49 protein-coding genes and 1 pseudogene (1 of these 50 cut by a window edge) are annotated in these 56,983 nt (G+C 63.1%); 24 read left to right on the top strand and 26 right to left on the bottom strand.

Annotation, left to right across the window (positions count from 1 at the left end):
- Positions 1-495, top strand: partial view of a LysR family transcriptional regulator gene (locus M1B34_RS08840; protein ID WP_268264886.1) — the 3' portion only. It extends 396 nt beyond the left edge of the window; only the last 495 of its 891 coding nucleotides appear in the window; its start codon lies off the left edge, out of view; it ends in the stop codon at positions 493-495.
- 55 nt (positions 496-550) lie between these two features.
- Here the strand turns inward: M1B34_RS08840 and M1B34_RS08835 are convergent, their stop codons facing one another.
- Positions 551-1,597: a LacI family DNA-binding transcriptional regulator gene (locus M1B34_RS08835; RefSeq protein WP_123329029.1), complete on the bottom strand. Its 1,047-nt coding sequence runs from the start codon at positions 1,595-1,597 to the stop codon at positions 551-553.
- A gap of 208 nt (positions 1,598-1,805) precedes the next feature.
- On the opposite strand from M1B34_RS08835, the gene M1B34_RS08830 reads away from it, so the two are divergent.
- Genes M1B34_RS08830 through mgrA form a run of 3 tightly spaced genes read left to right on the top strand, consistent with a single transcriptional unit; the run spans position 1,806 to position 6,516 of the window.
- Positions 1,806-4,064 (top strand): TonB-dependent receptor, encoded by a 2,259-nt coding sequence (locus M1B34_RS08830; protein WP_268264885.1) that lies wholly within the window; start codon positions 1,806-1,808, stop codon positions 4,062-4,064.
- Between the two features lie 46 nt (positions 4,065-4,110).
- Complete coding sequence (locus tag M1B34_RS08825) at positions 4,111-5,436, top strand: LLM class flavin-dependent oxidoreductase (RefSeq protein WP_268264884.1); 1,326 nt, start codon at positions 4,111-4,113, stop codon at positions 5,434-5,436.
- A 42-nt stretch (positions 5,437-5,478) separates the two neighbouring features.
- A complete protein-coding gene (gene mgrA / locus M1B34_RS08820; protein WP_268264883.1) occupies positions 5,479-6,516 on the top strand; it encodes an L-glyceraldehyde 3-phosphate reductase in 1,038 nt (345 codons plus the stop codon).
- A 161-nt stretch (positions 6,517-6,677) separates the two neighbouring features.
- Here the strand turns inward: mgrA and tauD are convergent, their stop codons facing one another.
- The 7 genes from tauD to M1B34_RS08785 all read right to left on the bottom strand — a co-directional run bounded on the left by tauD (position 6,678) and on the right by M1B34_RS08785 (position 14,971).
- Positions 6,678-7,511 carry a taurine dioxygenase gene (tauD, locus tag M1B34_RS08815; RefSeq protein ID WP_123329895.1) on the bottom strand — a complete coding sequence of 278 codons (834 nt, stop codon included), beginning with the start codon at positions 7,509-7,511 and terminating at the stop codon, positions 6,678-6,680.
- 144 nt (positions 7,512-7,655) lie between these two features.
- Complete coding sequence (tauC, locus tag M1B34_RS08810; protein ID WP_268264882.1) at positions 7,656-8,495, bottom strand: taurine ABC transporter permease TauC; 840 nt, start codon at positions 8,493-8,495, stop codon at positions 7,656-7,658.
- On the bottom strand, positions 8,492-9,286 hold the full coding sequence (tauB, locus tag M1B34_RS08805) for a taurine ABC transporter ATP-binding subunit (protein WP_123329038.1): 795 nt from the start codon (positions 9,284-9,286) through the stop codon (positions 8,492-8,494). The genes tauC and tauB overlap by 4 nt, the downstream gene beginning before the upstream one ends.
- A gap of 27 nt (positions 9,287-9,313) precedes the next feature.
- Entirely contained in the window at positions 9,314-10,291 is a 978-nt protein-coding gene (tauA, locus tag M1B34_RS08800) for a taurine ABC transporter substrate-binding protein (RefSeq protein WP_268264881.1), read from the bottom strand.
- Between the two features lie 173 nt (positions 10,292-10,464).
- Entirely contained in the window at positions 10,465-12,048 is a 1,584-nt protein-coding gene (gene gshA, locus M1B34_RS08795; protein WP_268264880.1) for a glutamate--cysteine ligase, read from the bottom strand.
- A gap of 215 nt (positions 12,049-12,263) precedes the next feature.
- The gene (locus M1B34_RS08790; protein WP_123329044.1) at positions 12,264-12,647 is read right to left on the bottom strand and encodes a PaaI family thioesterase; all 384 of its coding nucleotides are present in this window, start codon (positions 12,645-12,647) and stop codon (positions 12,264-12,266) included.
- Entirely contained in the window at positions 12,647-14,971 is a 2,325-nt protein-coding gene (locus M1B34_RS08785) for a Tex family protein (protein WP_268264879.1), read from the bottom strand. Before M1B34_RS08785 ends, M1B34_RS08790 begins: the two co-directional genes overlap by 1 nt.
- A 358-nt stretch (positions 14,972-15,329) precedes the next feature.
- Between M1B34_RS08785 and ompR the strand changes: the two genes are divergently transcribed.
- Together ompR and M1B34_RS08775 are read left to right on the top strand one after the other, a co-directional pair.
- Positions 15,330-16,070, top strand: coding sequence for an osmolarity response regulator transcription factor OmpR (gene ompR / locus M1B34_RS08780; RefSeq protein WP_123329048.1), 741 nt, complete (start codon positions 15,330-15,332; stop codon positions 16,068-16,070).
- Positions 16,071-16,177: 107 nt separating this feature from the next.
- Positions 16,178-17,491, top strand: a complete 1,314-nt coding sequence (locus M1B34_RS08775) for an ATP-binding protein (protein ID WP_268264878.1) — start codon at positions 16,178-16,180, stop codon at positions 17,489-17,491.
- A 79-nt stretch (positions 17,492-17,570) separates the two neighbouring features.
- Here M1B34_RS08775 and rimK read toward each other — a convergent pair whose 3' ends face one another.
- From rimK to rimA, 3 genes are read right to left on the bottom strand one after another with little or no spacing between them, the layout of a single operon-like run.
- Complete coding sequence (gene rimK / locus M1B34_RS08770) at positions 17,571-18,476, bottom strand: 30S ribosomal protein S6--L-glutamate ligase (protein ID WP_106696253.1); 906 nt, start codon at positions 18,474-18,476, stop codon at positions 17,571-17,573.
- Positions 18,473-18,955, bottom strand: coding sequence for a retropepsin-like aspartic endopeptidase RimB (gene rimB / locus M1B34_RS08765; protein ID WP_123329052.1), 483 nt, complete (start codon positions 18,953-18,955; stop codon positions 18,473-18,475). Before rimB ends, rimK begins: the two co-directional genes overlap by 4 nt.
- A 17-nt stretch (positions 18,956-18,972) precedes the next feature.
- Positions 18,973-19,752: a S6 modification regulatory phosphodiesterase RimA gene (gene rimA / locus M1B34_RS08760; protein WP_268264877.1), complete on the bottom strand. Its 780-nt coding sequence runs from the start codon at positions 19,750-19,752 to the stop codon at positions 18,973-18,975.
- A 115-nt stretch (positions 19,753-19,867) separates the two neighbouring features.
- Here rimA and M1B34_RS08755 point away from each other — a divergent pair, with 115 nt between their 5' ends.
- Positions 19,868-20,272, top strand: a complete 405-nt coding sequence (locus M1B34_RS08755; protein WP_123329056.1) for an RNA-binding S4 domain-containing protein — start codon at positions 19,868-19,870, stop codon at positions 20,270-20,272.
- Positions 20,273-20,345: 73 nt separating this feature from the next.
- On the opposite strand, the gene M1B34_RS08750 is transcribed toward M1B34_RS08755, so the two are convergent.
- A complete protein-coding gene (locus tag M1B34_RS08750) occupies positions 20,346-21,158 on the bottom strand; it encodes a phosphatase PAP2 family protein (RefSeq protein WP_268262899.1) in 813 nt (270 codons plus the stop codon).
- A 103-nt stretch (positions 21,159-21,261) separates the two neighbouring features.
- Here M1B34_RS08750 and hslO point away from each other — a divergent pair, with 103 nt between their 5' ends.
- Together hslO and M1B34_RS08740 are read left to right on the top strand one after the other, a co-directional pair.
- Positions 21,262-22,164 (top strand): Hsp33 family molecular chaperone HslO, encoded by a 903-nt coding sequence (gene hslO, locus M1B34_RS08745; protein WP_123329059.1) that lies wholly within the window; start codon positions 21,262-21,264, stop codon positions 22,162-22,164.
- 179 nt (positions 22,165-22,343) lie between these two features.
- Positions 22,344-23,885 carry a phosphoenolpyruvate carboxykinase gene (locus tag M1B34_RS08740; protein WP_123329061.1) on the top strand — a complete coding sequence of 514 codons (1,542 nt, stop codon included), beginning with the start codon at positions 22,344-22,346 and terminating at the stop codon, positions 23,883-23,885.
- 269 nt (positions 23,886-24,154) lie between these two features.
- Here M1B34_RS08740 and M1B34_RS08735 read toward each other — a convergent pair whose 3' ends face one another.
- Entirely contained in the window at positions 24,155-24,508 is a 354-nt protein-coding gene (locus M1B34_RS08735; RefSeq protein WP_268264876.1) for a DUF1493 family protein, read from the bottom strand.
- A 342-nt stretch (positions 24,509-24,850) separates the two neighbouring features.
- Between M1B34_RS08735 and M1B34_RS08730 the strand changes: the two genes are divergently transcribed.
- From M1B34_RS08730 to M1B34_RS08710, 5 genes are all read left to right on the top strand, one after another.
- Complete coding sequence (locus M1B34_RS08730; protein ID WP_268264875.1) at positions 24,851-25,792, top strand: tetratricopeptide repeat protein; 942 nt, start codon at positions 24,851-24,853, stop codon at positions 25,790-25,792.
- Between the two features lie 68 nt (positions 25,793-25,860).
- On the top strand, positions 25,861-26,991 hold the full coding sequence (locus tag M1B34_RS08725; RefSeq protein ID WP_268264874.1) for a polysaccharide deacetylase family protein: 1,131 nt from the start codon (positions 25,861-25,863) through the stop codon (positions 26,989-26,991).
- Between the two features lie 152 nt (positions 26,992-27,143).
- Positions 27,144-29,075, top strand: a complete 1,932-nt coding sequence (locus M1B34_RS08720) for a RecQ family ATP-dependent DNA helicase (protein ID WP_268264873.1) — start codon at positions 27,144-27,146, stop codon at positions 29,073-29,075.
- Between the two features lie 89 nt (positions 29,076-29,164).
- On the top strand, positions 29,165-30,388 hold the full coding sequence (locus M1B34_RS08715) for a 3-hydroxyacyl-CoA dehydrogenase (protein ID WP_268264872.1): 1,224 nt from the start codon (positions 29,165-29,167) through the stop codon (positions 30,386-30,388).
- 82 nt (positions 30,389-30,470) lie between these two features.
- Entirely contained in the window at positions 30,471-30,902 is a 432-nt protein-coding gene (locus tag M1B34_RS08710; RefSeq protein ID WP_268264871.1) for an acyl-CoA thioesterase, read from the top strand.
- A gap of 58 nt (positions 30,903-30,960) precedes the next feature.
- Here M1B34_RS08710 and M1B34_RS08705 read toward each other — a convergent pair whose 3' ends face one another.
- From M1B34_RS08705 to M1B34_RS08690, 4 genes are all read right to left on the bottom strand, one after another.
- Entirely contained in the window at positions 30,961-31,434 is a 474-nt protein-coding gene (locus M1B34_RS08705) for a glycine zipper domain-containing protein (protein WP_123329075.1), read from the bottom strand.
- Between the two features lie 255 nt (positions 31,435-31,689).
- Positions 31,690-34,038 carry an FdhF/YdeP family oxidoreductase gene (locus M1B34_RS08700; protein WP_123329077.1) on the bottom strand — a complete coding sequence of 783 codons (2,349 nt, stop codon included), beginning with the start codon at positions 34,036-34,038 and terminating at the stop codon, positions 31,690-31,692.
- Complete coding sequence (gene fdhD / locus M1B34_RS08695) at positions 34,035-34,874, bottom strand: formate dehydrogenase accessory sulfurtransferase FdhD (RefSeq protein WP_123329079.1); 840 nt, start codon at positions 34,872-34,874, stop codon at positions 34,035-34,037. The genes M1B34_RS08700 and fdhD overlap by 4 nt, the downstream gene beginning before the upstream one ends.
- A 95-nt stretch (positions 34,875-34,969) precedes the next feature.
- Positions 34,970-35,857, bottom strand: a complete 888-nt coding sequence (locus M1B34_RS08690) for a LysR family transcriptional regulator (RefSeq protein WP_268262905.1) — start codon at positions 35,855-35,857, stop codon at positions 34,970-34,972.
- A 139-nt stretch (positions 35,858-35,996) separates the two neighbouring features.
- Between M1B34_RS08690 and lysM the strand changes: the two genes are divergently transcribed.
- Positions 35,997-36,437, top strand: coding sequence for a peptidoglycan-binding protein LysM (gene lysM, locus M1B34_RS08685; protein WP_123329083.1), 441 nt, complete (start codon positions 35,997-35,999; stop codon positions 36,435-36,437).
- Between the two features lie 61 nt (positions 36,438-36,498).
- On the opposite strand, the gene yrfG is transcribed toward lysM, so the two are convergent.
- Positions 36,499-37,161: a GMP/IMP nucleotidase gene (gene yrfG, locus M1B34_RS08680; RefSeq protein ID WP_268264870.1), complete on the bottom strand. Its 663-nt coding sequence runs from the start codon at positions 37,159-37,161 to the stop codon at positions 36,499-36,501.
- Positions 37,162-37,287: 126 nt separating this feature from the next.
- On the opposite strand from yrfG, the gene nudE reads away from it, so the two are divergent.
- Both nudE and cysQ read left to right on the top strand, forming a co-directional pair.
- Complete coding sequence (gene nudE, locus M1B34_RS08675; RefSeq protein ID WP_123329087.1) at positions 37,288-37,854, top strand: ADP compounds hydrolase NudE; 567 nt, start codon at positions 37,288-37,290, stop codon at positions 37,852-37,854.
- Between the two features lie 11 nt (positions 37,855-37,865).
- A complete protein-coding gene (cysQ, locus tag M1B34_RS08670) occupies positions 37,866-38,693 on the top strand; it encodes a 3'(2'),5'-bisphosphate nucleotidase CysQ (protein ID WP_123329897.1) in 828 nt (275 codons plus the stop codon).
- 99 nt (positions 38,694-38,792) lie between these two features.
- Here cysQ and M1B34_RS08665 read toward each other — a convergent pair whose 3' ends face one another.
- From M1B34_RS08665 to rfbB, 7 genes are read right to left on the bottom strand one after another with little or no spacing between them, the layout of a single operon-like run.
- Positions 38,793-39,248 (bottom strand): YiiD C-terminal domain-containing protein, encoded by a 456-nt coding sequence (locus tag M1B34_RS08665; protein ID WP_268262907.1) that lies wholly within the window; start codon positions 39,246-39,248, stop codon positions 38,793-38,795.
- A gap of 43 nt (positions 39,249-39,291) precedes the next feature.
- Positions 39,292-40,692 (bottom strand): sigma-54-dependent transcriptional regulator, encoded by a 1,401-nt coding sequence (locus M1B34_RS08660; protein ID WP_123329091.1) that lies wholly within the window; start codon positions 40,690-40,692, stop codon positions 39,292-39,294.
- Positions 40,689-42,497: a sensor histidine kinase gene (locus M1B34_RS08655; RefSeq protein WP_123329899.1), complete on the bottom strand. Its 1,809-nt coding sequence runs from the start codon at positions 42,495-42,497 to the stop codon at positions 40,689-40,691. The genes M1B34_RS08660 and M1B34_RS08655 overlap by 4 nt, the downstream gene beginning before the upstream one ends.
- Before the next feature lie 35 nt (positions 42,498-42,532).
- Positions 42,533-43,414 carry a dTDP-4-dehydrorhamnose reductase gene (rfbD, locus tag M1B34_RS08650; RefSeq protein ID WP_268264869.1) on the bottom strand — a complete coding sequence of 294 codons (882 nt, stop codon included), beginning with the start codon at positions 43,412-43,414 and terminating at the stop codon, positions 42,533-42,535.
- The gene (rfbC, locus tag M1B34_RS08645; protein ID WP_123329094.1) at positions 43,411-43,956 is read right to left on the bottom strand and encodes a dTDP-4-dehydrorhamnose 3,5-epimerase; all 546 of its coding nucleotides are present in this window, start codon (positions 43,954-43,956) and stop codon (positions 43,411-43,413) included. The genes rfbD and rfbC overlap by 4 nt, the downstream gene beginning before the upstream one ends.
- Positions 43,953-44,828 carry a glucose-1-phosphate thymidylyltransferase RfbA gene (rfbA, locus tag M1B34_RS08640; RefSeq protein WP_123329096.1) on the bottom strand — a complete coding sequence of 292 codons (876 nt, stop codon included), beginning with the start codon at positions 44,826-44,828 and terminating at the stop codon, positions 43,953-43,955. Before rfbA ends, rfbC begins: the two co-directional genes overlap by 4 nt.
- The gene (gene rfbB / locus M1B34_RS08635) at positions 44,825-45,907 is read right to left on the bottom strand and encodes a dTDP-glucose 4,6-dehydratase (RefSeq protein WP_268264868.1); all 1,083 of its coding nucleotides are present in this window, start codon (positions 45,905-45,907) and stop codon (positions 44,825-44,827) included. Before rfbB ends, rfbA begins: the two co-directional genes overlap by 4 nt.
- Positions 45,908-46,127: 220 nt before the next feature.
- Between rfbB and M1B34_RS08630 the strand changes: the two genes are divergently transcribed.
- The 4 genes and pseudogenes from M1B34_RS08630 (at position 46,128) to M1B34_RS08615 (ending at position 51,689) form a co-directional block, all read left to right on the top strand.
- Entirely contained in the window at positions 46,128-49,040 is a 2,913-nt protein-coding gene (locus M1B34_RS08630; protein ID WP_268264867.1) for an aminotransferase, read from the top strand.
- Positions 49,041-49,257: 217 nt separating this feature from the next.
- Positions 49,258-50,136 (top strand): N-carbamoylputrescine amidase, encoded by an 879-nt coding sequence (aguB, locus tag M1B34_RS08625; protein WP_268264866.1) that lies wholly within the window; start codon positions 49,258-49,260, stop codon positions 50,134-50,136.
- Positions 50,137-51,242, top strand: a pseudogene (gene aguA / locus M1B34_RS08620) (agmatine deiminase).
- A gap of 246 nt (positions 51,243-51,488) precedes the next feature.
- Positions 51,489-51,689, top strand: a complete 201-nt coding sequence (locus M1B34_RS08615) for a hypothetical protein (RefSeq protein WP_123329106.1) — start codon at positions 51,489-51,491, stop codon at positions 51,687-51,689.
- A 118-nt stretch (positions 51,690-51,807) separates the two neighbouring features.
- On the opposite strand, the gene M1B34_RS08610 is transcribed toward M1B34_RS08615, so the two are convergent.
- Entirely contained in the window at positions 51,808-53,904 is a 2,097-nt protein-coding gene (locus M1B34_RS08610) for a TonB-dependent receptor (RefSeq protein ID WP_268264865.1), read from the bottom strand.
- Between the two features lie 272 nt (positions 53,905-54,176).
- On the opposite strand from M1B34_RS08610, the gene M1B34_RS08605 reads away from it, so the two are divergent.
- The 3 genes from M1B34_RS08605 (at position 54,177) to M1B34_RS08595 (ending at position 56,822) form a co-directional block, all read left to right on the top strand.
- Positions 54,177-54,872, top strand: a complete 696-nt coding sequence (locus M1B34_RS08605; RefSeq protein ID WP_268264864.1) for a DsbA family protein — start codon at positions 54,177-54,179, stop codon at positions 54,870-54,872.
- Between the two features lie 27 nt (positions 54,873-54,899).
- Positions 54,900-55,295 (top strand): nuclear transport factor 2 family protein, encoded by a 396-nt coding sequence (locus M1B34_RS08600; protein WP_123329112.1) that lies wholly within the window; start codon positions 54,900-54,902, stop codon positions 55,293-55,295.
- 237 nt (positions 55,296-55,532) lie between these two features.
- A complete protein-coding gene (locus tag M1B34_RS08595; RefSeq protein WP_123329114.1) occupies positions 55,533-56,822 on the top strand; it encodes an OprD family porin in 1,290 nt (429 codons plus the stop codon).
- Positions 56,823-56,983: the final 161 nt, after the last annotated feature.

The raw sequence follows: 56,983 nt of genomic DNA, 5'->3' as shown, positions 1-56,983 counted from the left end.
ATCGCCGAAGGCGTGGACTGCGTGCTGCGGGCCGGGACGCTGGGGGATTCGTCGCTGATCGGGCGTCGGGTCGCCAACCTGCGCCAAGTCACGTGCGCCAGCCCGGATTACCTGCGGCGCTTTGGTGAACCCCAAAGCCTGGCCGAACTCGGCGAGCACCGCGCGGTGAACTACGTTTCGCGGACCACGGCCGCGCTGTTCCCCTTCCAGTTCATGGTCAATGGCGAGTTGCAGGAAGTGCCCATCGACGGCGCGCTGACGGTCTTCGGCGCGGAGATCTACAAGGCCTCCGCCGTGGCCGGGCTGGGCATTATCCAATGCCCCCACTACGGCGTGGCGCAGCAGATTGCCCAGGGCCAGTTGCAGGAAATTCTCACCGATACCGCGCCGCCGCCCATGCCCGTCTCAGTGCTTTACCCCCACAACCGGCAGATGTCGCCGCGAGTACGGGTGTTTGTCGACTGGCTGAGTGAAGTGTTCACCGAAGCCCGCTGAGGCGTTGCGAGAGCTGTCGGCCTGAAGCCTCCCCTAAACGCCTGTAAGCCAGCCTTCAAGCGCTTTCACGCTCGATCAGCTGGCACTGCAGCAGGTTCAAGCGCTGCACCTCGTCCTCCACCGGCAGCACCCCGAGGCTCTCCAGTACTCGGGTTGCTGCCAGCACGCCGATCTCCAGGGCCGGCGGCTTGATGGTGCTCAGGCTCGGCAACAGCATCTCGGCGAAGGGGTAGTCGCCAAAGCCCAGCACCGCGCAGTCTTCGGGGATGTTCAGGCCGGCTCTTTGCCCGGCCAGGGAGCCGCCGGCCGCCAGGTTATCGTTGGCGAAGATGATGGCGTCGGGACGCGGCGTGGCGTTCATCAGGGCCTCCATCGCCTGTTTGCCGGCCTCGAACGGCGCCCGATCCGCATCCGGGGCGAATACCCAGGGCTCCAGCCCCAGTTCGCGGGCTGTTGCCGCGTAACCGTCTCGTCGCTCCAGGGCGCTGAAGTCGCCGGGGGCGCTGTTTTGCACAAAGGCGATGCGCCGATAACCCTTGCCGTGCAGGTAGCGGGCGGCGGTGACGCCCACCTCATAATGGGAGAAACCGATTTGCACCGGCTCCCGGTGGGGTTGGTAATCCCAGGTCTCGATCACCGGGATGTCCGCCTCGGCGATCATCTTTTCCGTCGCTGGGCTATGGAAGTGGCTGGTCAGCACCAGGGCCGCCGGCGACCAGCCGAGGAAGGCACGCACGGCGCTTTCTTCCTGCTGCACATCGAAATAGCTGGAGGCCAGCAACAGCTGATAGCCGTGGCGACTGAGGGTGTCACTGAAGCCCTGGATGGTGTTGGCGAAGATCGGCCCGGAGATGTTGGGAATCACCATGGCGACGATTTTGCCCCGGGCTGACGCCAACCCACCGGCCACCAAGTTTGGCACATAACCCAGTTGCGCCACCACCTCGGCGATGCGTTCCCGTCGCTCCGGGGAGACGCTGTCGGGCTGGTTGAAATAGCGCGACACGGTGATCGCCGAAACACCTGCTTGCTTGGCCACGGTGTTCAGGGTCACGCGTCCGGCGCCGCGGCGTTTGCGCCCGGGGATTTTTTCAGCAGTCAAAAGCCTGATCCTTTTAACGAACAAAAAGGCATATAAAAGTAATTTTTCAGTATTGGACGGTCTATGTACGGCTTGTCGATACTGGCGATGTTAGCGCTAACAAAGCGCGATGTCTGCTACTCGCTCGAGCGAATGCCCACGACAGAATTTCCAGGCGCGGCCGGCGTAGATCGGCGGCGGTTCAGGGCTTATTTCGAGCAGGTGCAGCATGCAGAAGATTTTTGGGGAACAGCAGAAACTGGCGCGTTCGATCCGCGCCGCCGGTGCTCGTCGGCAGCACCTGGGCTGGCTGTTGGCAGGGTTGGCCGCGTTGCCGGTCCCGGGGGCGTTTGCCGCCGACAGCAGCGCCACCGCGCAAGACCAGGAACCGACCCTGAAGTCAGTCACGGTCACCGCCACCCGCCGCGAAGAGTCGCTGCAGAAGGTGCCGGTAGCGGTCTCGGTGGTGGACGGCGAGCAACTGGAGCGGGACAACCGCAACGGCGTGGCGAGCATCGTGCAACAGGTGCCGTCGCTGAACTTTCGAACCGGTGCTTCCAACAAAGACACCTCGCTGTTCATTCGCGGCGTGGGCACCATTTCCACCTCGCCGGGCGTCGAGCCGACAGTGGCCACCGTGATCGACGGTGTGGTTTATGGCCGCCCGGGCCAGGCCACCCTGGACCTGTTGGACCTGGAGCGCATCGAGGTGCTGCGGGGGCCCCAGGGCACCCTGTTCGGCAAGAACTCCTCGGCCGGTGTGCTGAATATCGTGACCAAGGCGCCCAGCGCCGAGACCCACGGCTACATCGACCAGGCCTATTACAGCGGCAATGAAAGTCGCACCCGCTTCGGCATTGGCGGCAGCCTGATTCCCGACACCCTCAAGGGCTCCGTGACCACGCTGTTCGGCAGCTATGACGGTAACGTCGACAACCAGCACAACGGCCAGGAGGTCAACGGCTACAACCGCAAAGGGGTGCGCGGCAAGCTGGAATTCACCCCCAGCGACGACCTCACGTTCACCCTGGCAGCGGACTACATGCAGGCCCACGACGACGCGCCCAACGGCGTAGTCAGCAAGGCCCTGACCCCGGCCTTTGCCAATGCCTTGAACCCGGTGCGGCCGAGCAGCGACAACCGGGATATCAACACCGATACCCGCTCCCATGTGGAGGACGTCAACAAGGGCCTGTCCGGCCAACTGGACTGGAACCTGGGCGACTACACCCTGACGTCGATCACCGCCTGGCGTGGCTGGAACAACACCCAATATCAGGATGGCGACCGCCTCGGCACCATCACCGCGGCCTTCCCGAGCACAGCGGACAAAGGTGAGCTGGATTACAACCAGTACTCTCAGGAGCTGCGCCTGGCGTCGCCCAAGGGCGAGTTCCTGGAATACGTCGGTGGCCTGTTTTACATGCACGGCAAGGATGAGGAGACCTATCAGCGCACCCTCACCACGACCACCAGCACCAACCGGGGCATCGCCGACTACAGCACCACCAACGACAGCTACGCGGTGTTTGGTGAAAGCACCCTGAACTTCACCTCGGACTTTCGCGCTATCGCCGGCCTGCGCTGGACCCACGACGACCTGAAATACGACCACCGCCGGGTGTCCACCTCGGCCGTGCAGGTGGCCGGCATCCAGCCCGGTACCAGCAGCTCCGGTTCGGTGGATGAGGATGGCTGGTCCGGCCGCCTGGGCGTGCAGTACGACCTGAGCGACGCGGTCACCACTTACCTGACTTATTCCCGCGGCTATAAAGGCCCGGCCTACAACGTGTTCTTCAACATGCAGCCGCGGGACACCGACGCGCTGAAGCCGGAAACCTCCAACACCTGGGAGGCCGGGATCAAGGCCACCAGCTGGAACAATCGCCTGACCACCAACCTAGCGGTGTTCCACAGCGATTACGACAACTACCAGGCCAACTTCTTCGACACCGTGGCCGGTCAGGTGGTGACCCGCCTGATCAATGCCGGCAGCGTCAGTACCGAAGGTGTCGAGCTGGATTACGCCCTGCAGGCCACCCAGCAACTCAAGCTTTCCGGTGCCTTGGCCTATACCCGTGCGCGCATCGACGAATTCGCCTGCCCGGCGGGCGCGGCGGCCACCTGCAACGTCAATGGCAAGCCGCTGCCGTTCAGCCCGGACTGGAAGAGTTACGTGCGTGCCGACTACAGCATTCCACTGGATAACGGCCTGGATATCGAACTGGGCACCGATTACAGCTGGCAGAGCGAAGTGCAGTACGACATCAACCAGAACCTCGACACCAAGCAGGGCGCCTATGGCATCTGGAACGCCAGCATCGCCCTGGCCGATTACAACCAGGGTTGGCGCGTAGCGCTGCTGGGCAAGAACCTCGCCGACAAGTCCTATTCGCCCTTGCTGGCCAGTGGTGGCAATTACATCTACCGCGCCGTGCCACGGGACGACGAACGTTATTTCGGTGTGCAGCTGCGTAAGGATTTTTGAGCCGTTGCGTGCAACAACCCTCAATGATTCGTAAAGGAAAGTGCTTATGACTCGCCCAAGACAGCTCAAGCTCGGCGCCTTTTTAATGGCCACTGGGCATCATGTTGCCGCCTGGCGCCACCCGTACGTACCGGCTGATGCTGGACTAGACTTTGAAGCGTACAAACAGCTGGCGTTGATCGCCGAGGCAGCGAAGTTCGATACCTTGTTCGTTGCCGACAGTATCGCTGCAGATAGCAGCGAGATCGCCAGTCGAATGGCCCGTTCTGACCACTTTGAGCCCTTGACGCTGCTCTCTGCCCTCAGTGCGATTACAGCCCATATTGGGCTGATTGCCACCGCCACTACGAGCTATAACGTACCGTACCATGTAGCACGTAAATTCGCGTCCCTGGACCATCTTTCCGGTGGTCGGGCCGGGTGGAACCTGGTGACTTCCGATAACGCCGCTGAAGCGCAGAATTTCGGCCGGGACCAGCACATCGGCCACGCCGAGCGCTACAGCCGGGCCAAGGAGTTCCACGAGGTGGTCACCGGACTCTGGGACAGCTGGCAGGACGACGCCTTTGTTCGCGACAAAGCCAGCGGCCAGTACTACGACCCGGCCAAGCTGCATGTGCTGAATCACCAGGGCGAGCACTTTCGGGTCAAGGGGCCGTTGAATGTGGCTCGGCCACCCCAGGGGCACCCGGTGATCGTCCAGGCCGGCTCATCGGAAGCCGGGCGCGAGCTGGCGGCGCAAACCGCCGAGGTGGTGTTCACTGCCCAGGCGTCACTGGCCAGTGCCCAAGCCTTCTATGCCGACCTCAAAGGGCGCCTGGGCCGGTACGGACGCAGCGCCGATTCCTTGAAGATCATGCCCGGGGTGTTTGTGGTGGTGGGGCAGACCGAAAGCCTGGCCCGGGAAAAATTCGAGTCCTTCCAGCAACTGATCGAGCCTGAAGTGGGCGTGGCCTTGTTGGGGCGTATGCTGGGCAACTTCGACTTGTCGCAGTACCCGCTGGACGGGCCTTTGCCTGAGTTGCCACTGACTGAAAGCGGCCAGCAAAGCCGGCAGAAACTCCTGACCGAGCTGGCGGGCAAGGACAACCTGAGCCTGGCCGAACTAGGGCGCAAGATTGCCGGCGGGCGCGGGCATTACAGCCTGATCGGCACGCCGAGCCAGATCGCCGACGAGTTGCAGGCCTGGTTCGAGCAAGGCGCGGCCGACGGCTTCAACGTGCTGGTGCCCCATCTGCCTGGCGGCTTGGAGGATTTTGCCCAGGGCGTGGTTCCGGAACTGCAACGTCGCGGGTTGTTCAGAACAGAGTACGAAGGCAAGACGCTGCGCGAGAACCTCGGGTTGGCGCGGCCGAAACATCGCTTTGCCTGATTCGCTTCACCTATTTTTTGAGCGTAAACGAGAGAGGATTCGATGACTTACTTGGCTGCCGAAAACCGCTACGACTCCATTCCCTACCGCCGCGTCGGACGCAGCGGCCTGGTGCTGCCGGCATTGTCCCTGGGCCTGTGGCACAACTTCGGCGACAGCACGCCGATCGATACCCAGCGCTCGCTGTTGCGCACCGCGTTCGACCTGGGCATCAACCACTTCGACTTGGCCAACAACTACGGCCCGCCCTACGGCAGCGCCGAGATCAACTTCGGTCGCTTGCTGCGTGAAGACTTCAAGCACTACCGCGATGAGCTGATTATCTCCAGCAAGGCCGGCTGGGACATGTGGCCCGGCCCCTATGGCCAGGGCGGCGGTTCGCGCAAATACGTCTTGGCCAGCCTCGACCAGAGCCTGCAGCGCCTGGGCCTCGACTACGTGGATATCTTCTATTCCCACCGCTTCGACCCGGACACCCCGCTGGAAGAAACCGCCAGCGCCCTGGCTACCGCTGTGCAGCAAGGCAAGGCGCTGTACATCGGCATCTCTTCCTACTCCGGGGTGAAAACCCGCGAGATCGCCGCGTTGCTCAAGGATTGGAAGGTGCCGTTGTTGATTCACCAGCCGGCCTACAACCTGCTCAACCGCTGGGTGGAAAAAGACCTGCTGGACACCACCGAGGAGCTGGGTACCGGGGTGATCGCCTTCACGCCGTTGGCCCAGGGCCTGCTGACGGACAAATACCTCAACGGCATTCCGCAAGACGCGCGGGTCAACCGTCCGGGGGGCGGTTCGCTGCAGGCGGCGCATTTGTCCGAGGCCAATATTGCCCACGTCCGCGCCCTCAACGAGATTGCCAAGCGCCGTGGCCAGAGCCTGGCGCAACTGGCCCTGGCCTGGACCCTGCGGGACCCTCGTGTGACCTCGGCACTGATCGGCGCCAGCCGGCCGGAGCAAATCATCGAAAACGTCGGAGCCCTGAACAACCTCAGCTTCAGTGCCGAAGAGCTGGCGGAAATCGATCGCTTTGCCCAGGAAGGCGGAATCAACTTGTGGGAAAAACCATCGACGGCGGAGTAAGGCGCTAGGGCGTCATCGCCGGTAAGCCGGCTCCTACAGGGGCGGGGTTGCCGGCGAATGGTTCAAATCTCCAGCGGTTGCCAGGGATTGATCAGGCTGCCGCTGGGCTCCTCGAAGTCTTTGATATGACGCGTGGCCAGGGCGGCGTCGTGGGTTTGGCCTTAGAACGGCACGTCGCCAAGTACGGTTGCACGGTGCATGACCCGGCGTTGCGGGCGGTAGTCGTCGACGGCGTAGTGCTGGGTCACGCGGTTGTCCCAGAAGGCCACGTCGTTTTCCTGCCAGCGCCAGCGAATGGTGAACTCCGGGCGGGTGGCGTGGGCGAACAGCAGTCTGAGGATGGCCTCGCTTTCGCTGTCGGAGAGTTCGTTGATGCGGGTGGTGAAGCCATCGTTGACGAACAGCGACAAGCGCCCGCTCACCGGGTGGGTACGAATCACCGGGTGCGACAGCGGCGGGTTCTTGCGTCGGGTTTCTTCCCAGCGGGCCAGGTCTTCGGGGGTGCTGCCGAAGCGCTCCAGGGGGAAAGACTTGGTGAAGTCGTGGGTGGCCGTCAGGCCCTTGAGCAGGGCTTTCATCGGCTCCGACAGCGCTTCATAGGCGGCGATGCCGCTGGCCCACAGAGTGTCGCCGCCGAACTCCGGCAGTTGCTTGGCACTGAGCACCGCGCCCAGGGCCGGGGTCGGCAGGAAGGTCACGTCGGTGTGCCAGATGGCGTTGTCGCGCACGTCGGTTTCGGCGGTGTCGAGGATCAACACTTCCGGCTGTTCCGGCACATTGGGGTAGATCGGGTGGATGTGCAGGTCACCGAAATTCGCCGCGAAGCGCGCCTGCTGCTGGGGCGTAATGGGCTGTTCGCGGAAGAACAGCACCTGGTGCTTGAGCAGCGCCTGCTCGATGGCATCGCGTTGCTCCGCATTCAACGGCTGGCTGATGTCGACGCCGCGGATCTGGGCACCCAGTGCAGAACTTAAAGGGGTAATGGTCAGGCTCATGGTCATTCTCGAATTCGTTGTGGGTAGGCGCGGCCGGGCGGCGTTCCGCTTGCTGGCGAAGGCGGCCGAGCGGTGGGTATGAGGCTTGCGGGCCTCTTCGCTGGCGAGCCAGCTCCTACACAGGGATACAGGGGGCTGTCTTGGTCAGTGGGATTGGCCGTGCCAGGGCACCAGCTTGCGCTGCAGGGCGCGCAGGCCCATCTCCATGGCAAAGGCGATCAGGGCGATCACGAGGATCCCTAGGACCACCACGTCGGTGACCAGGAACTGGGCCGCGGACTGCACCATGAAGCCCAGGCCGCTGGTGGCGGCAATCAGCTCGGCGGCCACCAGGGTCGACCAGCCCACGCCCAGGCCGATGCGCACGCCAGTGAGGATGTCCGGCAAGGCGCTGGGCAGGATCACGTGGCGGATCAGTTGCGCCTTGGTCGCGCCCAGGGACTGTGCGGCGCGCAGTTTGGCCGGGTCCACGGTGCGCACGCCGGTGGCGGTGGCAATGGCAATCGGGGCGAAAATCGCCAAGTAGATCAGCAGCACCTTGGACAGCTCGCCAATGCCGCACCAGATGACGATCAGCGGCAGGTAGGCCAGGGGCGGGATCGGCCGGTAAAACTCGATCAGCGGGTCGAGGATGCCCCGGGCGATGCGGTTGGCGCCGATGGCGATGCCCACCGGAATGGCCGTCAACACGGCAAACCCCAGGGCCAGGCCGATGCGTTGCAGACTCGCCGCAAGGTGCTGCCAGAGGGTGGAATCCATGTAGCCGCTGGTGGCCAGCAACCAGCCTTTTTGCAGCACGGCGGCAGGCGGCGGCAGGAACAGCGGCTCGATCCAGCCGCTGGCGGTCACTGCCCACCACAGGGCGAGCAAGGTGACCAGGGTCAGCAGGCTGATCCAGCGGGTGCTCAGGCTACGGCGCACAGGCGCTGCGGCTTTGGGCGTGGCGGGCTGGGTGCTGGTCGCCGGAATCTCGTAGCTGCTCATGCCTGCTCCTGGCGCTGGACGGCGCTGCGTTGGGAAAACACTCGAGCCAGCACGTGTTCGCGGGTTTCGATAAAGCGTGGGTCGGACTTGATGGCCCGGGCCGATTCGCCGGCGGCGTAGCGCTGGCCGAAATCCAGGCTCAGGCGCTCGACGATCTGCCCTGGATTGGGGGCCAGCAGAATCAGGTCGGTGGCGAGGAATACGGCTTCTTCAATATCGTGGGTAATCAGGAACACCGGCTTGTCGGTGCGACGCCAGACCTGCAGCAGCAGTTCCTGCATCTGTTCCCGGGTAAAGGCATCGAGGGCGCCGAAGGGTTCGTCCATCAGCAGCACCCGTGGGTCGGCGGCCAAGGCGCGGGCCAGGCCTACACGCTGTTTCTGGCCACCGGACAATTGCCAGATCCGGCGCTTGTCGAAGCCGTTCAGGTCCACCAGCGAGAGCATGTCCCGGGCGCGGGCTTCACGTTGCTCGCGGGCCACGCCGGCCAGTTCCAGGCCAAAGGCGACGTTACCCAGCACGTCCTGCCAGGGCAGCAGCGCATCGTCCTGGAACACCACGCCGCGCTCGGCGCTGGGACCTTTGACTGGCACGCCGTCGAGGGTGATGCGTCCGGCGCTGGGTTCGACAAAACCGGCAATCAGGTTCAGCAGCGAGGTCTTGCCGCTGCCGGAAGGCCCAAGGGCCACCAGCAGTTGCTGGGGCCCCAGGTCCAGGGAAATATCCGCCAGCACCGGCTCGGCGGCACCGGGGTACTGTGCGCTGATGCGCTCCAGTTGTAGCAACGCCATGACGGCTATCTCCTCTGTGGGTGGGCGTCAGTTGGTGATGAACTTGGCGCTGACGAAGGGCGCGTAGTCCGGCAGCACGGCTTCAACCTTGCCTTGCTCCTTGAGGAACACGGCGGTGTCGGTGATGGCCTTGGTGGTCGGCGCGCCGAGGGTGATGACTTGGTCGGCCGCCAGCGGGTAGACGTTGCCTTGCAGCAGCAGGGGGATGTCGCTGGCCTTGGCCCCGGAGAGTTTCACCAGCTTGTCGACGTTGCTCTGGTTGGCCAGCCAGGCTTGCGGGTCTTTGCGGTAGTCGGCGTAGGCGTCCAGGGTGACCTTGGCGAAGGCCTTGACGATGTCTGGGTGCTTCTCGGCGAAGTCTTTGCGCACAATCCAGGCGTCAAAGGTCGGCGCGCCGAACTTGGCCAGTTCGCCGGAAGTGATCAGCACTTTGCCGTTTTCCTTGGCTACACCCAGGGCTGGGTCCCATACGTAAGTGGCGTCGATGTCACCGCGTTTCCAGGCAGCAATGATCGCCGGTGGCGCCAGGTTGAGAATCTGTACTTTCGACGGGTCGATGTTCCAGTGCTTGAGGGCGGCCAGCAGGCTGTAGTGACCGGTGGACACGAACGGCACGGCGACTTTCTTGCCAATCAGGTCTTGCGGGGTCTTGATCCCCGAACTCTCGCGGGCCACCAGGGCTTCGGCTGCACCGATCTGGGTGGCGATAAGGAAGGTTTCCACCGGTACCTTGCGGGTGATTGCCGCGGTCAGCGGGCTGGAACCCAGGTAACCGATCTGCACGTCGCCGGAAGCGATGGCGGCGATGATGTCGGCGCCATTGTCGAATTTGCGCCAATCGATCTTGGCCTGGGTGGCCTTTTCATAGGCGCCGTCGGCCTGGGCGACCTTGGCTGGATCGACGGTGGTCTGGTAGGCGACGGTGACGTCGGCCGCCTGGGCAAAGAAGCTCGCTGCAGCCAGGGACGCGGCCGCCAGGAGGCGAAGGGGGAAGTGCAGTTTCATCGGGTAGCTCCTCATGGGCGGCCGGAGATCGGCGTGAGAGGAGACTAAATGATCTAAGAATGCAGAAATAAATAACTTTTTTGCATTAGCTTATGAGGGGAAATGCGTGGGCGCTGTTCGCCGGCCAGCCGGCTCCTACGGGAAGGTGTAGGAGCCGGCTGGCCGGCGAAACGTCAGTTGCTGATAGCCAGGATGCTGGCTTGGTAGGAGCCGACAAACACGTCGAAATCCCCCACTTCGTTCTGTTCCAGCTCGGTCTGCTGGGCCAGGGATTTACGCGCTGCTTCCTCGAACGCCGCTTGCTCTTCCTTGTTCAACCCAGGGCTGCGGAAAAACTCGGCGTGGGCCTGGCTTTGACGCAGGGAGAACTGGCTGAAGCTTTCCTTGTGCTCGGCCATGGCCGCCAGCACTTGGGCGGAAGGGGTCAGGGATGGATCCTTGACCTTGGCCAGTTGGGCGTCCAACGCTTTGCTGTGGGCATCACCACCGTGGCTCTGGTCGAGCAAGGCTGCCAGCGGGGCGATCTGCTCCAGCAGTTCGCCAGCCCATTGCTTCAAGTCCACCGGTTGGCCCTGGCGCTGCAATTGCAGGCCCGGGCGCCGGCCTTCCTTGACCACGCTGAGGAAGTTCGAGGTGGCATTGCTGCACTCGGTGTTCTCCAGTTGCGGGCTGTCGTTGAGCGCGCAATACAGCAGGAACGCATCGAGGAAGCGCGCCTCTTGCAGGTCGATGCCCATGGGCAGGAACGGGTTGATGTCCAGGCAACGCACTTCAACGTACTGAATGCCCCGGGCCATCAGCGCCTGGATCGGCCGCTCGCCGGTGTAGGTCACGCGTTTCGGGCGGATGTTGGAGTAGTACTCGTTTTCGATCTGCAGGATGTTGGTGTTGAGTTGCACCCACTCGCCATCCTTGTGGGTGCCGACTTCCACGTACGGCGCATACGGCGTGGCCACGGCCTGGCGCAGGCTGTCGGTGTAGCTGCTCAGGTTGTTGTAGCAAGGGGTCAGGCCAGCCTGGGCGTTGCTCTGGTAACCCAGGTCGCTCATGCGCAGGCTGGTGGCGTAGGGCAGGTACAGGGTCTCGGCGTCCAGCTGTTCCAACTGGTGCGAGCGGCCACGCAGGAAGCCTGCGTCCAGGGCCGGCGAGGCGCCGAACAGGTACATCAGCAACCAGCTGTAACGGCGGAAGTTACGGATCAGTGCGATGTAGGACGAGGACTGGTAGTCGCGGTCGCTGCCGACAAAACCCTCGGCTTCCTTGAGCAGGGGCCAGAGCTTTTCCGGCAGGGAGAAGTTGTAGTGAATCCCGGCAATGCACTGCATGGTCTTGCCGTAGCGCAGGGCCAGGCCCTTGCGGTACACGTACTTGAGCTGCCCGATGTTGGAGGTGCCGTAATAGGCGATCGGGATGTCTTCCTCGGCCGGCAACGGGCACGGCATCGATGGGCTCCACAGGTACTCGTTGCCGAGCTTGCTGTAGGCAAAACGGTGGATCTTATCGAGGCTGCTGAGGGTGTCTGCCGGGTCGGGTAGGGCCGGGGTGATGAACTCCAGCAGCGACTCGGAATAGTCGGTGGTGATCTGTTCGTTGGTCAGCGCGGAACCCAGTTCTTCCGGGTGCGGAGTCTGTGCCAGGCGGCCTTCGCCGGTCACACGCAGGCATTCACGTTCGATGCCGTGCAGGCACTGCTCGAGCAGGGAGAGGTTAGCGCGCTCGCCAAGCAAGGCCAGGCGGCGGTTGAGAAGTTCGCTCAAGTTGGATTCCTTCACGCGTCAGTCGCCCCAATATGGGGGTGGGCAGGACGGTCTACAAGGGTGAAGTTAAAACTGGCGTTTTCGCCTGGTTTGGGAGTCATGCCGACTCATTCGCAAATGCCAACATGCATCCCTGAATCTGGCCGTGGCGCAGGCAGGAAAATGCCGACGCCGCTTTCGCAGCGTCGAAATTAACCCAAATTCATGACGGGGAGCTATAGGACTGCGAAGGTGCCTTGCGCTTTTGCGACCAGTTTGTCGCCTTGCACCACGTCCGCCTCGACCACCAGGGTGCGGCGGCCGGGGTGGATGACTCGGGCGCGACACAGCACGTCGCCCTCGGACACCGCGCGGATGTAGTTGATCTTGCACTCGATGGTGGCGCTGTGTTGGTCGAAGCCATGGGAGCTGGAACAGGCCAGGCCCATGGCGATGTCCACCAGGCTGAAAATCGCCCCGCCGTGGAGCTTCTGCCCGCGATTGCGCAACTGCGGGGTCAGCTCCAGGGCGACGTCCGCTTCGCCGGTTTCTAGGCGTTGCAAACGGCAGCCGAGCAACTGGCTGAAGGCGCTTTCGGTCAAGCCGGCGGGGATTTCCATCAGCGTTTCTTCAACTGTTTGGCGTTGGCGAACAGCGAGGCCATGGCATTGTTGCTCGGGGCAGCGGCGGTGGTTTCCTTGCGCGGCGCGGTGTTCTGCGACTGGCGTGGCGCCGAGCCTGGGCGGGAGCCACGGGCACCGTCGATTTTCTCGCCGGGGGTGTCGCCCATGCGCATCGACAGGCCTACGCGTTTGCGCGGGATATCGACTTCCATGACCTTGACCTTGACCACGTCGCCAGCCTTGACCGCTTCACGCGGGTCCTTGATGAACTTCTCCGACAGCGCCGAGATGTGCACCAGGCCGTCCTGGTGCACGCCGATGTCGACGAAGGCACCGAAGTTGGTGACGTTGGTCACCACGCCTTCGAGGATCATCCCCAGTTGCAGGTCCTTGAGGTCTTCGACGCCGTCCTGGAACTCGGCGGTCTTGAACTCCGGACGCGGGTCGCGGCCCGGCTTGTCCAGTTCCTGGAGGATGTCGGTGACGGTCGGCAGGCCGAAGGTTTCGTCGGTGAATTTTTTCGGGTCCAGGCGCTTGAGGAAGCCGCTGTCGCCGATCAGCGAACGGATATCACGGTCGGTCTCGGCGGCGATGCGTTGCACCAGCGGATAGGCTTCCGGGTGAACGGCTGAGGCGTCCAACGGGTTGTCGCCGTTCATCACGCGGAGGAAGCCGGCCGCCTGTTCGAAGGTTTTTTCGCCCAGGCGTGCGACTTTTTTCAGGGCCGCGCGGGTCTTGAACGCGCCGTTTTCATCGCGGTGGCTGACGATGTTCTGCGCCAGGGTCGCGTTGAGGCCGGAGATCCGTGCCAGCAGGGCCACGGAAGCGGTGTTGACGTCCACGCCGACGGCGTTCACGCAATCCTCGACCACGGCGTCCAGGCCGCGGGCCAGTTTCAACTGGGACACGTCATGCTGGTACTGGCCGACACCGATGGACTTCGGATCGATCTTCACCAGTTCCGCCAGCGGGTCCTGCAGGCGACGGGCGATGGACACTGCGCCACGGATCGACACGTCCAGGTCCGGGAATTCCTTGGCCGCCAGTTCCGAGGCCGAGTACACCGAAGCGCCGGCCTCGGAGACCATGACCTTGGTCATTTTCATGGCTGGGTATTTTTTGATCAGCTCGGCGGCCAGCTTGTCGGTTTCCCGGCTGGCGGTGCCGTTGCCGATGGCGATCAGGTCCACGGTGTGCTTGGCGCACAGGGCGGCCAGGATGGCCAGGGTCTGGTCCCACTTGTTGTGCGGCACGTGGGGGTAGACCGTGGCGTGGTCCAGCAGCTTGCCGGTAGAGTCGACCACGGCCACCTTGCAGCCGGTGCGCAGGCCCGGGTCGAGGCCCAGGGTGGCGCGCGGGCCGGCCGGGGCCGCCAGCAGCAGGTCGTGCAGGTTGTGGGCGAAAACGTTGATTGCCTCGGTTTCGGCGCCGTCGCGCAGTTCGCCCAGCAGGTCGGTTTCCAGGTGGGTGTAGAGCTTGACCTTCCAGGTCCAGCGCACCACTTCGCCGAGCCATTTATCAGCGGCGCGGTTCTGGTTCTGGATGCCGAATTGCTGGCCGATCATGCCTTCGCACGGGTGCATGGTGCCCGGCAGCTCCTCACCGACTTTCAGCGCGGAGCTGAGGATGCCTTCGTTGCGGCCACGGAAAATCGCCAGGGCCCGGTGCGACGGCATGCTTTTCAGCGGTTCGTCGTGTTCGAAGTAGTCGCGGAACTTGGCGCCTTCCTCTTCCTTGCCGGCAATCACCCGGGCACTCAGGGTGGCTTCCTGCTTCAGGTAGCTGCGCAGCTTGTCCAGCAGGCTGGCGTCTTCGGCGAAGCGTTCCATGAGGATGTACTTGGCGCCTTCCAGGGCTGCCTTGACGTCGGCCACGCCTTTTTCGGCGTCGACGAAGCGTGCGGCTTCGGCTTCCGGCGTCAGGGTCGGGTCGTTGAACAGGCCGTCCGCCAGCTCGCCGAGGCCGGCTTCCAGGGCGATCTGGCCCTTGGTGCGGCGCTTCTGTTTGTACGGCAGGTAGAGGTCTTCGAGACGGGTCTTGGTGTCGGCCAGCTTGATGTCGCGGGCCAGCTCGGGGGTCAGTTTGCCTTGCTCTTCGATGCTGGCGAGGATGCTGATCCGCCGCTCGTCGAGTTCACGCAGGTAGCGCAGGCGCTCTTCCAGATGACGCAGTTGGGTGTCATCCAGGCTGCCGGTGACTTCTTTCCGGTAGCGGGCGATGAAGGGCACGGTGGAGCCTTCATCCAATAGGGCCACGGCCGCTTCGACCTGTTGTGGGCGTACGCCGAGTTCCTCGGCAATGCGGCTGTTGATGCTGTCCATAAAACCACCTGACAAAATGTGAAAGCAGGCTCGCAGGGGGTTCGATAAGGCCCGCGAGCCTGGTTGAGCGGCCTGGCCAGCGCCGCCACCTGGATCAACAGGCAGCCTGTTGACCCGCGAAATCGAAAAAATACTGCCGGCCGAAGGAAATAAATAAGCCGGCCAAAGTCGTACTGATCAGATATTGCCCAACACAAAAGGCGGCGCATTATAACCAGCGTTCTGCGGTTGGGGGCGATAGCGCCCTTCATGGCGACGGCGGGTTTGCTGGCGACGGGGGAAAAATCTGCTAACAATGCACACGGTGCGTATAACGGCAGCTACGCCATAATGCGCACCGAGATAAAAGGAGCATCCAATGAGCAGCACTGCACAACCTGCTGAAGGCGAAAAAATTCTAATTGTTGACGACGATCCAGGGCTGAGCAGCCTGCTGGAGCGTTTTTTCGTCAGCAAGGGCTACCGTGCCCGCGCAGTTCCGAACACTGAACAAATGGACCGCCTGCTGGGTCGTGAAGTGTTCAACCTGGTGGTCCTGGACCTGATGCTGCCCGGCGAAGACGGTTTGACCGCCTGCCGCCGCCTGCGCAGCGCCAACAACCAGATCCCGATCATCATGCTCACCGCCAAGGGCGACGAGCTGAGCCGTATCAAGGGCCTGGAACTGGGCGCCGACGATTACCTGGCCAAGCCCTTCAACCCGGACGAGCTGATGGCCCGGGTCAAAGCCGTGTTGCGTCGCCAGTCCGCGCCAGTGCCGGGCGCCCCGGGTAGCGAAGACGAAAGCGTGAGCTTCGGCGACTACGAGCTGTCGCTGGCCACCCGCGAACTCAAGCGCGGCGCAGAAGTGCACATGCTCACCACCGGTGAGTTCGCGGTGCTCAAGGCCCTGGTGATGAATGCCCGCCAGCCGCTGACCCGCGACAAGCTGATGAACCTGGCCCGTGGCCGTGAATGGGATGCCCTGGAGCGTTCCATCGACGTGCAGATTTCCCGTCTGCGCCGGATGATCGAACCCGATCCGTCCAAGCCGCGTTATATCCAGACCGTTTGGGGCGTGGGTTATGTGTTTGTGCCGGATGGCACCGCCACCAAGTGATGGATGATTTGTAGGAGCGAACGCCCGGGCCGGTCAACGACCCGGGCGTTCGCATTCCGCAACGCTGCGAGCGCGACTCGCTCCTGCAAAGTGTGTAATGGCTGTTTATGAAAACCCCGCTGTGGTTCCCCCAGAGTTTCTTCTCCCGCACCCTGTGGCTGGTGCTGATCGTGGTGCTGTTCTCCAAGGCCCTGACCCTGGTTTATCTGTTGATGAACGAGGACGTGCTGGTGGATCGGCAGTACAGCCACGGTGTGGCCCTGACCCTGCGCGCCTATTGGGCTGCCGATGAATCCAACCGCGACCAGATCGCCGAAGCCGCAGGCCTGATCAAGGTGGTGGGCAGCGGTGTGCCGGCCGGTGAACAGCATTGGCCCTATAGCGAGATCTATCAGCGGCAGATGCAGGCTGAGCTGGGCGCTGATACCGAAGTCCGCCTGCGCATGCATGCACCGCCCGCGCTCTGGGTACGGGCGCCGAGCCTGGGGGATGGCTGGCTCAAGGTGCCGCTGTACCCGCACCCGCTGCGCGGGCAGAAAATCTGGAGCGTGCTGGGCTGGTTCCTGGCCATCGGCCTGTTATCCACCGCCTCGGCCTGGATCTTCGTCAGCCAGCTCAACCAGCCCCTCAAGCGCCTGGTGTACGCCGCTCGGCAACTGGGCCAGGGCCGCAGCGTACGCTTGCCCATCAGCGACACCCCGAGCGAGATGACCGAGGTGTACCGCGCCTTCAACCAGATGGCCGAGGACGTGGAACAGGCAGGGCGCGAGCGCGAGTTGATGCTGGCGGGGGTCTCTCACGACTTGCGCACGCCTCTGACCCGCTTGCGCCTGTCACTGGAGTTGATGGGCGCACACACCGACCTGACCGACGACATGGTGCGTGACATCGAAGACATGGACGCGATCCTCGATCAGTTCCTGGCCTTTATCCGCGATGGTCGCGACGAATCGGTGGAAGAGGTCGACCTTAGCGACCTGGTGCGCGAAGTGGCGGCACCCTATAACCAGAATGAGGAGCGTGTGCACCTGCGTTTGCAGCCGATCCAGCCTTTCCCGCTGCGTCGGGTGTCGATGAAGCGCCTGCTCAACAACCTGATCGGCAACGCCCTGAATCACGCAGGAACGGCAGTGGAAGTGGCGGCCTATGTGTCGGGTGACACCAATGCGCCTTACGTGGTGCTGAGTGTGCTGGACCGTGGCGCGGGGATTGATCCTTCGGAGCTTGAGGCCATTTTCAACCCCTTCACCCGCGGTGATCGAGCCCGGGGTGGCAAGGGCACGGGCCTGGGCCTGGCCATCGTCAAGCGCATTGCCGCCATGCACGGCGGCAACGTGGAATTGCGTAATCGGCCGGAAGGCGGCCTGGAAGCGCGAGTGCGCTTGCCGTTGGGATTGTTGCTGCCACGCGACGCAGACTAAGAGCAGCTGCAAGCTTCAAGCGGCAAGTGAGAATCAGCGCTTCTACTTGCCGCTTGAAGCTGGAAACTTGCCGCTGTTCTTAACCTTTGCCCTTGGTCCGTGTCATGTTCGGGCCGCCATTTTTTTCGATGTGTTCGATGATGATCCCCGCCACGTTTTTACCGGTGGTGGTCTCGATGCCTTCCAGGCCCGGCGAGGAGTTGACTTCCATCACCAGTGGCCCGTGATTGGAACGCAGGATGTCCACGCCGGCCACGCTCAGGCCCATGACTTTGGCCGCTCGCAGCGCGGTCATGCGTTCTTCCGGGGTGATCTTGATCAGGCTGGCGCTGCCGCCGCGATGCAGGTTGGAACGGAACTCCCCCGGCTTGGCCTGGCGCTTCATGGCGGCGATCACTTTGTCCCCCACCACGAAGCAGCGAATGTCCGCACCACCGGCTTCCTTGATGTACTCCTGGACCATGATGTTCTGCTTCAGGCCCATGAAGGCCTCGATCACCGATTCCGCCGCCGTGGCGGTTTCGCACAGCACCACGCCGATGCCTTGGGTGCCTTCCAGTACCTTGATCACCAGGGGCGCGCCGTTGACCATTTCGATCAGGTCGGGGATGTCGTCCGGCGAGTGGGCAAAACCCGTCACCGGCAAGCCGATACCACGGCGTGACAGCAGTTGCAGGGAGCGCAGCTTGTCCCGCGAGCGGGCGATGGCCACCGATTCGTTGAGCGGGAACACGCCCATCATTTCGAACTGGCGCAGCACCGCGCAGCCGTAGAAGGTCACTGACGCGCCAATGCGCGGAATCACCGCATCGAAGCCTTCCAGGGGCTTGCCCCGGTAGTGGATCTGCGGCTTGTGGCTGGCGATGTTCATATAGGCGCGCAGGGTATCGACCACTACCATTTCATGGCCACGCTCGATGCCGGCTTCAACCAGACGACGAGTGGAATACAGACGCGGGTTACGCGACAGCACAGCGATCTTCATGCAACACCTGTGGCAGAGGTAGTGGATACCGGAAACACCGGCTTGTCTTGAACGTATTTAATGCCTGGGTTGACCACCAACTGGCCGTCAATCAGGGCTTTGGAACCGAGCAGCAGGCGATAGCGCATGGCCTTGCGGCAGGCGAGGGTGAACTGCACTCGCCATACCCGATCACCCAGGGCCAGGGTGGTGCTGATGACGTAGCGCACCTGGGCCTGGCCGTTGGAACTCTTGATGGTCTTCATCGCCACCAGCGGTGCTTCACAACGCCGATGACGCAACTGCACCACGCTGCCCAGGTGTGCGTTGAAACGCACCCATTGCTGCCCGTCGCGCTCGAATGGCTCGATCTCGGTGGCGTGCAGGCTGGAGGTGCTGGCGCCGGTGTCGATCTTGGCGCGTAAGCCGGCTACTCCCAAATCCGGGAGCGCCACCCACTCGCGCAGACCGACAACGGTCAAATGGTCAAATGTCTTCAAACTTGGGTAACCCGTGATTAACGTTTCCAGGCCGTGGTGGGAACCTCGGCTAACGCATTGAATGCAGGCCTGGCGAACCAGTAGCCCTGCATCAGAAAAATTCCGCAGTCGGCGAGAAAGTCCCGTTCGCCGGCACTTTCGATGCCTTCGGCGATGACTGTAATACCCAATTCCGCACAGATTGTGACAATCCCTCGCACGATCACCTGCCGCACGCGATCCTGGTCCACATCGCGGATCAGGGCCATGTCGAGCTTGATCAAGTCGGGTTGGAAATCTGCCAACAGGTTCAGCCCCGAATGGCCTGCGCCGAAGTCGTCGATGGCGGTCTTGAAACCGAATTCGCGGTATTCACGCAGAATATGGGTCAAATGGCGATGGTTATCTACGTGCTCGCTTTCCAGGGTCTCGAAAATCAGTCGATCCAAGGGGAAATTGTGGGTGCGGGCCGCTTCCAGGGTGCTGCGAATACACAACTCCGGGCGGTACACCGCGTTAGGCATGAAGTTGATCGACAAGTAGCTTTGCATGCCCAGCTGCGCCGCGCCGGCAATTGCCTGGGTGCGGCAGCGCTGGTCGAAGCGGTAGCGATTGTGGTCGTCCACCTGGTTCAGCACTGTCAACGCGCCTTCGCCATGGGGGCCGCGGACCAAGGCCTCGTGGGCGAAGATCGATTGGTCACGCAGGTCGACGATGGGTTGATAGGCGAAGGAAAAATCAAAGCCCAGGGGCTGGCTTTGCTGGCAACCTTCGCAACGGGCGTTGGGCGAGGTCAGTGCAGTAGGAAAATCAGTCACAAGGACACCTCGCTGTTTGGGTGTGAACCTGGGGTATTTTAGGTGACGCGCAGCTTTTGGCGGGGGCCGCGCTCGGGTTGTACAGTTGCGACATTTTTCAGAAAGAGGAATTCCAGTGGCGCAGAAACAGGAAGAAGACGACAAGGTCCGGCTGGACAAGTGGCTATGGGCGGCACGCTTCTATAAAACCCGTGCCCTGGCCAAGGCGGCCATCGAGAGTGGCAAAGTGCACCATCGCGGTGAGCGCTGCAAACCGGGGAAGGAGCCGCGGATCGGCGATGAATACCAGATTCGCGCTGGCTTCGACGAACGTACCGTGGTGGTCCAGGCCCTTTCCATCGTCCGTCGTGGCGCTCCCGAGGCACAGACGCTCTACGCGGAAACCGAAGCCAGCATCGCCAAGCGTGAAACCGCGGCGGCCCAGCGCAAGGCTGGCGCTCTGGGGGTCAGCACCGATGGCAAACCGAGCAAGAAACAGCGCCGTGATCTATTCAAGTTTCACGGCAGCAGTCACGAGTGAAACCGTAGGCGCCGGCTTGCCGGCGAATGGGCCCTTGAGGACGCCTTCGTCGGCAAGCCGGATCCAACTCTGTTTAGCGCAGCAGGCTGCTGGAACGGACCACGCTCATACGCGAGAGCACCGGCATCCGGGTCATCAGCTTGAACAGCGGGTGGGTCAGCCACAGCAGGGCGTTCGACATCCTGGCTGCATACGGCGTGTAGTAACCCCAGCCCAAGGCCCAGACCGCCAACAGCACGCCGCCGATGTAGTCGTCCTGGCCCCAATGCGCACCGGCCACCAGGCGCGGCATCATGAACAGCAGGGTCAGGCCCCAGATCACCAGGAACTGGCCCAGGCTGCGGCTGAATTTACCGAGGAACAGGGCCCAGATCAGCAGCACCGAAGCGTGGTCGCCCGGAAAGCTCTGGCTGGAGCGGTCTTTCAATTCCCAGGCTTTTTCCCAGGTCGGGAAATAGTCACTCATGTGCACCGCCCCCTTGATCACCATCGACGGGCTTTGGTGTTGCCAGCCCATGACGCCGACCAGCTTGGAAAACAGCACACGGATGATAAGCATCAGGATCAGGATCGACAGGAAACCGAAGAACGCCCGTCGCACATCCACCGCCTTGAACACCCAGTCACCGCGAATCAACAGGCTCAGCATGATGATCCCGACCACCACGTCGAACGGACGCAAACTGGCCACGGCCCAGATATGCAGCCAGGTGGCGTGGCTGGCCAGCGGCGTATTGAGCAGGCCGAACAGCCATTCGTCGAACATCGTGCAGAGCATCTGGCCGGTGGGCCACAGCCAGAAACCCAGGAGCGCCAAAGGGAGTAAATTGCACAGAGCCAAGCCGCCGAGGTTCCACCTTGCTTGGAACAAACCCGGATTGTTCATAAAATGCCTCCATTGGCCGAAAAAAAAGCGCACCGTCATGGTGCAAAAAAGCGAATTTTCGGTTTTTGTAACCTTTTTGTCATCACTTCAGATACCCAGACCTATGACTGATTTGCCGGATACCGACTACTCCCAACGCTTCATCTTCGATGACAGCGACGCCCGCGGCGAGCTGGTGGCGTTGGAGCGTAGCTACGCCGAAGTCCTCGCCAAACACCCCTATCCGGAGCCGGTAGCGCAGCTGCTGGGCGAACTGATGGCGGCCGCGTCGTTGCTGGTGGGCACCTTGAAGTTCGATGGCTTGCTGATCCTCCAGGCGCGTTCCGAAGGCCCGGTGCCGTTGCTGATGATCGAGTGTTCCAGCGAACGTGAGATTCGCGGCCTGGCCCGTTACGACGCCGAGCAGATCACCCCCGACGCGACCCTCGCCGACCTGATGCCCAACGGCGTCCTGGCCCTGACCGTGGACCCGACCCAGGGCCAGCGCTACCAGGGCATCGTCGACCTGGACGGCGCCACCCTGTCGGAATGCTTCACCAACTATTTCGTCATGTCCCAGCAGACCGGCACCCGTTTCTGGCTCTACGCCGACGGCCGCCACGCCCGTGGCCTGCTGCTGCAACAACTGCCGGCTGATCGCCTGCGCGACCAGGAAGAACGCGACGCCAGCTGGCAGCACATCACCGCCTTGGCCAGCACCCTGACCGCCGATGAATTGCTGAGCCTGGACAACGAAACCGTGCTCCATCGCCTCTACCACGAAGAGGCCGTGCGCCTGTTCGACGTGCAAAGCCTGCGCTTCCGTTGCAGCTGCTCACGCGAACGTTCCGGCAATGCGCTGGTCAGTTTGGGTCTGGAAGATGCCCAGCAACTGGTGGTTGAACACGGTGGCCGCATCGAGATCGACTGCCAATTCTGCAACGAACGCTACCTGTTCGATGCTGCCGATATCGCTCAATTGTTTGCGGGAGCGGGTGTCGACACACCGTCAGATACTCGTCACTAAAACGGTTCAGCGCAGGTAAATTACCTGGCAAACGCCGGATTTACGCCGTACTGACGGGAGGGCCCTACTCTTTTTGGGCTTTTCTGGCATAATCCGGCGCACTTTTTTCGCGGTAGTAGTGCGCGAGTTTCTACTACAAAACGTTTGGAGCACTCGGCCAATGGCCGACGGGGAACCTCATGACGCAAGCCAATAACGCCGTGTACACCGATCTGAGTGTGGATGATCTGGTCAAAGAAGCCCTGAGCCGCGGTGAAGGCGAGCTTGCCGATACCGGCGCGCTGGTTGTTCGTACCGGTCACCGTACCGGCCGCTCGCCAGTCGACCGTTTCATCGTTGAAGAGCCGAGCACCCAGGCTGCCATCGCCTGGGGCCCGATCAACCGCAAGTTCCCGGCCGACAAGTTCGACGCCCTGTGGGACCGCGTTGCTGCCTACCTGGGCGAGCGTGAGCGTTTTGTTTCCCATGTGCATGTAGGTTCCGATCCGGCGCACTACCTGCCGGTGAAAATGACCACCGAAACCGCCTGGCACAACCTGTTCGGCCGTTGCCTGTTCATCAACCCGGAGCAGTACAACGCCGGCGGCAAGGACGAGTGGCAGATCCTCAACGCACCGAACTTCGTGTGCGAGCCAGAGCGTGATGGCACCAACTCCGATGGCACCGTGATCATCAACTTCGCGGCCAAAAAAGTGCTGATCGCTGGCATGCGTTACGCCGGCGAAATGAAGAAAGCCCTGTTCTCGGTACAGAACTTCCTGCTGCCGGCCGCCGACGTGCTGCCGATGCACTGCGCTGCCAACATGGGCGAAGAGGGCGACGTGACCCTGTTCTTCGGCCTGTCGGGTACCGGCAAGACCACCCTGTCGGCTGACGAAAGCCGTTACCTGATCGGTGACGACGAACACGGCTGGGGCGTGGGCGTGGTGTTCAACATCGAAGGCGGTTGCTATGCCAAGTGCATCGACCTGTCCGAGAAAAACGAGCCGGTGATCTGGAAAGCCATCCAGCACGGCGCGGTCCTGGAAAACGTCGTTCTGGATGCCAACAAAAAGGCCGACTACGCCGACGACAGCCTGACCCAGAACAGCCGCGCGGCTTACCCGCGTGAGCTGATCGAAAAACGCGCACCGAAAAACCTCGGTGGCGAGCCAAACGCTGTGATCTTCCTGACCTGCGACCTGACCGGCGTACTGCCGCCGGTGTCGATCCTCAGCGAAGAACAAGCGGCCTACCACTTCCTGTCTGGCTACACCGCTCTGGTGGGCTCGACCGAAATGGGCTCGGGCGCTGGCATCAAGTCGACCTTCTCCACCTGCTTCGGCGCACCGTTCTTCCCGCGTCCGGCTGGCGAATACGCAGAGCTGCTGATCAAGCGCATCCGTGGCTTCGGCTCCAAGGTGTACCTGGTCAACACCGGCTGGACCGGCGGTGGCTACGGCGTCGGCAAACGCTTCAACATCCCGACCACCCGTGGCGTGATTGCAGCGATCCAGAGCGGCGCGCTGATCGGTGCCGAAACCGAGCACCTGGACACCATCAACCTGGACGTGCCGCTGGCCGTTCCAGGCGTCGACACCGAACTGCTCAACCCACGCAACACCTGGGCTGACAAAGCGGCGTACGACGAAGCAGCCAAAGCCCTGGCTGGCCTGTTCATCGAGAACTTCAAGAAGTTCGAAGTGAGCGATGCTATCAAGGCTGCCGGTCCGAAGCTGTAAGCCTCGGCCTGCAATGAAAAAGCCGCCCTTCGGGGCGGCTTTTTTGTGCCTGGGATTCAGGGGGGGAGGCGAATGAGGGTGCTTGCAAAAGGGGGGCAACACATGGACGTTGCAACCTAAGGTTCATGCACGTACCAGAGTCAGTGGGCGAGCGAATGCCTCGCTCCAACCGTCGTTTGCATCTATGCATGGCCCCGGCGATCCGGGCCTGAGTTGGTAAACACGCCCAAGACATTGACGTGCTGGTCCGGGTCTTTTCGGCGCTCTGCCTACAGCCCCTCCAGCACCTGCGTCTCCCAGCGCCGCGTCTTGATTGCCTGGTACAGCATGCCGATGGTCAGCGGTCGTTTGTCGCCTCGGCCTTTGGCGCGGCGCTTGAGGAAGACGTCGAAGCCTTCGGGTTGGAAGTAGCGGTAGGCGTCGTAATCGATGAAGTCGATGTCAAACAGTTGCTCCAGCGCCAGCATGAAGTGCTCGGCGTCTGCGCCATCGCAGCCCAGGTCGAGGTTGATGGCGGTGGTGAGGCGGATGCCCTTGCGTTCGGGCAGGCCGATCTCTTCGTGCAGCAACTGCATCAGTTGGTGCATGGTCGGGTCGTCGGGGAAGCCGGGGGCCAGGTGCATGGTGAATGTCCGCTGCGGGGAGGCTGGAGGCGAAAGTGTACGGCGATTTGTTCGGGCATTCATCGGCGGCCCTTTCAGCCGCATCGCCTGCAACGAATCACAGCGATCTTGCCCTCGCTGCTTCGAGCATGATTGTTAGGTCGCTCGCCTGTTCGTATAAGGTTTTTCCTGAGTGTTGGCAGCCCCTTTCCGGATCAGCTGAGCTGCCGCTCAGGGGGCGTCTGATTCACTCACTTTTCGGCCCGCTGGCCGAGCGTTGGCCGGCAAACCTGTGTATGGTGCGCGGCTGGTTGGGTGGGCGCCGGATGGTCTGGGCCAGCCCCGATTTAAAGGGAATTAGCGATGGGTTTTCTTCGCCTTGCTGCGCTGATGTGGCTATGGGTTGTGATGTGTCCGGCGCAGGCGCTGCCCAGCGAAGCCGCGCCGGGTGATGCTGAGAGTCTGCGAGTGGTGTTGAGCTGGGCGACGGCTAACCAGGACCTGGATGCCCATTTGATGTACCCCGGGCATCACCTGTATTTCGCGTCCCCGCAAGCCCCTGATGCGCAGTGGCAAGGCGATAGCCAGAGCGCCTCTGAAACCCTGCGCGTTGCGCCGCTGCGGGCCGGTGAGAGCTATCTCTATGCCGTGCATGATTTCACCCACAGCAGCAACCTGAGCTCCTATCAACTGGCTCGCAGCCAGGCCAAGGTCGAGGTCTATCGCGGTACGGCCTTGTTGCGCAGCTACTCGGTGCCACAGAACCGCGAAGGCAATCTGTGGACAGTGTTCCGCCTGACCGGCAGCGGCGAGTTGCAGGACATCAATGGGTTCAGCAGTGTGGCGGTGGAGCCGGAAGCGGTCTTCGATGAGCTGACCCCGTTGCTGGATGATCAGGTGGCGGTGGAGTCGTTGGTGAAGAGCGCCGCCCCGGTGTTGAATGCCAAAACCCTCAACCAACAGGGCGAAGCGGCCTACCGCGCCGGAACCTTCTCTACGGCGATGCAGCTCTATCGCCAAGCCATCGAGCTGGATGAACATTACGCCCAGGCCTACAGCAACCTCGCTCTGGCCGCCCACAAGGACGGCCGTATCGGCGATGCGCTCGAGGCGGATCGCCAAGCCATCGCCCTGGCCCATGGCCCGTCCGCGGCCAGTGTGCGGGCCAGTGCCTATTACGACATGGGGCGCATCTATGAAGAGGCCGGGCAATGGTCCAAGGCCCTGGAGCAGTACCAGCGCGCCCGTGAGCAGAAGCTCAATCCGGTGTATGACAACGCCATCGAACGGATGAAAAACCGCTGACGGTGCACGTCGCAATGGTATTCACAACGCGCCTTGTCCTGGCGCGTTGTGCATTTAAGGAGGTTGATATGTGGTTACGGGTATTCCCTGGGTTGCTGGCGCTTTGCCTGATCAGCGGCATGGCGCAGGCCGCGGGGCCGCGGGTGTTCGCCACCATTGATCGCAGCGGCTGGCCGAATGCCCTGGACAGCCCGGAGGCCTTCGACACCGCCTCCCGGGGGGAAATCCTGATGTTTGGCAAGGCGCTGCTGGCCAGTGAGGCCCTGGATGAGCAGGCCTTGAAGCAGACGTTGGGGGTCAAGCAGATCGACCTGGCCTCCCTGAATCAGGTGCGCGACGCTTTTTGGCTGCGCTTGCTGAGCAACTACCGACTGGCCAGCCAGGACTGCGAAGGTTCGGTGTTCTGCCTGCCGGTGCGCACCTTGCCGGAGCTGCGCCAACTGGTGGCCGGCTTCACGGCACAGAGCACCACCCGTTATGGCGCCTGGGCCGCAGCGAGTGAGGTGTTCCATCGGCAATACCTGTCGGAGCAACTGCGGCTGGCGGCGTTGTTTCCGATGGTCAGCAGTGAAATTCGACGTTTCGGCCAGGGGGAAATACTCGGTGATGAATTGCAGGACCGGCAGTTCCTGCTGACCTTCGATGACGGCCCGAGCGTTCGGGGCGGCTCCACGGACCGGCTGTTGGAGGTGTTGCGATCCGAGGATCGGCACGGTCTGTTCTTTGTCCTGGGGAGCTCTTTTCAGCAGCGCCTGGAGCAATCCTCCGCAGAGGCCCTGGCCAATCTTTACAACGATCAGTGCGTTGCCTTGCACGGTTGGGAGCATAAATCCCACAGTTCCTGGCGCGATTGGCAGGGTTCCATCAGCCGCTCGGCGAGCCTGGTGAGCAAGACCCTGCCAGAGGAATACCAGCCATTGTTTCGCCCGCCCTATGGCCAGCGCCGCAGCGACAGTGCGACGTTCTTCAAGGCCCAAGGGCTGGAGGTGATGTTGTGGAACATCGACTCCCAGGATTGGAGCAAGGCCATTGATGGCCACGCCGCGAGCCAGCGGGTGCAGACCCTGATGCTGCTGTGGCGCAGCGGGGTGATTCTGTTTCATGACACCCACGACAAAGCCGCCAAGGCGTTGCCGACCCTGTTCGAGGCCAATCGAGACAACGGCGTGCAGTGGGTGGATTGCCGCATGGCGCACTAGGCGCTCTTGTCAGGTGCCGATGGCTCCGCGAGTACTGCGCGGGGTTCAGCGCTGTATCATCCGGTAGCCCTTTTCCTCCAGACCTTTTCTCGACCCGCCGGCCCGCCCCGCTAGGCTTTAGGGCAGGCCAGCGGTCAAAGGAGTGACAGCTTATGCACAACACCCTCGAACAGGTCTTCGGTTATCCACAGTTCCGCCCGGGCCAAGAGGCCGCCGTCAGCGCGGTGCTGGCCGGGCGTTCGGCGGCGGCGATCTTTCCCACCGGTTCCGGCAAGTCCCTGTGCTATCAATTGCCGGCCCTGTTGCTGCCGCACCTGACGTTGGTGGTTTCGCCGCTGCTGGCGCTGATGCAGGACCAGTTGGCATTTCTGCAACGCCATGGCATTGCCGCGGCCAGCATCGATTCGGCACAGAGCCGGGAGGAGGCCAATGACGTCATGGCTCGGGCCCGTTCCGGCGAGCTGAAAATCCTGATGATTTCCGTGGAGCGCTTGAAGAACGAGCGCTTTCGCAACTTCCTGCAGCAGGTGCAGATTTCCCTGCTGGTGGTGGACGAAGCCCACTGCATATCCGAATGGGGCCATAACTTTCGCCCCGATTACCTGAAGCTTCCGGACTACCAGCGCCAGTTCAATATTCCCCAGGCCTTGTTGCTGACCGCCACGGCGACGCCCCAGGTGATTGCCGATATGCAGGCCAAGTTTGCCATTGCGGCGGTGGACGTGGTGACCACCGGTTTCTACCGGCCCAACCTCAACTTGCTGGTGGAACCTGTACGCGGGCAGGACAAGCGTCGGCGGCTGGTGCAGTGGCTGGGGGAGCGCGCCGGGCAACCGAGCATCGTCTACGTGACCCTGCAGAAAACCGCCGAGCAGATCGCCGAGCACCTGAGCCAGCACGGCCTGGCTGCCGAGGCGTATCACGCCGGCTTGCCCCACGAGCAGCGTGAAGCCATCCAGCGCCGCTTCATGGGTGGGCAGAGCAACTGCATCGTCGCCACCATTGCCTTCGGCATGGGCATCGACAAGAGCGATATCCGCAACGTGGTGCACTTCGACCTGCCCAAATCCATCGAAAACTACAGCCAGGAAATCGGCCGTGCCGGACGTGACGGCGCGCCCTCGGATTGCCTGGTGCTGGCCAACCGCGACAGCCTGAATGTGCTGGAGAACTTCGTTTACGGCGACACCCCCGAACTGGCGGGGATTCGCTGTGTGCTCGATGAGCTGCAAGCCGCAGCGCCCGACGGCCAATGGGAGTTCCTCCTCGGCCCCTTGGCGGATCAGAGCAATATCCGCCAGTTGCCCCTCAAGACCTTGCTGGTGCAGTTGGAACTGCAGGGCCTGATCGCTCCGCGCTATGCCTACTTCGCCGAGTACCGTTTCAAGTTTCTGCTGGAGCCTGACGCTCTGCTCGCCCGTTTTGAAGGCGAACGACGGGACTTTGTCGAGGCGATCATCCGCACCTCCAGCCGTGCCCGGACCTGGGCCACGGTGAATTTCGATGCCCTCTACGAACAGCACCAGGCGGCGCGCAACCGGGTGGTCAAGGCGTTGGATTATTTCCAGGAACGGGGCTGGGTGGAGCTGGAAAGCAAGCAGATGACCGAGGTCTACAGCCTGCTGCAGACGGACTTCGACGCCGCTGCGTTAAGTGCCCAGTTGCACGCTTACTTCACCCAGCATGAACGCACCGAGATCGGCCGGATCCACGCCATGCTCGACCTGTTCGCTACCGAGCACTGCCTGGGTTATCGCCTGGCTGAGTACTTCGGTGATGCACAGGCGCCGCGCCAGTGTGGGCATTGCTCGGTGTGCCATGGTCAGGTGGCGCATTTGCCGCCGCCGCCGGAGCTGCCTGCGCTTGTGGATAAAAACTTCGCGACGCTGTGTGCCGAATTTATCCACAGGCACGAGCAGCACGTGGGCGCCCCACCGGGCGCCGAGCGGCTTACTCGATTCCTGTGCGGGATCAGCGTGCCGTTGTTTACCAAGCTCAAGGCGCGGGGGATTCCGGGCTTTGCCGTGTTGGAAGACTACCCCTATGCCGAGGTGCGTGACTGGGTGGCAAAATCCATCTGCTGAATGCAGCTCATCAGCCTAATAAATTTCAAAAATGTTCGGCGCCTGACTATGGTGTTGGCTGTCTTTGCATCGCCAACAAGAGAGCCAACATGAGCCAGACTGCTTTCGATATTCAGCGCGCCGCCGTGATCGGCGCCGGCACCATGGGCCGTGGCATCGTCATGTGCCTGGCCAACGCCGGGGTGCAGGTGCAGTGGGTGGACAACAACCCGCAGATGCTTGAGCAGGCCCTGGCCAGCGTGGCCGAGACCTACGCCCACAACGTGCGCCAGGGGCGCATTGAACAGGCTGAGGCGGATGCTCGTATTGCCCGGGTCAGCGCGGCGGATTACCCGGCGATCCAGGCCGTGGACCTGGTGATCGAAGCGGTTTACGAGAACCTCGAACTCAAGCAGAAAATCTTTCGCCAGCTCGATGGCTTGCTCAAGCCCGAGGCGATCCTGGCCAGCAACACCTCGGCCCTGGACATCGATGCCATCGCCGCGGTTACCCAGCGGCCGCAGCAGGTGCTGGGCCTGCACTTCTTCAGCCCGGCGCACATCATGAAGCTGCTGGAGGTGGTGCGCGGCGCCCAGACCGCCCCGTCCGTATTGCAGGCTGCCCTGGCGCTGGGCCAGCGCATGGGCAAGGTCAGTGTGGTGGCGGGCAATTGCTTCGGTTTTATCGGCAATCGCATGCTCAATACCTACGTGCTGGAGGCGCGCAAGATGCTGCTGGAAGGGGCTTTTCCTTATCAGGTGGACGAGGCGCTGCAAGGCTTCGGTTTTGCCATGGGGCCCTTCCGCATGTACGACGTGGTGGGCATCGACCTCGGCTGGCGCGCCCGGCAACTGGACGGCGTGGGCCAGGACGAAGCCGAGGTGCAGATCGACAACCGTCTGTGCGAGCAGGGTCGTTTCGGGCAGAAGAGCGGCGACGGCTATTACCACTACGAACCGGGCAGCCGCCAGGCTGAACATGACCCGACAGTGGATGCGCTGGTGCTGCAGGTCAGTGAGGGGCTGGGTTATCGGCGTCGGCCGATTGGCCCTGAGGAAATTCTTGAGCGCAGCCTGCTGGCGCTGGTGAATGAGGGGGCGAAGATTCTCCAGGAAGGGGTCGCCGAATCGGCCGCTGATATCGATCGGGTCTACCTCAACGGCTATGGTTTTCCCAAGGATCAGGGCGGGCCGATGAGTTGGGCCGATCGGCAAGGGCTGGGGGCGATTCAGCAACGCCTGCTGCGCCTGGCGGCCGAGCACGGCGAACACTGGCAACCGGCCCCCTTGATCGACGACTTGGCCGCCGCCGGGAAAGGGTTTGCCCAGGCCTAGGGGCTTGGGGTGAAATGTGCAGCGGTCGCAAGGCCGCCATCGCGGGCCCGCCCGTTCCCCCACTGATTGCCAGAGAGCCTTTATGACCGAGCGGATGCCCCAACGCGGCGACTACCGACATTTCCAGCCGATCATCACCCGCTGGCATGACAACGATGTCTATGGCCACGTGAACAACGTCACCTACTACAGCTACTTCGATACGGCAGTGAATACCTACCTGATCGAAGTCGGCGGCCTGGATATCCATGGCGGCGAAGTGGTGGGGTTTGTGGTCAGTTCAGCCTGCGACTATTTCGCCTCCATTGCCTTTCCCGAGCGCATCGAAATCGGCCTGCGGGTCGGCAAGTTGGGCAACAGTTCGGTGCAGTACGAGCTGGCGGTGTTCAAGGCCGGGGAGGAGGACGCTTGTGCCGCGGGGCGTTTTGTCCATGTGTTCGTGGACCGGGCGTCGAACCAGCCGGTGGCGATTCCAGCCGCGTTGCGCGCCGCCCTGGAGCGTTTGCTGGCCTGATGGGCCACAGAAACGACGAAGGCCCCGCAGGGCCTTCGAAGTGGACAGCCGCCGACTGTCAGTCGCGGTAATGGCGGTGTTTGCGATGCCCGTAGGCATGGCCACGGCCCCGATGGCCGTCGCGGTAGTAGCGACGGTCGTCACGGCCGCGATATTCGCGATCTTCCCGGGCACTTTCGTTGCCCATGTAGTTACCCAGCGCGCCGCCGGCACCGCCGCCTGCCGCTGCGCCGATCAGGCTGCCAGTGGTGCCACCCATGCTGCGGCCGACCACGTTACCGCCGGCTGCGCCCAGGGCACCGCCGATAGCTGCCTGGCCACGGCTGCGCTTGTCGGCGCCGACCGCACTGCCGCCTGCGCCGCCGAGTGCCGCGCCAATCGCCGAACCGGTATTGCCGCCCAACTGTTGACCGACCACCGAGCCTAAAACCCCGCCCAATGCGCCGCCCACGCCTGCTTCGGTGGTGCCTCCGGCAGACGCTACGCCGCTGATCAGGCCAAGGGACAACAAGAGAATCGAGGAGAACTTCATAGAGGAGCCTCAAAGGGATGACGGCGCGATCCTGAGGCTGTGTCGTGGCGCTTACAATCGAAATCCGACGAATAACACGAGTTGTACACAATCTCGTAAGTTATTGTTTTGGTTGCGGAACTTAAGTCAAAAAAGCCGGTCTTTAGCTACTTCGGACAGGCCGCTTTTTAACAAAAGCGGCCTTTTTTTGTGCCTGGGATTGGGTCGCGAGGTGGGTCTTTCACCGGCAAGCCGGCCCCTACAGGCAACCGGGGATCAGGCCGAGCGAGCCATGATCAGGCCGGTCTCGCTGGCCGCTTCCAGGCGGATGGCGACGAACTTCGAGGTCGGCGTGTGGCTGCCATCGCCGGTGCTTTCCAGGGGCACCAACGGGTTCACTTCCGGGTAGTAGGCGGCAGCCTGGCCGGCGGGAATGTCAAAGGCCAGCAAGGTGAAGCCCTTGACCCGACGCTCACGTCCGTCATCCCACAGCGAGACAATGTCGGCCTTCTGTCCCGGCTTGAAGCCCAGGCGGATGATGTCGGCTTCGTTGACGAACAACACGTCGCGTTGGCCCTTCACCCCGCGATAACGGTCATCCAGGCCGTAAATGGTGGTGTTGTACTGATCGTGGGAACGCATCGATTGCATGATCAGGTCCGGCAGCTGCCCGGTGGCGCGGGTGCGCTCGTGGATCAGGTCCTTGGGCAGCTGGTTGGCGCGGAAGTTGGCGCGCCCGGATGGGGTGTTCCATTGGCGCACGCCTGCGGCGTTGCCCAGGTAGAAACCGCCCGGGTTTTTCAGGCGCTCATTGAAGTCCTTGAAGCCCGGAATGGTTTCGGCGATCAGGTCACGGATCCGCCCGTAGTCGGCCACCAGCCAATTCCAGTCCAGCGGCTGGCTGCCCAGGGTGGCGGCGGCGATGCCAGCAAGGATCCACGGTTCGGAGCGCATCTGCGACGACAGCGGCTGCAGTTGGCCATTGGAGGCGTGGACCATGCTGAAGGAGTCTTCCACGGTCACCGCTTGCGGGCCCAGGCTTTGCACGTCGATGTCGGTACGCCCCAGGCACGGCAGGATCAACGCCTGCTTGCCATGGGCCAGGTGGCTGCGGTTGAGCTTGGTGCTGATCTGCACCGTCAGGTCGCAGTTGGCCAGGGCCTCGAAGGTGCGGGTGCTGTCGGGGGTGGCCTGGGCGAAGTTGCCCCCCAGGGCGATAAATACCTTGGAGCGGCCTTCGAGCATGGCGTGGATCGCCTCGACCACGTTGTGGCCGTTGGTCCGCGGCACCTTGAACTGGAAACGCCGCTCCAGGGTGTCGAGGAATGCCACTGGCGGGCGTTCGTTGATGCCCATGGTGCGGTCGCCCTGCACGTTGCTGTGGCCGCGTACCGGGCACAGGCCGGCGCCGGGTTTGCCGATGTTGCCGCGCAGCAGCATCAGGTTGGCGATTTCCTGGATGGTCGGCACCGAATGGCGGTGCTGGGTGATGCCCATGGCCCAGCACATGATGACGTTCTTGCCCTTGGCGTACATGCGCGCCGCTTGCTCGATCTCCACCAGGGTCAGGCCCGATTGCTCGACGATCTGCTCCCAGGGGGTGTCGTCGATGGCCGCCAGGTAGTCGAGGACGTTGGCGCTGTGTTCATTGAGGAAGTCGTGGTCGAACACCGCCGGCGCACCGGCTTTCTGCGCATCCCGTTCCCACAGCAGCAGAAACTTGGCCATGCCCCGCAGCAGCGCCATGTCGCCGCCCAGGGCCGGGCGGAAGTAAGCGGTGTTGGTCGGGCGATCGCCATTGGTGAGCATTTCCAGGGGGTGCTGGGGATGCTGGAAGCGTTCCAGGCCACGCTCTTTCAGCGGGTTGACGCACACCACCTGGGCGCCACGTTTTACCGCTTCACGCAGGGGTTCGAGCATGCGCGGGTGGTTGGTGCCGGGGTTCTGGCCCCAGACGAAAATCGCATCCGCGTGTTCGAAATCGTCGAAGGTCACGGTGCCTTTGCCCACGCCGACGCTTTGCGCCAGGGCCACGCCGCTGGCTTCGTGGCACATGTTCGAGCAGTCGGGGAAGTTGTTGGTGCCGTAGGCCCGCACAAACAGCTGGTACAGGTAGGCGGCTTCGTTGCTGGCCCGGCCCGAGGTGTAGAACTCGGCCATGTCCGGGCTTGGCAGCGCCTTGAGGTGCTGGCCGATCAGGGCGAAGGCGGCGTCCCAACTGATGGGGGTGTAGCGGTCGCTTTCGGCATCGTAGCTCATGGGCTCGGTGAGCCGACCCTGGTACTCCAGCCAGTAGTCGCTCTGTTCCAGCAGCGAACTGACGCTGTGTTTGGCGAAGAACTTGGCATCCACCCGGCGCTTGGTGGCTTCCCAGTTCACGGCCTTGGCGCCGTTTTCGCAGAACTTGACCATACCGCTTTCCGGCGAGTCGCCCCAGGCGCAGCCCGGGCAGTCGAAGCCGCCGTTCTGGTTGGTCTTGAGCATCATGCGCAGGTTCTTCAGGGCGTTGTCGCTGGTCAGCCAGGCCTGGGCCACGCTGATCAGTGCGCCCCAGCCACCGGCTGCGCCTTTGTAGGGCTTGTAACGGGCAACGGGTGTCTGGTCGGCTTGGTTGTGGTTACTCACGCTTGGTTCTCCAACGCGGGGCTATAGACCCGCGGCGCATTTTTTTGCGGCAGGTGAATGAGATTGAGGTTGTGCCGGCGTGCCCATTGCACTGCCAGGCCGGTGGGCGCCGAGAGGCTGACCAGGGTCTGGATGCCGGCGCGCAGGACTTTCTGGATCAGTTCCAGGCTGCAGCGACTGGTGACGATGGCCACGCCGCCGGTGCTGTCGATCTGCTGGCGGATCAGGGCGCCGATCAGCTTGTCCAGGGCGTTGTGCCGGCCGATGTCTTCACGGCCCAAGAGCAATTCGCCCTGGCGGTCCATAAACACCGCGGCGTGCACCGCGCCACTGTGTTGCCCCAGGGGTTGGAAGGCGCCGATGCGCTGGCGCAGGCCGTCGAGCCATTGCGCCGGCGGCAAGGGCGCGCCGGGCAGCACCTTGAGGTCTGGCAGGGCCTGTTCCACCGCTTCCACGCCACACAGGCCGCAGCCGCTGGTGCCGGCCAACTGGCGGCGCTGCTGCTTGAGGTTCCAGAACGCCCGGTTGGCGATTTCCACCTGGGCGTACTGGGCCGAACCGGAGCCGGTCAGTTGCAGGTCGTAGATTTCCGAGGCATCGCTGATGATGCCGCTGCCCAGGCTGAAGCCGACGATAAAGTCTTCAAGGTCTGACGGCGTGACCAGCATCACCGCCTGGCTGATGCCGTTGTAGGCGATGGCCAGGGCCACCTCTTCGGCCAGTGCGGTGCTGTCGGCAGCGCTGTGGTCGAGGTTGCAGTAGCGGTAGGTCTGACTGGCGGCGGGCGCGGGTGTCGCTAAGGCTGGCGCCGCGCGGGCCGGGCGCTTGGCATTCATGGGGGCATTACCAGCGGAATATTCAGGGCTAAGACTAAGCGCGACAAAGTGTCGCGTCTAATTGCTAGTACTGATCTGCTGATAGATGGCGTCGATCATGACGCGCTGAGCGATTCCTGATAAATCGCAAAACAGGCCTCGGCCAGTGCCGAGCGCGGTGCGTGGCGCCGCATGATCAAGCCTAGCCGGGCGAGGGTGGTGGCCTGCTCGATGGGTTGCAGGCGCAGGTGCTCGGTTAGCGCGTCCAGGCCGCCGTCCAGGGGCATTACCGCGCAACACAGGCCGCCGTGGACCATTTGCACCAACTGATGAACGGCATCGGTTTGCAGCAGCGGTTGCGGGGTGAGGCCACGGCTGTGGAAGTTGTGGTCGATGGACTGGCGAAAGTGCATGCCGCTGGTGAGCATGCCCAAAGGCAACTCGATCAGCGCTTCCCAGCTCAGGGGTGGCTCGCCAAAGCTGAAAAAGCGCTGGTCGTAGAGCAGGCCCATGCGGGTTTCCCCCAGGGCCAGTGAGTCGAAGCGTTCGTTATCCAGGCGCTCCAGATAAGAGACGCCGAGGTCGATCCGGTTGCTCGCCAGTTGTTCGAGAATCTGCTCCGAACTCAAGGCCGAGAGTTCAAAGCGCAAGCTCGGGTGCTCCCCATGCAGGCGCTGCAGCAATGGCAGCGGGTCAAAACTCGACAACGGCACCACCCCCAGGCGCAGCGTGCCCACCAGGTTGCCCCGGCAGGCCGCCGCCTCCGCCTGCAGCCCGTCATAGGCGGCGAGCACGGTGCGGGCCCAGGCCAGCACCCGTTCGCCGGGGGCGGTAAAGCCCTCGAAGCGCTGGCCACGGTTTACCAGGGGCAGCGCCAGTTCTTCTTCCAGGCTGCGCAGGCGCATGGACAGGGTCGGCTGAGTGATGTGGCAGCGGGCGGCGGCCTGGCCGAAGTGGCGGGTCTCGTCGAGGGCGATGAGGAATTTCAGCTGCTTGATGTCCATCTTCGCTCCTGGGCGCCGGGAAGCCTGGGATTCTAACGTGCTTGGCCCGGGGTGGGGTCATTGGTCATCTGGGAACCCGATGTGCCTGCTCTGGTCTAGTCTTTCGCGTCTGGACCTATCAACCCAAGGAGTGCGCACCATGAGTATTTTCAGTTTTGTGAAGGAAGCCGGTGAAAAACTGATCGATCTGCTGACCCCTGGCAACGCCAATGCCAGCGAGCAATTGAAAGAGCACATTGCCAAGGTCGGCCTGGGCAATCCCAACGTCCAGGCGACGGTGGACGGCGACAAGGTCATCGTCAGCGGCGAGGTGGCGAGCCAGGAAGAGAAAGAGAAAATTCTCCTGGCCGTGGGCAACATCGCCGGGGTCAGCAGCGTTGAAGACCAGATCACGGTCAGTGGCCCGGTCGTGGTGGCGGCGGTGTTCGTCACCGTGAAGAAGGGCGACACCCTCAGCGCCATTGCCAAGGTCCACTACGGCAACGCCAACCTGTACAACAAGATTTTCGAGGCCAACAAGCCGCTGCTGTCGCACCCGGACAAGATCTATCCGGGGCAGGTGCTGCGCATTCCCGAGTAATCCCTGAGAAGCCCTCGCGAGCCCATTGGCGCCTGCATCAGCGGGCGGGCTCGCGAGGGTTTCACAGCCCTTCGATCAAGCGTCGATAATCGTCCACGGCTGCGAATTCGGCGGTGTCCTTCGGCCCTTTGCGGCTGTCGGGCTCACTCACCGCCAATAGATGACCGACCCCGAAATCCCGCGCGCTGCGCAGGATCGGCAAGGTGTCGTCGATAAACAGGCTGCGGGCCGGGTCGAACTGGATATCGGCTTGCAGGGCATCCCAGAACTGCGGGCTCTCCTTGGCAAAACCGTAATCGTGGGAGCTGATCAAACGCTCGAAATACGGCGCCAGCTCAATGCGTTCCAGCTTCAGCGACAGTGAATCTCGGTGGGCATTGGTGATCAGCACCACGCGTTTGCCGGCTTGTTTGATCGCCGCCAGAAAGGTATCGGCGTCCGGGCGCAAGGCGATCAGGTGGGCGGTTTCCAGCTTCAGTTCGCGTACCGGCAGCTTCAGCTCGCTGCTCCAGAAATCCAGGCAGTACCACTGCAATTGCCCGGCGTTGCGTTCGAACAGCGGTTGCAGCTCCAGCTCCGCCATGGCCCGGCTGACCCCGTGCAATTCGGCGTAGCGCTGGGGCAGGTGTTCCATCCAGAAGTGATTGTCGTAGTGCAGGTCGAGCAAGGTGCCGTCCATATCCAGCAATACGGTGTCGATCTCGTGCCAGGGCAGTGAGGGCATTGAACAGGTCTCCAGCGGGCATAAAGTGATCCGCCATCCACTCTCGGCAAAGTCATGCAGCACTTCGGGAACGCAGCGGCTTTCAAACAGCCTGTATAGTAACCCGCCATCGCCAAGGAGCCCGCCATGCGCCAGAAACCCACCGTACTCGCCCGCGAGATCGTCGCCACCAGCCGCCTGTTCTGCGTCGAAGAAGTGCAGTTGCGCTTCTCCAACGGGGTCGAGCGCACCTATGAGCGTTTGGTCGGCAAGGGCGCCGGTTATGGCGCAGTGATGATCGTGGCCATGCTCGATGCCGAGCACGCGGTGTTGGTGGAGGAGTATTGCGGCGGCACCGATGCCTATGAGCTGTCCTTGCCCAAGGGCCTGATCGAGCCTGGGGAGGACGTGCTGGCGGCGGCCGAGCGTGAGCTCAAGGAGGAGGCCGGCTACGGCGCCCGGCAACTGGAGCACCTGACCGAGCTGTCGTTGTCGCCGGGTTACATGAGCCAGAAGATCCAGGTGGTGCTGGCCAGCGACCTGTACGAAGAGCGTCTGGAAGGCGACGAGCCCGAGCCCATGGGCGTCGACAAGATCAACCTGCGCGAGCTGGCGGGCCTGGCGCAGAACCCGAGGTTCACCGAGGGCCGTGCCTTGGCGGCGCTGTACCTGGCCCGGGACCTGCTGATCCAGCGTGGAGTGTTTCAGGCATGAGCGAGTCGTCGATGCAGTTTCCCCATCCCTTGTTGGCCCCGGTGATTGAGCTGGCCCGGCGTGCCGGCGAAGTAATCCTGCCGTTCTGGCGTGCCGATGTGGAAGTGCTGCAAAAGGCCGATGAGTCGCCGGTGACCGCCGCCGACCTGGCCGCCCACCACCTGATCCTGGCGGGCCTGACCGCGCTGGACCCGAGCATTCCGGTGCTGTCCGAGGAAGACGCCAACATCCCCCAGGCTGTGCGTGCCGGTTGGCAACGCTGGTGGCTGGTGGACCCGTTGGACGGCACCAAGGAATTCATCGCCGGCAGCGAGGAGTTCACCGTGAACATCGCCCTGATCGAACAGGGCCGAGTGGTGTTCGGCGTGGTGTCGATGCCCACCAATGGCCGCTGCTACTTCGGTGGCGCGGGCCTGGGAGCCTGGCGCGCGGATCAGGATCAGGCGCCGTTGCCGATTCAGGTGCGTGAGCGGTTGGCGCCAGGGCAAGCCTTTACCGTGGTTGCCAGCCGGCGCCACTCCAGCCCGGAGCAGGAGCGCTTGCTCAATGGCTTGGGTGAGGCGCTGGGCGAGTTGCAACTGGCGAACATCGGCAGTTCGCTGAAGTTCTGCCTGCTGGCCGAAGGGGCGGCGGATTGCTACCCGCGCCTGGCCCCCACATCCCAGTGGGATACCGCTGCGGCCCAGGGCGTGCTGGAAGGCGCGGGAGGCGAGGTATTGGACTTGGCGGGTGAGGCGTTCTGCTACCCGCCGCGGGAGTCGTTGCTCAATGGCTTCTTCCTGGCGCTGCCGGCCCAGGCGCCGTGGCGCGCCAAGCTGCTGGAACTGGCCCGCGCCTAAGCCCCCTCTGTAGGAGCCGGCTTGCCGGCGATGGCGTCCTCAAACTTGGCACTGACCTTGAGGATGCGATGGCTGGCAAGCCAGCTCTTTCACGGCGGGTTAGCGGTGCAGGACGTATTGTCCGCTGAAGCTGACCGCCGCCTCGTCACTGCCTGCATTGACGACCCGGGTTTGCAGGGTCAGGCGGGCGCGGCCGTAGCGCTGGTAGGTGGTCAGGAATTTCTTCCACACGGCGGCGCTGGGTGCTTCGCAGATCGCGATGCCGTCGGTAGTGACCGGCAACGGGTAGCTGATCTGCCCCTCCTGGATCACGATGTGCCCGTCCTCGATCCCTTCTTCCTTGAGCCGCAGGTGCAGCCAGCCCCAGCCCGCCAACACCGCGCCGCAGTACAGGCTGCCGCCGAACATGGTGCTCTTGTGGTTGACGTTGGCGTCCAGGGGCAGTTGCAGGCGCAGTTGCTGCCCTTGCCAGTCGAGCACCTTGAGGCCCATGTCCCGCGTCAGCGGAATGTCGTGGTGGAGGACGGATTCCAGGTAACGACTGTCGCGGTTCATGCAGGGGCCTCTGTCGGGCAAGGGTGGAAAGGGACGGTGCGCTTCAATCCAGGTCATCGTTGCCAGGGCTGGTGCCGCTGTCGGCAAAGTTCAGGCCGTGCTTGCGCAGTTTGTCGTGCAGGGTCTTGCGCGGTACGCCCAAGGCTTGCGCCAGGCTGCGCACGGAGTTGTGGCCGTGGGCCAGTTCGGCGGCGATCAGGTTTTTTTCAAAGTGTTCCACCTGTTCGCTAAGCCCACCCTCAATTGCTGGCATTACAGTAGTCGCGGTGCCTTGGGGCTCGCTGTTGTCCAAGGCCAGTTCCAGGCCCAGGGCGAAGCGTTCGGCGGCATTCTGCAACTCCCGCACATTGCCCGGCCAGCCGTGGCGCAGCAGCAGGGCACGGTGCCCCGGTTGCAGTTCGTGGGGCGGCAGGCCGTGGCGCGCGCTGGCTTCGTCGGCAAAGTGCTGGAACAGGATCAGCGCGTCATCGCCGCGCTCGCGCAATGGCGGAATGCGCAGCGGCGCCACGTTCAGGCGGTAGTAAAGGTCGGCGCGGAAGCGCCCCTGGTCGGCGGCTTGGCGCAGGTCTTCCTTGGTCGCGGCGATGATGCGGATGTCCAGGGGGATCAACTGGTTGCCCCCCAGGCGTTCCACCACTCGCTCCTGGAGCATGCGCAGCAGCTTGACCTGCACATCCAGGCTCATGCTTTCGATTTCATCGAGGAACAGGGTGCCGCCGTTGGCGAATTCGAACTTGCCGATGCGGCGTTTCTGCGCCCCGGTAAAGGCGCCCGGCTCGTGGCCGAACAGTTCGCTTTCCACCACCGACTCCGCCAGGGCCCCGGCGTTGATCGCCACGAAGGGGCCGTTGCGGCGGTTCGACAGGTCGTGCAGCGCCCGCGCCACCACCTCTTTGCCGGCCCCGGTTTCACCGAGGATCAGCACGTCGGCCTTGGTTGCGGCCAGCGCGCCGATCTGCTCCCGCAGGCGCAGCATCGGTGCCGACTGGCCCACCAGCCGGGCGCTGAGCTGCTGGCGGTCGCTCAGGGCCAGGCGCAGGCTGCGGTTGTCCAGCACCAGGCGGCGCCAGTCCAGGGCCCGGCGCACGCTGTCGAGCAGGGCGTCGCTGGCAAAGGGTTTCTCCAGGAAGTCGTAGGCCCCGGCGCGCATTGCTTGCACCGCCAGGGGTACGTCGCCGTGGCCGGTGATCAGCAGCACCGGCAGCTCCGGGTCCTGGGCGTGCAATTGCGCCAGCAACTCCAGGCCGTCCATGCCCGGCATGCGAATGTCGCTGACCACCACCCCCGGCCAGTCACGCTCCAGGCGCGCAGCCAGGCCCTGGGCTTCGGCCAGGGTGAGGATCTTCAACCCGGCCAGGTCCAGGGTCTGGCTCAGGGCCTGACGCAGGTGGGGATCGTCGTCGATCAGCACCACCTGGATGCGGTGGTCGATGGCGTTGCTCATGCGCTTCGGTCCTCGGACGGTTGCAGGCTCACCCCCGGCGCGCCGGCGCGCAGCCGCAGGGTGATCAGGGCGCCGCCTTCGCGGTGGTTGGCGAACGACAGTTCACCGCCAAAGGCGCGCATCAAGGTGTCACAGATCGCCAACCCCAGGCCCAGGCCCTGGGTTCGGGTCTTGGTGGTGTAGAAGGGCTCGCCGGCGCGGCCCAGGGCCTCCAGGCAGAAGCCCGGGCCGTTGTCGCGAATGTACAGGTTGACGCCCGTGGCAGTGGATTCGGCACTCAGCCAGAGTTTGCGCGGCGGGCCTTTTTCGGTCAGGGCGTCCAGGGCGTTGGCCAGCAGGTTGCCGAGCACCTGGCGCAGGCGGGTTTCCCCGGCCTCGACCCACAGGGTGGCGGCCGGCAGGTCGCGGATCAGCTCCACCTCCATGGCCCGCCGACGCTTGGCCAGCAAGGCCAGGGCATCGTCCAGGGCCGGTTGCAGGGCCACGCTTTCCGGGGCGTGGCGGTCGCGCCGGGCGAAGGCCCGCAGGTGGGCGATGATCGACGCCATGCGCCCGGTCAGCTCGCTGATCAGCTTGAGGTTGCCCCGGGCGTCGTCGGTGCGCTGGTGGTCCAGCAGCACTTCGGCGTTTTCCGCATAGCTGCGGATCGCTGCCAAGGGTTGGTTGAGCTCGTGGCTGATGCTCGCCGACATGGTGCCCAGGGCCGAGAGCTTGCCGGCCTGGACCAGGTCGTCCTGGGCCCGTACCAGTTCCTGTTGGGCGGTTTCCCGCTCCAGTACTTCCTGTTTCAGCCGGCGGTTGAGGCCTTCCAGGTCGCTGGTACGTTCAGCCACGCGCATTTCCAGTTCGCGCCGGGCCTTGGCCTCGAAGGCAATGCGCTCCAGGTAGTGGCGGCGACGTTGCATCATCAAGCCCAGCAACAGCATCAGCACCAACAGGGCGGCGCCGCCAATGGCGACCACCGTACGCACCGGACGATCGATCAGGGTGCGCGGGGCGAGGATGCTGACGTTCCAGCCGGTTTCCTCGATGGCCTGGGTCTGGGTCAGCCAGGCCGCCGGGTCGAGGTTCAGCGGCCGCGGGTCGCGGGTCGGGTAGGGCTGGATCGCGGTGATCGCCTGGTTCTCTGTGGGGCTCAGGGTGCGGGTCGAGCGAAAGCGCCATTCCGGGCGCGAGGTCAGGATCACCACGCCGTTGTGGTCGGTCAGCAGCAGCTGTTCAGGGGTGCGGCCCCACAGGCTTTCGGTGTGGTCCAGGTCGACCTTGATCACCAGCACGCCGATGATTTTTTCCCGGTCGCGCACGGCCGCGGCGAAGAAGTAGCCGCGTTTGGCCGAGGTGGTGCCCAGGCCGAAGAAGCGCCCCAGGCGCCCGGCCATGGCCTCGCTGAAATAGGGGCGGAAGGCGAAGTTGCGACCCACGAAGCTGTCGTGTTTGTCCCAGTTGGAGGCCGCCAGGGTCTTGCCTTCGGTGTCCATCAGGTACATGACTTCGGCGCCGGTCTGGGCGCTGATGTTTTTCAGCAAGCGGTTGGCATTGCCTTGGGTGATGCCGTCATCGGGCACCGAGAGCACCGCGCGCAGGGCCGGCAGGTCGCCGAGGATTTGCGGCAGCACTTCATAGCGGTGCAGGGTGCCCAGCAGGTTGGCGACGTAGAGGTCCAGGGTCTGCCGGTTCTGCCCCACCAGTTCGCTGCGGTAGTAACGCTCGGCCAGGTGCTCCAGGGGCCAGAGCAGCGGCGCCAGGCACAGGGCCAGAAGGGCCAGGCTGCGCCAGCGGGGGCGACGGGGAAGGGTGGGGGTCATGAGCTCGGGCGCCTGTGGATACAGGCGCATTATGCCTAGGCCAGCTCTTCAAGACACTCGCGTAATGCACCGTGCCACTCGGCTTGGGTCACGCCCCATTCACGGGCCAGGCGGCTGCAATCCAGGCGTGAGTTCAGCGGCCGTGGCGCAGGCGTCGGGTAGGCACTGGACGGGATGGCTTCCAGCACTGCGCAGGGTTTGTCCTGGGCCAGCAAGTGGGCACCGATGGCCTGGGCAAAGCCGAACCAGGAGGTTTCGCCTTGGGCGCTCAGGTGATACGTGCCCCAGGCGCCGGGCTGGCCGCTTTGCCAGCGCAGTATCAGTTCACGGGTGCTGTTGGCGATCGTCCCGGCCCAGGTGGGTGCGCCGAGCTGGTCGGCGACCACCCGCAGTTCAGCTTTCTCTTGCAGCAGGCGCAGCATGGTCAGCAGGAAATTTTTGCCGTGGCTGGCGTAGACCCAGCTGGTACGCAGGATCAGGTGCTGCCCGGCCACCAGGTTGATGGCTCGCTCCCCGGCCAGCTTGCTCTGGCCATAGACGCTCAGCGGGTTGGGTTCGTCGTCTTCGACATAGGGTGTGGTTTTGCGCCCGTCGAACACGTAGTCCGTGGAGTAGTGAATCAGTGGAATCCCCAGTTCATGGGCTTCCTGGGCAAAAATCCCTGGCGCTATGGCGTTGATCGCAAAGGCCAGTTCCGGCTCGCTCTCGGCCTGGTCCACGACGGTGTGGGCCGCCGCATTGATGATCAGGTCGGGGCGCACCGCCCGCACCTGTTGGCGGATGTGCTCCGGGTGGCTGAGGTCCAGCCGGTCGCGGCCCAGGACCACCAGCTCGCCGAGGTCGCCGAGGCGTTTCTGCAGCTCGCGGGACACTTGGCCCTGCTGGCCGCTGATGAGGATTTTCAAGGGGGTGCTCATGGGAACAGGTCAGCCTCCGCCAGGGTTTTGCCGGCCTGATCCTTGGCGGACAGTTGTGGGCTGCCGTCGAGCTGCCAATCAATGGCCAGGGTCGGGTCATCCCAGCGAATGCAGCGCTCGGCCGACGGCGTGTAGTAGTCGGTGGTCTTGTAGAGGAACTCCGCCGAGTCGCTGAGCACCACAAAGCCGTGGGCGAAGCCTTCGGGCACCCAGAGCTGGCGGTGGTTCTCGGCGGACAGCCGCACGGCCACCCATTGGCCGAAGTGTGGCGAGCTGCGGCGAATGTCCACCGCCACGTCGAGTACTTCGCCAGCGATCACCCGGACCAGTTTTCCCTGGGTGTTCTGCACCTGGTAGTGCAGGCCCCGGAGCACGCCTTTTTGTGAGCGTGAATGGTTGTCCTGGACGAACTGGGTCTCCAGCCCGGTGGCCTCGTTGAAGGCCTTGGCGTTGAAGCTTTCATAGAAAAAGCCCCGCTCGTCGCCGAACACTTTGGGTTCGATGATCAGCACGTCCGGCAGTTGGGTCGGGGTGACGTTCATGGTTCGATTCCCGCCAGGGTGAACAGGTATTGGCCATAGCCGGTCTTGCCGAAGTAGGCGGCGCGCTCCAGCAGGTGCTCACGGCTGATCCACTGGTTTTCGTAGGCGATTTCTTCCAGGCAGGCGACCTTCAAACCCTGGCGATGCTCGATGGTCTGCACGTACTGCGAGGCCTCCAGCAGGCTGTCGTGGGTGCCGGTGTCGAGCCAGGCGAAGCCGCGACCAAAACGCTCGACCTGCAGGTCGCCGCGCTTGAGGTAGGCATTGTTGACGTCAGTGATTTCCAGCTCGCCACGGGGCGAAGGCTGGACCGCCTTGGCAATCTCGATCACATCGTTGTCGTAGAAATACAGCCCCGTGACGGCGTAGCTGGACTTGGGCTTCTTGGGTTTTTCTTCGATCGACAAGGCCCGGCCGTCGCTGTCGAAGTCGATGACCCCGAAGCGCTCCGGGTCCTTGACCCAGTAGCCGAACACCGTGGCGCCGCTCGGGCGCTCGGCGGCTTTTTTCAACTGCTCGCCGAAGTGCTGGCCGTGGAAAATGTTGTCCCCGAGGATCAGGCACACCGGGTCATTGCCGATGAACGCTTCGCCGATCAGGAACGCCTGGGCCAGGCCGTCCGGCGAGGGCTGTTCGGCGTAGGTGAAGCGCACCCCGAACTGGCTGCCGTCACCCAGCAGGTTGCGGTATTGGGGCAAGTCCTGGGGGGTGGAGATAATCAGGATGTCCTGGATGCCGGCCAGCATCAGCACCGAGATCGGGTAGTAGATCATCGGTTTGTCGTAGATCGGCAGCAGTTGCTTGGAGACACCCAACGTAATGGGGTGCAGACGGGTGCCGGAGCCACCCGCCAGAACGATTCCTTTCATCATGCGAGCAGATCCTTGGGGTCGCTGAAACCCAGTCGTTGGCCTTGATAGCTGCCGTCCTGTACGCGGCGGCACCATTCCAGATTTTCCAGGTACCACTGCACGGTCTTGCGCAGGCCGCTGGCAAAGGTTTCCTCAGGCACCCAGCCCAACTCGCGCTCGATCTTGCCGGCGTCGATGGCGTAGCGCAGGTCGTGGCCGGGGCGGTCCTGGACGAAGGTGATCAGGTCGGCGTACTGGCTGACGCCAGCCGGTTTGTGCGGCGCAAGCTCTTCGAGCAGGGCGCAGATACCGCGCACTACGTCGATGTTTTTCTGCTCATTGTGGCCGCCGATGTTGTAGGTCTCACCGACCACGCCGGTGGTGACCACCTGATACAGGGCCCGAGCATGGTCTTCGACGTACAGCCAGTCCCGCACTTGCAGGCCGTTGCCGTACACCGGCAGTGCCTTGCCCGCCAGCGCATTGAGAATCACCAGGGGGATGAGCTTCTCGGGGAAGTGGAAAGGCCCATAGTTGTTCGAGCAATTGGTGATCAGCACCGGTAATCCGTACGTGCGCTGCCAGGCGCGGACCAGGTGGTCGGACGCGGCCTTGCTCGCCGAGTAGGGCGAGCTGGGGGCGTAGGGCGTGGTTTCGGTGAACAGGTCGTCCACACCGTGCAGGTCGCCGTACACCTCGTCGGTGGAAATATGGTGGAAACGGAAGGCGCTTTTTTCCGCCTCGGGCAGTGTCTGCCAGTAGGCGCGAGTGGCTTCCAGCAGGCTGTAGGTGCCGACGATATTGGTCTGGATAAAGTCCGACGGACCGTCGATGGAGCGGTCGACATGGGACTCGGCGGCCAAATGCATGATTGCCTGGGGTGCAAAGCGCGCCAGCACCGCGCTGACGGTGGGCTGATCAACGATATCGGCTTGGACGAACTCGTAGCGACTGTTGCTGGCAATGCTGCTCAGGGATTCGAGGTTGCCGGCGTAGGTCAGTTTATCGAGGTTGAGCACTTCGTGTTCCGTGTGCTCGATTAAATGGCGGACCAGCGCCGATCCAATAAAACCGGCTCCGCCGGTAACGAGAATGCGCATGTGGGTTGGCCTTTGTCCTGGGTGACGATCATTGACGTGAACGAAAACAGCATAGCTTGTCGGTGCAGCCGCCTCGGTGCAAGCGTTAGTGCCCTTGTGATGTTGCGGGTTTTATCCCGTTTGGCTGCTGTACAGGCGACGCACGAGCGTGGCCTGGGGGTTGCGTATCGCCTTCAGCGGTGGCGATATAAGCGCCTGACCATCATTCGGGAGTCCTTGCATGTTGCTCGCCACGTTGATTCACCGCGCCAGTCTGCCGGGGCCGCAGGTCTCGGTGCAGCAGGCGCTGGACCTGCTGCAGGCCCATTACGGCCTCCACGGCACCTTGCACTCCCTGGGCAGCCAGCAGGACCTCAACTACCGAGTCGACAGCCCGCAGGGGCGTTTTGTTCTGAAAATCTGCCGCGGCGATTACGCGGTCCAGGAGCTTGAGGCCCAGCATGCTGCCCTCGCTGACTTGGGCGCACGCAGCGCCTTGCCGGTGCCCCGGGTGATCAAGGCGCGCAACGGCGAGCAGTTGTTGTCCGTGGACCTCGACGGTCAGGCCCTGCACATTCGCCTGCTGGACTATATAGAGGGCCGCTCCCTGACCCATCTCAAGCACCTGGGGCCGCAGTTGATGGCCAGCCTGGGGCGCTTGTGCGGGGAGATGGACCTGGCCCTGGCTGACTTCGAGCACCCTGGCCTGGCGCGCACCCTGCAATGGGACCCACGCCATGCCCAGCCGCTGATCCAGCATCTGCTCCCGGTGATCGCCGACGAACGGCAGCGTGCACTGATCGCCGAAGCGGCCTTGCAGGCCGAGCGTCGCCTGCTGCCTCTGATTGAGCAACTGCCGGTGCAGGCCATTCACATGGACATCACCGACGACAACGTGGTCTGGCGGCGCGATGCCCAGCGGCACTGGCAGTTGCAGGGGGTGATTGATTTCGGCGACCTGATCCGCACCTGGCGCATTGCCGACCTGTCGGTGACCTGTGCGGCCCTGCTGCACCACTGTGACGGCGACCCGCTGCGTATTCTTCCGGCGGTCCAGGCGTATCACCAGGTCAACCCGTTGCAGCACGCTGAGTTGCTGGCGCTCTGGCCGCTGGTCGTGGCCCGGGCGGCGGTGCTGGTGCTCAGTGGCGAGCAGCAGGTCAGCATCGACCCCGACAACCATTACAGCCGCGCCAACCTGAGCCATGAGTGGGAGATCTTCCGCGTGGCCACGGCGCTGCCGTTCGAGCTGATGGAAGCGGCGATCCTCAGCGCCGTCGGCCAGGCCCTGCCGGCGATTGCCAGCGAAGGCTTCGCCCCATTGCTGCCGAGCCTGGTGGGTCGGGAGTTCGCCTTGATCGACCTGGGTGTGCTCAGCCCGCATTTCGAGGCCGGCAACTGGGAGCAGCCGGGCATCGACGAGCGTTTGTTGCAGGAAGCGGCGGCGACCCATGGCCTGGCGGCCAGCCGTTACGCTCAGTACCGTTTGTCCCGCACCCGTCCCGACAGCGCCGAAGAACCCGAGACCTGCCCGCTGCATGTGCAATTGCAGGTGCCCCTGGGCACGCCGGTGGAGTCTCCCTTTGCCGGGGTGCTGCACGTGGCGGCCGATGGTTCCTTGCGCCTGGACAGCGGGCAACTGAGCGTTCGCCTGTGGGGGGTCAAGCCCGGCTTGCGTGGCGGTGCGGCCCTGGTCAAGGGCCAGGTGCTGGGGGAAGTGCAGGCAGGGCTGACCGTGCAGTTGTGCCGCGGCGTGCACCTCGACCCGCCCTTGTTCTGTACGCCTTCCCGGGCGCCGGCCTGGCAGGCCCTGTGTCCTTCCCCGGCGGCGCTGCTGGGGTTGGCCTGTGATGCCGAGCCGGAACTGGACCCGCAGCAACTGCTGGCACGCCGTGACGCCAGCTTCGCCCGTTCGCAGAAGCACTATTACGTCGACCCGCCACGCATCGAGCGCGGCTGGCGCAACCACCTGATCGACATGCAGGGCCGTTCCTACCTGGACATGCTCAACAACGTGGCGGTGCTGGGCCACGGTCATCCGCGCATGGCGGCCGAGGCCAGTCGCCAATGGTCCCTGCTCAACACCAATTCGCGCTTTCACTACGCGGCGATCGCCGAGTTTTCCGAGCGCCTGCTGGCCCTGGCCCCGGACTCCATGGACCGGGTGTTCCTGGTCAACAGCGGCACCGAGGCCAACGACTTGGCGATCCGCCTGGCCTGGGCCTACAGCGGCGGGCGCGACATGCTCAGTGTGCTGGAGGCCTACCACGGCTGGTCGGTGGCGGCGGACGCAGTGTCCACCTCCATCGCCGACAACCCCCAGGCCCTGAGCAGCCGTCCGGACTGGGTGCACCCGGTGACCGCACCCAACACTTACCGTGGAGAATTTCGCGGCCCGGACAGCGCGCCGGACTATGTGCGCAGTGTCGAACATCACCTGGCCAAGCTGGCGCAACAGCAGCGGCAACTGGCGGGTTTCATCTGCGAGCCGGTGTACGGCAACGCGGGGGGGATTTCCCTGCCGCCCGGTTACCTGCAACAGGTCTACAGCCTGGTGCGCGAGCGAGGCGGGGTGTGCATCGCCGACGAAGTGCAGGTGGGGTATGGGCGCATGGGCCATTTCTTCTGGGGCTTTGAAGAGCAGGGCGTGGTGCCGGACATCATCACCATGGCCAAGGGCATGGGCAACGGCCAGCCGCTGGGGGCGGTGATCACTCGCCGGGAAATTGCCGAAGCCCTGGAGGCCGAGGGGTATTTCTTCTCCTCATCGGGTGGCAGCCCGGTCAGTTGCCGCATCGGCATGGCGGTGCTGGACGTGATGGAAGAGGAAAAACTCTGGGAGAACGCCCAGGTTGTCGGCGGTTACTTCAAGGAGCGCCTGCAAGCCCTGATGGATATCCACCCGCTGGTGGGGGCGGTGCACGGCTCGGGTTTCTATTTGGGGCTGGAGTTGATCCGTAACCGCGAGACCCTGGAGCCGGCCACCGAAGAGACCACCCTGCTCTGTGATCGCCTGCGGGACCTGGGGATTTTCATGCAGCCCACGGGTGACTTCCTCAACATCCTGAAGATCAAGCCGCCCATGGTCACCAGCCGGCAGAGCGTGGACTTCTTCGTCGACATGCTCTCGAAGGTGCTAGCCGAAGACCTATAACCCCCCTGTAGGAGCCGGCTTGCCGGCGATTGCGCTCGCCAATAAATCGATTGTTATCGGTATTTAATAGGTATTTTTTCATTTTGGTAAATCTATAAGCTTCTAAAGTCGATATTTATCGGATATAAAGTGAGCCTAGTCGGGCACGGCGCCACCGTGCTCGACCCTTTCCCTATCCGTTGTCATCGACCGCTTCTCATCGCCCGGGAGTTGTTCCATGAGCCGTATCGTTACCGTCGCCGCCACCCAGATGGCCTGTTCCTGGGACCTTGAGGCCAATATCGAGACCGCTGAAAAGCTGGTCCGTGAAGCCGCCGCCAAAGGCGCGCAGATCATTCTGATCCAGGAGCTGTTCGAGACGCCGTACTTCTGCCAGAAGCCCAATCCGGACTACCTGCAATTGGCGTCCTCGGTGGAAGACAACGTGGCCATCAAGCACTTCCAGAACGTCGCCCGGGAGCTGCAAGTGGTGTTGCCCATCAGCTTCTTCGAGCTGGCCGGACGTGCCCGCTTCAACAGCATCGCGATCATCGATGCCGACGGCAGCAACCTCGGGATTTATCGGAAAAGCCATATCCCGGATGGCCCCGGCTATCACGAGAAGTATTACTTCAATCCGGGCGACACCGGCTTCAAGGTCTGGAACACCCGCTACGCCAAGATCGGCGTGGGCATCTGCTGGGACCAGTGGTTCCCCGAGTGCGCCCGCAGCATGGCCTTGCTGGGCGCCGAGATTCTGTTCTATCCCACCGCCATCGGCAGTGAGCCCCACGACGCCAGCATCTCTTCCCGGGACCACTGGCAGCGTGTGCAGCAAGGCCACGCCGGCGCCAACCTGATGCCGCTGATTGCGAGCAACCGCATCGGCAACGAAGAGCAGGACGGCTACGACATCACCTTCTACGGCTCGTCCTTTATTGCCAACGCGTTCGGCGAGAAGGTTCAAGAGCTCAACCAAAGCGAAGAAGGTATTCTTGTGCACAGCTTCGACCTCGACGAACTGGAGCATATTCGCAGCGCCTGGGGGTCGTTCCGCGACCGCCGCCCGAACCTCTACGGCGCGATCAAAACCCTCGACGGTTCCCTGGAGTCCTGAATGACGACCCTGCACAGCACCCCCCGCGCCGATGGCTTCTACATGCCTGCCGAGTGGGCGCCCCAAACCCAGGCCTGGATGGTCTGGCCCGAGCGTCCGGACAACTGGCGCCTGGGCGGCAAGCCGGCCCAGGCCGCCCATGTGGCGGTGGCCAAGGCCATTGCGCGCTTTGAACCGGTGACCGTGGCGGTGTCCGCCGCCCAGTACGAAAACGCCCGGGCGCGCCTCGATGCGCCGAATATCCGCGTGGTGGAAATGTCCAGCGATGACGCCTGGGTGCGGGACACCGGGCCGACCTTTGTCATCAATGACCAGGGCGAAGTCCGGGGCGTGCACTGGGGCTTCAACGCCTGGGGCGGTTTGACGGTGGCCTGTATTCGCCGTGGAACCGCGATGAGCAGGTGGCCGGCAAGATCCTGCAGATCGAGCGTTGCCAGGAGTACCGCACCGAAGGTTTCGTGCTCGAGGGCGGTTCGATCCACGTGGACGGCGAAGGCACCCTGATCACCACCGAGGAATGCCTGCTCAACCGCAACCGCAACCCGCACCTCAAGCGCGCCGAGATCGAAACGGTGCTGCGCGAGCAGTTGGCGGTGGACAGCATCATCTGGCTGCCGGACGGCCTGTACAACGACGAAACCGACGGCCATGTGGATAACTTCTGCTGCTACGTGCGCCCCGGTGAAGTGTTGCTGGCCTGGACCGACGACCCGCAAGACCCGAACTACCCGCGTTGTCAGGCGGCGTTGAAGGTGCTGGAAAGCAGCCGCGACGCCAAGGGTCGCACTATCAAGGTGCACAAGATGCCGATTCCGGGGCCGTTGTACGCCACTGAAGAGGAATGTGCCGGTGTCGACCCGGTGGATGGCACCCAGGAGCGTAACCCGTCGGTACGCCTGGCCGGTTCCTACGTGAACTTCCTGATCGTCAATGGCGGGATCATCGCGCCGAGCTTCGACGACCCACTGGATGCCCAGGCCAAGGAAATCCTCCAGGGCCTGTTCCCCCAGCATGAGGTGGTGATGGTGCCGGGTCGTGAACTGTTACTGGGGGGCGGGAATATCCATTGCCTTACCCAACAACAGCCGGCACCGCACCCAGGTTGAGTGCAGTTGTAACAGCCGGTTGCCATTAATCGCTTTTTGTCTGATGGCATTCCAGCTGATAACTGCCGTGGAGCCCGCAATCCTTAAGGGTTGCGGGCTTTTTCATGGCCGTATGTCGGCCTTCCAGACACATTGGCACAGCTCTTGTATCTCTCCTGACGTGACTCTGAGACCGGTAGAACTGCGATGTTCTGTCATAAACCTTGGATAAGTTAGGCCGCTCACAAACCCGGAGAGAGCGCTGCAATGAATATGGTCAGCGAGCGGGCATCGCATCCCTTGGCAATGAATAACGAGTCTTTGCAGACATTGGTGCAATGGTTGAAGTCCAACGGAACGCGTCAGATCAGGGACGCCGATCCGCGTCGGCTGATGACTGAGCGCTACCCGGAAGGCTTGCTCAGCGAGGCTGAGCTGCAGGCATTGTGGGATGTCATGGCAGGCTGACAACAACACGCAATCAGCAAAGCGCTGCCGTGAAGGCAGCGCTTTTTTTATGCCTGGAGTGGGGAGGGCTGGCGCTGGCGATCGTGCGACCGCCAGTGCCCGCCAAAGGGCAGGGTGTTTAGAAGCTGTAGGTGCCGGTGACCACCAGGTTACGCGGCTCGCCCGGTTGGATCTGGAAGGCACTGGTGGCCGAGGAGTAGTAATCACGGTCGGCGATGTTGTTCAGTGCCGCGCGTACATCCCAGTCCTTGTGGCGGAAGCCGGCCAGGGCGTCCCAGCGGCCGTAACCGGGGAGCACGATGGTGTTGGCCGGGTCGGCAAAACGATCGCCCACCAGGGTCACGCCGGTCTCGGCGTACCAGCCCATCTCGGGTTTCCAGGTGATAAACAGGCTGCCGTTGCGCTTGGCTACGTCGGATACACGGTTGCCCTCCAAGCCGTTGTTGTCTTTCACAATGGTTGCATCCTGCAAGCCGATGCCACCGCGTAAATACCAGTTGCCGACGATCTTGCCGCTGGCGGTCAACTCAATGCCACGGGAGCGCTGCAGGCCGCTGAGCAGGGTGATGGTGGGGTCCAGCGGATCACGGGTCCGGCGGTTATAGAGCTCCAGCTCGTACACCGCCAGGGTGGTGCTCAGGCGCTCGTCCAGCCAGTCGCTTTTCACCCCGATTTCCTTCTGCCGGGTGCGCTCCGGGCTCAGGTCGTTGCCGTTGCCCGAAGCGTTCGGGGTGATGCCGATCAAGCTGCCGCCGACCGGGGAGAAGGACTTGCTCCACGAGGCGTAGAACGAGTGGTGCTCCAGGGGCGTCCAGACCACACCCAGGCGCGGGCTGGTGCTGTGGCTGTCGCGATGGTCGTTGATACCGGTGATGCGGTTGGTGGTTTCGACCCGGAAGCGGTCGTAACGCAGGCCACCGAGCAATTGCCACTGGTCGTTCAGGCGCAGTTGGTCCTGGATGTACAGCGCGCGGCTCTGGGTTTCGTTCTGGCTGCTGCTGAACAACGGCAGGGTGTCGCCGCCGAAATTGCTGTGGTTGGGATTGTTCAGGTCCACCGTCGGCACGCTATTGAGCGCTGCACGGTACAGCTTGGGCGTCCGGCGCTGGTCGCCCAATTCCACCCCGGTGAGGACCCGATGCTCCAGGCCAAAGGTCTGGAAAGTACCTTCGGCTTCCAGGTTGTTGTACAGGTTGCGGGTGGTCAGGTCCTGCTGCCAGCGCTGGCGGGTTACCCGGTTGGTAACGGCGTTGACCCCGGTCGCGTAGGTGTTTTCAAAATCGCTGTCGAGCTTGAACAGGCCCAGGGTGTGGCGCAGTTGCCAGTTCTCGTTGAGCTCGTAGCTGAGCTTGGAGCGCAGGGATTGCGTGGTGTCATCGATGAAGTCGCGATTGACGCCGTAGGTGGTGTCATTGCCGACGTCCGCCGGGCGTCCGGTCTTCTCGCCAGCGCGGCGTACCCCGGGAATACCGCGGTCCGGCGTGCGATCGAAACGGCTGTATTCGTACTGCACCAGCCAGTTCAGGTCCGGGGTCAATTGCCAGCTCATGGAGGGGGCGAACAGCTTGCGGTTACCGCTGACGTCGTCGCGGAAGCTGTTGTAGTCCTGGTTGCCCATGTTCAGGCGCAGGCTGAGGTCTTCGGAGACGTCGGTGGACAGGTCGGCGTACAGGCTGCGGCGGTCATCGCTGCCTCCCTGAGCCTCGATGCTGGAGCGGCGGCCGAACTGCGGCAGCTTGCTCACCCGATTGACGATCCCGCCCTGGCTGCCGCGACCGTACAACACGGCCGCCGGGCCTTTGAGCACTTCCACCCGCTCGATGTTGTGCAGGTCACGCACGTACTGGCTGTCGTCACGAATGCCGTCCAAGTAGAAGTCGTTGCCCGCTTCGAAACCACGAATGCGCACGCTGTCGAAGCGTGTATCGGCGCCGCTGCTGACGTTGGGAATGCCGCTCAGCGCGGTGCCCAGGTCGTTGGTGCCGTAGTCCATGACATGGGCGGTCTTCACCGAGTCGATGGCCTGGGGCACATAGCGCACCGGGGTGGCGGTGCGGGTGGCGGTTGCGGTGTCCTTGACCCGTGGATCATCGGCGTCGGTTTCGGCGCTGATGGCGGTCGCTGGCAAGGTGGTGGGCGCGGCGTAACTGCAAGTGGCGGACAACAGGGCGCTGAGCCCCAGGGTCAGGGGCGTGAGGCGCAAGTGGGTTGGCATGTGGAACGCATCCGAAGGGCAGGGTGATTCGAAGCGTTAATGATAATGCGTTGCATTTGCTGATGTGAGTGTCGTATTGAGAAGTTCCCCGGGACGATTGTTTCAATTTGTTTCTTGTTTGTGTCGGTTCAGTGTCATTGTCGATACGAAGCCGGACCGAGGCATTCGACCGGTTCTTGAAACACACTGAACCCGGCGCCGGGGTTTTTTCCGGCGGGCCCGGGGTCTAGGCTGCGACCCATTCCCTTGCCCTGACTTAGCCGGAGTGCGCCATGTCTGCTGCCACCCTTCATTACATCTACGACCCATTGTGCGGTTGGTGCTACGGCGCCAAGCCGCTGGTGCAGGCGGCGCAGGCGGTGTTGCCAGTGATTGCCCACGGGGGCGGCATGATGACCGGGGCCAACCGCCAGCCGGTGTCGCCACAGTTGCGTGACTACGTGATGCCCCACGACCGGCGGATTGCCGAGTACAGCGGCCAGCCTTTCGGCGAGGCGTACTTTGAAGGGCTGCTACGGGACCACACGGCCGTGTTCGATTCTGCGCCGCCGATTGCTGCGGTGCTCGCCGCCGAGGCCTTGGCGGGGCGCGGGCTCGAGCTGCTCGGGCGTTTGCAGACGGCCCACTACCAGGAAGGCCGCCGCATTGCCGACCACGACGTGCTGCTGGAGTTGGCCGTGGCCCTGGGGTTGCCGGCCGAGCCCTTCAGCGCCGCATTCGAGCACGCCCTGGCCCATGAGCTGGAGGACCATATCAAGGCCAGCCGGCAGTTGTTGGCCCGTGTCGGTGGCCAGGGTTTCCCGACCCTGGTTCTGGAGCGAGACGGGCAGCGCCAGGTGCTTGATATCAGCCCCTGGCTGGGCAAACCCGATGAGTTTGCCGCCTGGTTGCAGGGGGCGATCGGCTCGACACCGAGCCAGGTGTCCTCCCAAGCCCCGGCCTGTGGCCTGGACGGTTGCGCGCAATAACCCCACCCAACGACGAAGGAGTGACCCATGGATAACCTGGCCTTGATCAAAAGCACCTACGAAGGTGCCAACTCCCAGGAAAACGCCAAGAACACCGCGGCGGCCCTGGCACCGGATGCGCGCTGGACCGAAGCCGCGGGGTTCCCCTTGGCGGGCACCTACGTCGGCTTCGACGCCATTGTGGAAAATGTTTTCAAACGCCTGGCCAGTGATTGGGAGGGGTTTGCTTTCAACGTGGAGAGTTATGTGGCCCAAGGCGACAAGGTATTCGCCTATGGCAATTACAGAGGCGTGTTCAAGGCGACGGGGCGGCCAATGAACGCCCGAGTGGCCCATTTATGGACACTCAAGGACGGCAAAGTCACTCATTTTGAGCAGTTTGTGGACAGCCATACCGTGCAACTGGCCATGGCCGATCGGTGAATTCTTAGAATATTTTTACCTATTCAAAGACGATTCACGAAATTGACACAGGGTTCAGGGCGCGGATAGGATTCGCGCCAACGCCTGTGGCCAAGAGCCATATATCAGAATAATAAAAGGCCCGCCGCGATGATTCGCGGGCGGGCCTTTTTGTTTTTTGAGCAGGAACAAGAGCGTCCAAACGCCATTTCTGTCCGGGTACACAGCGCGCCATCAACCCGTAATAAGGAAAACAAAATGTTGAACAAGCGGATCGGTCTGATCGCACTGGGGATTCTGAGCGCCACTCAAGCCATGGCTAACGACCAAGCTGAGTCCAAGGGTTTTGTAGAAGACAGCAGCCTGAAAGTGCTGCTGCGCAACGCCTACATCAACCGTGACAAGAAAGATGGCAACGATGACCAACGTGAATGGGGCCAAGCGGCCATCGGCACGTTCTCCTCGGGCTTCACCCAAGGCACCGTTGGCGTGGGCGTTGACGCCTTCGGCCTGTACGGCCTGCGCCTGGACCGCGGCAGCCACGCTGGCGGCGCCGGTATCGACTTCTTCAAACCCAGCGAAGGCGGCAACAAGTCCCCTGCGGGCGACCTGGCCAAGGCTGGCGCTGCAGTGAAATTCCGCGTGTCCAACACCGTGCTGGCCTACGGCGACCAGATGCCTGAGCTGCCGGTGCTGAACTACGACAGTTCGCGCCTGCTGCCAGAAAGCTACACCGGCACCCTGATCACTTCCAAAGAAATCGACGGCTTGGTACTGAACGCCGGTCGCTTCACTGCCGAATCGCGCAAGAGCGCTGAAGGCCGTGACAGCGGTGGCCTGAAGTCCATCAACGTATTGGGCGGCAGCTACCAGTTCACCGAACAGTTCAAAGGCGCGCTGTACGCTTCCGACGTCGAAGACGTGCTGAAGAAGCAGTACGTGAACCTGAACTACGTGTTCCCGCTGGCCACCGATCAGTCCCTGACCCTGGACTTCAACGGCTACCGCACCAAGCTGGACAAGTCGTTTGCCGAAGATTCTGGCGCCGGCGGCCAGGACAACAAGATCTGGAGCCTGGCAGCGACCTTCGCCACCGGCCCGCACTCCTTCACCGTGGCGCACCAGCGCAGCTCCGGCGACAGCCACCTGGGCTACGCCTACGGCGGTTACCAGAAAGGCCAGAACTACATTGGCGACGGTGGCAACACCATCTTCCTGGCCAACTCCTACTGGTCCGACTTCAACGCTGAAGACGAGCGCAGCTGGCAGTTGGGCTACGGCCTGGACTTCGGTTCGTTCGGCGTGCCTGGCCTGAGCTACAACCTGGCTTACGTGCGTGGCGACAACATCACCACTGCCGACAGCACCGGTGGTACCGAGCGCGAAATCTTCAACCAGTTCAAGTACGTGGTCCAGGCCGGTCCGGCCAAAGACCTGAGCGTGCGTGTACGCAGCTCGATCCTGCGCGTGTCGCAGAAATCCAGCGCCTACAACAGCAGCGGCAACGAACTGCGTGTGTTCGTCGACTACCCGATCAACGTGTTCTGATGAACGCCTGATCGTGGCCTGATACCAGGGCCGCAGTAAAAACCCCGACTGGTTCCGGGGCTTTTTTATGGGCGCTGAACCAGGCATTCGAGGCTACCGAATGGCACCCTTGGCGTCTATTACGCCGTCAGCGCATTTCCTTTGTCTTCGAGGTCTGATCG

This window comes from Pseudomonas morbosilactucae (assembly GCF_023241715.1).
GTDB lineage: Bacteria > Pseudomonadota > Gammaproteobacteria > Pseudomonadales > Pseudomonadaceae > Aquipseudomonas > Aquipseudomonas morbosilactucae.
The sequence above is the reverse complement of the archived record's forward strand: the minus strand, read 5'-3'. Positions and strand labels throughout refer to the sequence as shown.

Bases quoted from the DNA above. Each gene is read 5' to 3' on its own strand.
- M1B34_RS08830 (WP_268264885.1), top strand. From the start codon at position 1,806: ATGCAGAAGATTTTTGGGGAACAGCAGAAACTGGCGCGTTCGATCCGC.
- M1B34_RS08735 (WP_268264876.1), bottom strand. From the start codon at position 24,508: ATGCACCTGGCCCCCGGCTTCCCCGACGACCCGACCATGCACCAACTG.
- tauC (WP_268264882.1), bottom strand. From the start codon at position 8,495: ATGAGCAGCTACGAGATTCCGGCGACCAGCACCCAGCCCGCCACGCCC.
- ompR (WP_123329048.1), top strand. From the start codon at position 15,330: ATGAGCAGCACTGCACAACCTGCTGAAGGCGAAAAAATTCTAATTGTT.
- M1B34_RS08725 (WP_268264874.1), top strand. From the start codon at position 25,861: ATGTGGTTACGGGTATTCCCTGGGTTGCTGGCGCTTTGCCTGATCAGC.
- rfbD (WP_268264869.1), bottom strand. From the start codon at position 43,414: ATGAGCACCCCCTTGAAAATCCTCATCAGCGGCCAGCAGGGCCAAGTG.
- M1B34_RS08690 (WP_268262905.1), bottom strand. From the start codon at position 35,857: ATGGACATCAAGCAGCTGAAATTCCTCATCGCCCTCGACGAGACCCGC.
- cysQ (WP_123329897.1), top strand. From the start codon at position 37,866: ATGCAGTTTCCCCATCCCTTGTTGGCCCCGGTGATTGAGCTGGCCCGG.
- M1B34_RS08615 (WP_123329106.1), top strand. From the start codon at position 51,489: ATGAATATGGTCAGCGAGCGGGCATCGCATCCCTTGGCAATGAATAAC.
- M1B34_RS08665 (WP_268262907.1), bottom strand. From the start codon at position 39,248: ATGAACCGCGACAGTCGTTACCTGGAATCCGTCCTCCACCACGACATT.
- mgrA (WP_268264883.1), top strand. From the start codon at position 5,479: ATGACTTACTTGGCTGCCGAAAACCGCTACGACTCCATTCCCTACCGC.
- rfbA (WP_123329096.1), bottom strand. From the start codon at position 44,828: ATGATGAAAGGAATCGTTCTGGCGGGTGGCTCCGGCACCCGTCTGCAC.
- M1B34_RS08720 (WP_268264873.1), top strand. From the start codon at position 27,144: ATGCACAACACCCTCGAACAGGTCTTCGGTTATCCACAGTTCCGCCCG.
- M1B34_RS08740 (WP_123329061.1), top strand. From the start codon at position 22,344: ATGACGCAAGCCAATAACGCCGTGTACACCGATCTGAGTGTGGATGAT.
- M1B34_RS08630 (WP_268264867.1), top strand. From the start codon at position 46,128: ATGTTGCTCGCCACGTTGATTCACCGCGCCAGTCTGCCGGGGCCGCAG.
- M1B34_RS08610 (WP_268264865.1), bottom strand. From the start codon at position 53,904: ATGCCAACCCACTTGCGCCTCACGCCCCTGACCCTGGGGCTCAGCGCC.
- M1B34_RS08825 (WP_268264884.1), top strand. From the start codon at position 4,111: ATGACTCGCCCAAGACAGCTCAAGCTCGGCGCCTTTTTAATGGCCACT.
- M1B34_RS08790 (WP_123329044.1), bottom strand. From the start codon at position 12,647: ATGGAAATCCCCGCCGGCTTGACCGAAAGCGCCTTCAGCCAGTTGCTC.
- M1B34_RS08775 (WP_268264878.1), top strand. From the start codon at position 16,178: ATGAAAACCCCGCTGTGGTTCCCCCAGAGTTTCTTCTCCCGCACCCTG.
- M1B34_RS08785 (WP_268264879.1), bottom strand. From the start codon at position 14,971: ATGGACAGCATCAACAGCCGCATTGCCGAGGAACTCGGCGTACGCCCA.
- tauA (WP_268264881.1), bottom strand. From the start codon at position 10,291: ATGAAACTGCACTTCCCCCTTCGCCTCCTGGCGGCCGCGTCCCTGGCT.
- rimK (WP_106696253.1), bottom strand. From the start codon at position 18,476: ATGAAGATCGCTGTGCTGTCGCGTAACCCGCGTCTGTATTCCACTCGT.
- M1B34_RS08655 (WP_123329899.1), bottom strand. From the start codon at position 42,497: ATGACCCCCACCCTTCCCCGTCGCCCCCGCTGGCGCAGCCTGGCCCTT.
- tauD (WP_123329895.1), bottom strand. From the start codon at position 7,511: ATGAGCCTGACCATTACCCCTTTAAGTTCTGCACTGGGTGCCCAGATC.
- yrfG (WP_268264870.1), bottom strand. From the start codon at position 37,161: ATGCCCTCACTGCCCTGGCACGAGATCGACACCGTATTGCTGGATATG.
- M1B34_RS08705 (WP_123329075.1), bottom strand. From the start codon at position 31,434: ATGAAGTTCTCCTCGATTCTCTTGTTGTCCCTTGGCCTGATCAGCGGC.
- rfbC (WP_123329094.1), bottom strand. From the start codon at position 43,956: ATGAACGTCACCCCGACCCAACTGCCGGACGTGCTGATCATCGAACCC.
- fdhD (WP_123329079.1), bottom strand. From the start codon at position 34,874: ATGAATGCCAAGCGCCCGGCCCGCGCGGCGCCAGCCTTAGCGACACCC.
- aguB (WP_268264866.1), top strand. From the start codon at position 49,258: ATGAGCCGTATCGTTACCGTCGCCGCCACCCAGATGGCCTGTTCCTGG.
- M1B34_RS08730 (WP_268264875.1), top strand. From the start codon at position 24,851: ATGGGTTTTCTTCGCCTTGCTGCGCTGATGTGGCTATGGGTTGTGATG.
- M1B34_RS08660 (WP_123329091.1), bottom strand. From the start codon at position 40,692: ATGAGCAACGCCATCGACCACCGCATCCAGGTGGTGCTGATCGACGAC.
- lysM (WP_123329083.1), top strand. From the start codon at position 35,997: ATGAGTATTTTCAGTTTTGTGAAGGAAGCCGGTGAAAAACTGATCGAT.
- M1B34_RS08605 (WP_268264864.1), top strand. From the start codon at position 54,177: ATGTCTGCTGCCACCCTTCATTACATCTACGACCCATTGTGCGGTTGG.
- rfbB (WP_268264868.1), bottom strand. From the start codon at position 45,907: ATGCGCATTCTCGTTACCGGCGGAGCCGGTTTTATTGGATCGGCGCTG.
- tauB (WP_123329038.1), bottom strand. From the start codon at position 9,286: ATGGCGTTGCTACAACTGGAGCGCATCAGCGCACAGTACCCCGGTGCC.
- M1B34_RS08750 (WP_268262899.1), bottom strand. From the start codon at position 21,158: ATGAACAATCCGGGTTTGTTCCAAGCAAGGTGGAACCTCGGCGGCTTG.
- M1B34_RS08715 (WP_268264872.1), top strand. From the start codon at position 29,165: ATGAGCCAGACTGCTTTCGATATTCAGCGCGCCGCCGTGATCGGCGCC.
- M1B34_RS08710 (WP_268264871.1), top strand. From the start codon at position 30,471: ATGACCGAGCGGATGCCCCAACGCGGCGACTACCGACATTTCCAGCCG.
- M1B34_RS08595 (WP_123329114.1), top strand. From the start codon at position 55,533: ATGTTGAACAAGCGGATCGGTCTGATCGCACTGGGGATTCTGAGCGCC.
- M1B34_RS08600 (WP_123329112.1), top strand. From the start codon at position 54,900: ATGGATAACCTGGCCTTGATCAAAAGCACCTACGAAGGTGCCAACTCC.
- hslO (WP_123329059.1), top strand. From the start codon at position 21,262: ATGACTGATTTGCCGGATACCGACTACTCCCAACGCTTCATCTTCGAT.
- nudE (WP_123329087.1), top strand. From the start codon at position 37,288: ATGCGCCAGAAACCCACCGTACTCGCCCGCGAGATCGTCGCCACCAGC.